General features: G+C 65.2%; 54 protein-coding genes, 1 tRNA gene and 2 riboswitches (1 of these 57 running past the window's edge). Of the genes, 21 read left to right on the plus strand and 34 right to left on the minus strand.

Annotation, left to right across the window (positions count from 1 at the left end; translation table 11 throughout):
• Positions 1-95 precede the first annotated feature (95 nt).
• Positions 96-794, minus strand: a complete 699-nt coding sequence (locus AC5RT4_RS04040; protein WP_494104909.1) for a type 1 glutamine amidotransferase domain-containing protein — start codon at positions 792-794, stop codon at positions 96-98.
• A 172-nt stretch (positions 795-966) separates the two neighbouring features.
• Between AC5RT4_RS04040 and AC5RT4_RS04045 the strand changes: the two genes are divergently transcribed.
• Both AC5RT4_RS04045 and AC5RT4_RS04050 read left to right on the plus strand, forming a co-directional pair.
• On the plus strand, positions 967-1,956 hold the full coding sequence (locus AC5RT4_RS04045) for an LLM class flavin-dependent oxidoreductase (protein WP_494104910.1): 990 nt from the start codon (positions 967-969) through the stop codon (positions 1,954-1,956).
• A gap of 1 nt (position 1,957) precedes the next feature.
• A complete protein-coding gene (locus AC5RT4_RS04050; protein WP_494104911.1) occupies positions 1,958-3,421 on the plus strand; it encodes an MFS transporter in 1,464 nt (487 codons plus the stop codon).
• A 14-nt stretch (positions 3,422-3,435) separates the two neighbouring features.
• Here the strand turns inward: AC5RT4_RS04050 and AC5RT4_RS04055 are convergent, their stop codons facing one another.
• From AC5RT4_RS04055 to AC5RT4_RS04070, 4 genes are all read right to left on the minus strand, one after another.
• A complete protein-coding gene (locus tag AC5RT4_RS04055) occupies positions 3,436-4,569 on the minus strand; it encodes an FAD-dependent oxidoreductase (protein WP_494104912.1) in 1,134 nt (377 codons plus the stop codon).
• 10 nt (positions 4,570-4,579) lie between these two features.
• A complete protein-coding gene (locus tag AC5RT4_RS04060) occupies positions 4,580-5,506 on the minus strand; it encodes an AEC family transporter (RefSeq protein WP_494042421.1) in 927 nt (308 codons plus the stop codon).
• A gap of 67 nt (positions 5,507-5,573) precedes the next feature.
• Complete coding sequence (gene panD / locus AC5RT4_RS04065; protein WP_494104913.1) at positions 5,574-5,999, minus strand: aspartate 1-decarboxylase; 426 nt, start codon at positions 5,997-5,999, stop codon at positions 5,574-5,576.
• A 96-nt stretch (positions 6,000-6,095) separates the two neighbouring features.
• Positions 6,096-7,010 (minus strand): LysR family transcriptional regulator, encoded by a 915-nt coding sequence (locus AC5RT4_RS04070; protein ID WP_494104914.1) that lies wholly within the window; start codon positions 7,008-7,010, stop codon positions 6,096-6,098.
• Positions 7,011-7,162: 152 nt separating this feature from the next.
• Here AC5RT4_RS04070 and AC5RT4_RS04075 point away from each other — a divergent pair, with 152 nt between their 5' ends.
• Both AC5RT4_RS04075 and AC5RT4_RS04080 read left to right on the plus strand, forming a co-directional pair.
• Positions 7,163-8,626, plus strand: a complete 1,464-nt coding sequence (locus AC5RT4_RS04075; RefSeq protein WP_494042424.1) for an amino acid permease — start codon at positions 7,163-7,165, stop codon at positions 8,624-8,626.
• A 266-nt stretch (positions 8,627-8,892) separates the two neighbouring features.
• A complete protein-coding gene (locus tag AC5RT4_RS04080) occupies positions 8,893-12,396 on the plus strand; it encodes a proline dehydrogenase family protein (protein ID WP_494104915.1) in 3,504 nt (1,167 codons plus the stop codon).
• 93 nt (positions 12,397-12,489) lie between these two features.
• Here the strand turns inward: AC5RT4_RS04080 and AC5RT4_RS04085 are convergent, their stop codons facing one another.
• Both AC5RT4_RS04085 and AC5RT4_RS04090 read right to left on the minus strand, forming a co-directional pair.
• Positions 12,490-12,807, minus strand: a complete 318-nt coding sequence (locus AC5RT4_RS04085; RefSeq protein ID WP_494042426.1) for a hypothetical protein — start codon at positions 12,805-12,807, stop codon at positions 12,490-12,492.
• 167 nt (positions 12,808-12,974) lie between these two features.
• The gene (locus AC5RT4_RS04090; RefSeq protein WP_494042427.1) at positions 12,975-13,829 is read right to left on the minus strand and encodes a LysR family transcriptional regulator; all 855 of its coding nucleotides are present in this window, start codon (positions 13,827-13,829) and stop codon (positions 12,975-12,977) included.
• 144 nt (positions 13,830-13,973) lie between these two features.
• On the opposite strand from AC5RT4_RS04090, the gene AC5RT4_RS04095 reads away from it, so the two are divergent.
• Positions 13,974-15,359, plus strand: a complete 1,386-nt coding sequence (locus AC5RT4_RS04095; protein ID WP_494104916.1) for an MFS transporter — start codon at positions 13,974-13,976, stop codon at positions 15,357-15,359.
• A gap of 1 nt (position 15,360) precedes the next feature.
• Here AC5RT4_RS04095 and AC5RT4_RS04100 read toward each other — a convergent pair.
• Positions 15,361-15,434 (minus strand) — tRNA-Gly (locus tag AC5RT4_RS04100).
• 233 nt (positions 15,435-15,667) lie between these two features.
• On the opposite strand from AC5RT4_RS04100, the gene AC5RT4_RS04105 reads away from it, so the two are divergent.
• Positions 15,668-16,129, plus strand: coding sequence for an SRPBCC family protein (locus AC5RT4_RS04105; protein WP_494042429.1), 462 nt, complete (start codon positions 15,668-15,670; stop codon positions 16,127-16,129).
• Between the two features lie 5 nt (positions 16,130-16,134).
• On the opposite strand, the gene AC5RT4_RS04110 is transcribed toward AC5RT4_RS04105, so the two are convergent.
• On the minus strand, positions 16,135-17,871 hold the full coding sequence (locus tag AC5RT4_RS04110) for a CAP domain-containing protein (RefSeq protein WP_494104917.1): 1,737 nt from the start codon (positions 17,869-17,871) through the stop codon (positions 16,135-16,137).
• A 128-nt stretch (positions 17,872-17,999) separates the two neighbouring features.
• Here AC5RT4_RS04110 and dcd point away from each other — a divergent pair, with 128 nt between their 5' ends.
• A complete protein-coding gene (gene dcd, locus AC5RT4_RS04115) occupies positions 18,000-18,575 on the plus strand; it encodes a dCTP deaminase (RefSeq protein ID WP_387547836.1) in 576 nt (191 codons plus the stop codon).
• Positions 18,576-18,594: 19 nt separating this feature from the next.
• Here the strand turns inward: dcd and AC5RT4_RS04120 are convergent, their stop codons facing one another.
• From AC5RT4_RS04120 to AC5RT4_RS04155, 8 genes are all read right to left on the minus strand, one after another.
• Positions 18,595-19,776, minus strand: coding sequence for a cation:proton antiporter (locus tag AC5RT4_RS04120; RefSeq protein WP_494104918.1), 1,182 nt, complete (start codon positions 19,774-19,776; stop codon positions 18,595-18,597).
• A gap of 5 nt (positions 19,777-19,781) precedes the next feature.
• Entirely contained in the window at positions 19,782-20,264 is a 483-nt protein-coding gene (locus AC5RT4_RS04125) for a cation:proton antiporter regulatory subunit (protein ID WP_494042432.1), read from the minus strand.
• Entirely contained in the window at positions 20,251-21,318 is a 1,068-nt protein-coding gene (locus tag AC5RT4_RS04130; protein ID WP_494104919.1) for a LacI family DNA-binding transcriptional regulator, read from the minus strand. Before AC5RT4_RS04130 ends, AC5RT4_RS04125 begins: the two co-directional genes overlap by 14 nt.
• On the minus strand, positions 21,315-22,061 hold the full coding sequence (locus AC5RT4_RS04135; protein WP_494104920.1) for a cupin domain-containing protein: 747 nt from the start codon (positions 22,059-22,061) through the stop codon (positions 21,315-21,317). Before AC5RT4_RS04135 ends, AC5RT4_RS04130 begins: the two co-directional genes overlap by 4 nt.
• A complete protein-coding gene (locus tag AC5RT4_RS04140; RefSeq protein ID WP_494104921.1) occupies positions 22,058-22,609 on the minus strand; it encodes a DUF6807 family protein in 552 nt (183 codons plus the stop codon). The genes AC5RT4_RS04135 and AC5RT4_RS04140 overlap by 4 nt, the downstream gene beginning before the upstream one ends.
• Positions 22,573-23,007, minus strand: coding sequence for a DUF6807 family protein (locus AC5RT4_RS04145; protein WP_494104922.1), 435 nt, complete (start codon positions 23,005-23,007; stop codon positions 22,573-22,575). The genes AC5RT4_RS04140 and AC5RT4_RS04145 overlap by 37 nt, the downstream gene beginning before the upstream one ends.
• On the minus strand, positions 23,004-24,122 hold the full coding sequence (locus tag AC5RT4_RS04150; protein WP_494104923.1) for a Gfo/Idh/MocA family protein: 1,119 nt from the start codon (positions 24,120-24,122) through the stop codon (positions 23,004-23,006). The genes AC5RT4_RS04145 and AC5RT4_RS04150 overlap by 4 nt, the downstream gene beginning before the upstream one ends.
• Positions 24,123-24,225: 103 nt before the next feature.
• Positions 24,226-25,629 (minus strand): MFS transporter, encoded by a 1,404-nt coding sequence (locus AC5RT4_RS04155; protein WP_494104924.1) that lies wholly within the window; start codon positions 25,627-25,629, stop codon positions 24,226-24,228.
• Positions 25,630-25,824: 195 nt separating this feature from the next.
• Here AC5RT4_RS04155 and AC5RT4_RS04160 point away from each other — a divergent pair, with 195 nt between their 5' ends.
• The 6 genes from AC5RT4_RS04160 to mnhG are packed head-to-tail and all read left to right on the plus strand — an operon-like array spanning position 25,825 to position 32,253.
• Positions 25,825-28,917: a Na+/H+ antiporter subunit A gene (locus AC5RT4_RS04160; protein WP_494104925.1), complete on the plus strand. Its 3,093-nt coding sequence runs from the start codon at positions 25,825-25,827 to the stop codon at positions 28,915-28,917.
• The gene (locus AC5RT4_RS04165; protein WP_494104926.1) at positions 28,914-29,435 is read left to right on the plus strand and encodes a Na(+)/H(+) antiporter subunit C; all 522 of its coding nucleotides are present in this window, start codon (positions 28,914-28,916) and stop codon (positions 29,433-29,435) included. Before AC5RT4_RS04160 ends, AC5RT4_RS04165 begins: the two co-directional genes overlap by 4 nt.
• Positions 29,432-31,036: a Na+/H+ antiporter subunit D gene (locus AC5RT4_RS04170; protein ID WP_494042440.1), complete on the plus strand. Its 1,605-nt coding sequence runs from the start codon at positions 29,432-29,434 to the stop codon at positions 31,034-31,036. Before AC5RT4_RS04165 ends, AC5RT4_RS04170 begins: the two co-directional genes overlap by 4 nt.
• Entirely contained in the window at positions 31,033-31,578 is a 546-nt protein-coding gene (locus tag AC5RT4_RS04175) for a Na+/H+ antiporter subunit E (protein ID WP_494042441.1), read from the plus strand. Before AC5RT4_RS04170 ends, AC5RT4_RS04175 begins: the two co-directional genes overlap by 4 nt.
• The gene (locus tag AC5RT4_RS04180) at positions 31,575-31,853 is read left to right on the plus strand and encodes an MrpF/PhaF family protein (protein ID WP_494104927.1); all 279 of its coding nucleotides are present in this window, start codon (positions 31,575-31,577) and stop codon (positions 31,851-31,853) included. Before AC5RT4_RS04175 ends, AC5RT4_RS04180 begins: the two co-directional genes overlap by 4 nt.
• Positions 31,843-32,253, plus strand: a complete 411-nt coding sequence (gene mnhG, locus AC5RT4_RS04185; protein WP_494042443.1) for a monovalent cation/H(+) antiporter subunit G — start codon at positions 31,843-31,845, stop codon at positions 32,251-32,253. The genes AC5RT4_RS04180 and mnhG overlap by 11 nt, the downstream gene beginning before the upstream one ends.
• Positions 32,254-32,274: 21 nt before the next feature.
• On the opposite strand, the gene AC5RT4_RS04190 is transcribed toward mnhG, so the two are convergent.
• The 7 genes from AC5RT4_RS04190 to AC5RT4_RS04220 form a co-directional block, all read right to left on the minus strand.
• On the minus strand, positions 32,275-32,538 hold the full coding sequence (locus AC5RT4_RS04190) for a DUF4235 domain-containing protein (protein ID WP_494104928.1): 264 nt from the start codon (positions 32,536-32,538) through the stop codon (positions 32,275-32,277).
• Positions 32,539-32,655: 117 nt separating this feature from the next.
• Complete coding sequence (locus AC5RT4_RS04195; protein WP_494042445.1) at positions 32,656-32,871, minus strand: CDGSH iron-sulfur domain-containing protein; 216 nt, start codon at positions 32,869-32,871, stop codon at positions 32,656-32,658.
• On the minus strand, positions 32,868-33,914 hold the full coding sequence (locus tag AC5RT4_RS04200; protein ID WP_494104929.1) for a glycosyltransferase family 2 protein: 1,047 nt from the start codon (positions 33,912-33,914) through the stop codon (positions 32,868-32,870). The genes AC5RT4_RS04195 and AC5RT4_RS04200 overlap by 4 nt, the downstream gene beginning before the upstream one ends.
• Entirely contained in the window at positions 33,911-34,972 is a 1,062-nt protein-coding gene (locus tag AC5RT4_RS04205) for an iron-containing redox enzyme family protein (RefSeq protein WP_494104930.1), read from the minus strand. The genes AC5RT4_RS04200 and AC5RT4_RS04205 overlap by 4 nt, the downstream gene beginning before the upstream one ends.
• A 63-nt stretch (positions 34,973-35,035) precedes the next feature.
• A complete protein-coding gene (locus AC5RT4_RS04210; protein ID WP_494104931.1) occupies positions 35,036-35,512 on the minus strand; it encodes a DUF4383 domain-containing protein in 477 nt (158 codons plus the stop codon).
• Positions 35,513-35,634: 122 nt separating this feature from the next.
• Positions 35,635-35,844 carry a hypothetical protein gene (locus AC5RT4_RS04215; protein ID WP_494042449.1) on the minus strand — a complete coding sequence of 70 codons (210 nt, stop codon included), beginning with the start codon at positions 35,842-35,844 and terminating at the stop codon, positions 35,635-35,637.
• A 90-nt stretch (positions 35,845-35,934) separates the two neighbouring features.
• Positions 35,935-36,477 (minus strand): heme-degrading domain-containing protein, encoded by a 543-nt coding sequence (locus AC5RT4_RS04220; RefSeq protein ID WP_494104932.1) that lies wholly within the window; start codon positions 36,475-36,477, stop codon positions 35,935-35,937.
• Between the two features lie 72 nt (positions 36,478-36,549).
• Positions 36,550-36,690, plus strand: a riboswitch (TPP riboswitch).
• 54 nt (positions 36,691-36,744) lie between these two features.
• Here AC5RT4_RS04220 and AC5RT4_RS04225 point away from each other — a divergent pair.
• Genes AC5RT4_RS04225 through AC5RT4_RS04235 form a run of 3 tightly spaced genes read left to right on the plus strand, consistent with a single transcriptional unit; the run spans position 36,745 to position 39,718 of the window.
• Positions 36,745-37,368 carry an ECF transporter S component gene (locus tag AC5RT4_RS04225; RefSeq protein WP_494042451.1) on the plus strand — a complete coding sequence of 208 codons (624 nt, stop codon included), beginning with the start codon at positions 36,745-36,747 and terminating at the stop codon, positions 37,366-37,368.
• Positions 37,368-38,921: an ABC transporter ATP-binding protein gene (locus AC5RT4_RS04230; protein ID WP_494104933.1), complete on the plus strand. Its 1,554-nt coding sequence runs from the start codon at positions 37,368-37,370 to the stop codon at positions 38,919-38,921. Before AC5RT4_RS04225 ends, AC5RT4_RS04230 begins: the two co-directional genes overlap by 1 nt.
• Complete coding sequence (locus tag AC5RT4_RS04235; protein ID WP_494104934.1) at positions 38,918-39,718, plus strand: energy-coupling factor transporter transmembrane component T family protein; 801 nt, start codon at positions 38,918-38,920, stop codon at positions 39,716-39,718. The genes AC5RT4_RS04230 and AC5RT4_RS04235 overlap by 4 nt, the downstream gene beginning before the upstream one ends.
• A gap of 71 nt (positions 39,719-39,789) precedes the next feature.
• Here the strand turns inward: AC5RT4_RS04235 and AC5RT4_RS04240 are convergent, their stop codons facing one another.
• The gene (locus AC5RT4_RS04240; protein ID WP_494104935.1) at positions 39,790-40,617 is read right to left on the minus strand and encodes a glycoside hydrolase family 25 domain-containing protein; all 828 of its coding nucleotides are present in this window, start codon (positions 40,615-40,617) and stop codon (positions 39,790-39,792) included.
• A gap of 178 nt (positions 40,618-40,795) precedes the next feature.
• Between AC5RT4_RS04240 and AC5RT4_RS04245 the strand changes: the two genes are divergently transcribed.
• The 3 genes from AC5RT4_RS04245 (at position 40,796) to AC5RT4_RS04255 (ending at position 43,999) form a co-directional block, all read left to right on the plus strand.
• Positions 40,796-42,319 (plus strand): UDP-N-acetylglucosamine 1-carboxyvinyltransferase, encoded by a 1,524-nt coding sequence (locus tag AC5RT4_RS04245; protein ID WP_494104936.1) that lies wholly within the window; start codon positions 40,796-40,798, stop codon positions 42,317-42,319.
• Between the two features lie 67 nt (positions 42,320-42,386).
• Positions 42,387-43,616: a glutamate--cysteine ligase 2 gene (locus tag AC5RT4_RS04250; RefSeq protein WP_494042455.1), complete on the plus strand. Its 1,230-nt coding sequence runs from the start codon at positions 42,387-42,389 to the stop codon at positions 43,614-43,616.
• Positions 43,617-43,705: 89 nt separating this feature from the next.
• Entirely contained in the window at positions 43,706-43,999 is a 294-nt protein-coding gene (locus AC5RT4_RS04255; RefSeq protein ID WP_494104937.1) for a DUF1905 domain-containing protein, read from the plus strand.
• Between the two features lies 1 nt (position 44,000).
• Here the strand turns inward: AC5RT4_RS04255 and AC5RT4_RS04260 are convergent, their stop codons facing one another.
• The 3 genes from AC5RT4_RS04260 to AC5RT4_RS04270 are packed head-to-tail and all read right to left on the minus strand — an operon-like array spanning position 44,001 to position 45,895.
• Positions 44,001-45,209, minus strand: a complete 1,209-nt coding sequence (locus AC5RT4_RS04260) for an O-succinylhomoserine sulfhydrylase (RefSeq protein WP_494104938.1) — start codon at positions 45,207-45,209, stop codon at positions 44,001-44,003.
• The gene (locus AC5RT4_RS04265; protein WP_494104939.1) at positions 45,210-45,620 is read right to left on the minus strand and encodes a rhodanese-like domain-containing protein; all 411 of its coding nucleotides are present in this window, start codon (positions 45,618-45,620) and stop codon (positions 45,210-45,212) included.
• The gene (locus AC5RT4_RS04270; protein WP_494042459.1) at positions 45,617-45,895 is read right to left on the minus strand and encodes a DUF1737 domain-containing protein; all 279 of its coding nucleotides are present in this window, start codon (positions 45,893-45,895) and stop codon (positions 45,617-45,619) included. The genes AC5RT4_RS04265 and AC5RT4_RS04270 overlap by 4 nt, the downstream gene beginning before the upstream one ends.
• Positions 45,896-45,908: 13 nt before the next feature.
• Positions 45,909-46,023: riboswitch (SAM riboswitch) on the minus strand.
• Between the two features lie 344 nt (positions 46,024-46,367).
• On the opposite strand from AC5RT4_RS04270, the gene opgC reads away from it, so the two are divergent.
• Positions 46,368-48,758, plus strand: a complete 2,391-nt coding sequence (gene opgC / locus AC5RT4_RS04275) for an OpgC domain-containing protein (RefSeq protein ID WP_494104940.1) — start codon at positions 46,368-46,370, stop codon at positions 48,756-48,758.
• Between the two features lie 98 nt (positions 48,759-48,856).
• On the opposite strand, the gene AC5RT4_RS04280 is transcribed toward opgC, so the two are convergent.
• The 3 genes from AC5RT4_RS04280 to AC5RT4_RS04290 form a co-directional block, all read right to left on the minus strand.
• On the minus strand, positions 48,857-49,111 hold the full coding sequence (locus AC5RT4_RS04280; protein ID WP_494042461.1) for a hypothetical protein: 255 nt from the start codon (positions 49,109-49,111) through the stop codon (positions 48,857-48,859).
• Positions 49,112-49,354: 243 nt separating this feature from the next.
• On the minus strand, positions 49,355-49,516 hold the full coding sequence (locus tag AC5RT4_RS04285) for a hypothetical protein (RefSeq protein WP_494042462.1): 162 nt from the start codon (positions 49,514-49,516) through the stop codon (positions 49,355-49,357).
• Between the two features lie 50 nt (positions 49,517-49,566).
• Positions 49,567-50,496, minus strand: a complete 930-nt coding sequence (locus tag AC5RT4_RS04290; protein ID WP_494042463.1) for an aminodeoxychorismate lyase — start codon at positions 50,494-50,496, stop codon at positions 49,567-49,569.
• A 96-nt stretch (positions 50,497-50,592) separates the two neighbouring features.
• Between AC5RT4_RS04290 and cls the strand changes: the two genes are divergently transcribed.
• Complete coding sequence (cls, locus tag AC5RT4_RS04295) at positions 50,593-52,068, plus strand: cardiolipin synthase (protein WP_494042464.1); 1,476 nt, start codon at positions 50,593-50,595, stop codon at positions 52,066-52,068.
• A 14-nt stretch (positions 52,069-52,082) separates the two neighbouring features.
• On the opposite strand, the gene AC5RT4_RS04300 is transcribed toward cls, so the two are convergent.
• From AC5RT4_RS04300 to AC5RT4_RS04310, 3 genes are all read right to left on the minus strand, one after another.
• Positions 52,083-54,170: a chorismate-binding protein gene (locus tag AC5RT4_RS04300; RefSeq protein ID WP_494104941.1), complete on the minus strand. Its 2,088-nt coding sequence runs from the start codon at positions 54,168-54,170 to the stop codon at positions 52,083-52,085.
• A gap of 33 nt (positions 54,171-54,203) precedes the next feature.
• Positions 54,204-54,737 (minus strand): low molecular weight protein-tyrosine-phosphatase, encoded by a 534-nt coding sequence (locus AC5RT4_RS04305; RefSeq protein WP_494042466.1) that lies wholly within the window; start codon positions 54,735-54,737, stop codon positions 54,204-54,206.
• 125 nt (positions 54,738-54,862) lie between these two features.
• A protein-coding gene (locus tag AC5RT4_RS04310; RefSeq protein ID WP_494042467.1) for a LysE family transporter crosses the window boundary here: on the minus strand, positions 54,863-55,085 show its 3' portion. It continues 401 nt past the right edge of the window; only the last 223 of its 624 coding nucleotides appear in the window; the start codon falls outside the window, past its right edge; it ends in the stop codon at positions 54,863-54,865.

The raw sequence follows: 55,085 nt of genomic DNA on the forward strand, positions 1-55,085 counted from the left end.
TCGAAACAAAAACAGGGTGGTGCAAAAGGCTGTAAGAAAAAAGAGAGTGGCCCGGTCATCAGACCGGGCCACTTTGCTGTTTCAGCACCCTGGGATCAGCCCAGCGCGTTGATGACTTCCTTGGCCACGTCCTCGCTGGACTGCGGGTTCTGGCCGGTGACGAGGTTTCCGTCGCGAACTACGTTGGACGTCCAGGCTGCAGCGTTCTCGATAACCGCGCCCTTCTCCTTCAGAGCATCCTCCACCATCCACGGGGTGTTTTCGCCCGTGCCGCCGCCCAGTTCCTCCTCGTTGCTGAACACCGTGAGGCGACGCCCTGCGAAAACGAACGCGCCGTCGTCGTCCATGGCGCTCAGCAGTCCGGCGGGGCCGTGGCAGAAGGGCGCGATGATCTTGCCGTCCTTATCGGCCGCGGCCAGGAGCCTGCCGAGGTCCGCGTCCTTGTACAGGTCCGCCATGGGACCGTGGCCGCCGGGCATCACGACGGCGTCGTAGGGGGAAAGGTCGACGTCGGCCAGCACCAGCGGGTGCCCGAGCTCGGCATCGATGGACGCGAGGTAGTCCCGGAAGCCCTTCGCCCTGTCCTCGCCGCCCGCAGATTCGGCAGCCAGGCTCACCTGGTCAACAGTGGGCCGGGTACCACCGGGGGTTGCCAGGTGGACGGTATGTCCTGCATCAATCAACGTTTGGTGCGCAACCACCAGCTCCTCGGCCCAGTAGCCGGTGGGGTGCTCGCTGCCGTCCTTCATGGTGAGCGAGTCTGCTGCTGAAACAACCATCAGAATGTTGGCCACGGTGTTGCTCCTCTTTTGTACGGGCTGGTCACTAAGGTCGGCAACCTCGTAAGTGTGCTGAGTATTCCGTCACAGCCGAAATAAGACGGCCACCGCAGTGGTTATGCACGAAGTGCCCGCCCTGACCTGGCCGGCAAACTTCACGCAACGCTCTGAAAGGCCGGCACTCACCGTGACTCTTCCCCTCTCCATCCTTGACCTGGTAACCATCGGCAAAGGCCAGACGGCGGCGGAGAGTTTCGCGGGGAGCGTGGCCATGGCGCAAAGCGCCGAAGAGCTGGGATACCGGCGCGTCTGGTACGCCGAGCACCACAACATGTCCTCCATCGCCTCCTCCGCTACGAGCGTGCTGATCGCCCACGTCGCGGCGCACACGGAAAGCATCCGGCTTGGCGCCGGCGGCGTGATGCTGCCCAACCACTCGCCACTGACCATCGCCGAGCAGTTCGGCACCCTGGAAACCCTGCACCCGGGCAGGATCGACCTTGGCCTCGGCCGCGCGCCCGGCAGCGACCAGAACACCATGCGCGCCCTGCGCCGGGACCCTATGTCGGCGGACAGCTTCCCTCAGGACGTGCTGGAACTCCAGGGCTACCTCACCGGGCCCACCCGCATCCAGGGCGTTGAAGCCACCCCGGGCAAGGGCACAAACGTTCCGCTGTACATCCTGGGCTCCTCGCTGTTCGGCGCGCGCCTGGCCGCCCAGCTTGGCCTGCCGTACGCGTTTGCCTCCCATTTCGCCCCGAACGCGCTGCAGGATGCCGTGGCCATCTACCGCAGCGAATTCAAGCCTTCAGCCCAGCTGGATGCACCGCACGTCATCGCCGGCGTCAACGTAATTGCCGCCGATTCCGCCTCCGAGGCGCAGGCCATGTTGCGCGCCACCATGCGCGCGCGGGTTTCCCTGTTCTTCGGCGGCGGCCGCGAGTTCACCGATGACGAAGCTGACATGGTCCTCGACTCCCCGCAGGGCCAGCACCTCTCGCAGATGATGACCTACTCCGCTGTGGGCACGCCCGACGTCGTGATGGATTACCTGGAAGGCTTTGGCAGGCACGCCGACGCCGACGAGCTCATCGTGGCGCACCAAAGCATGGGCACGCAGACCCGGCTTCGCTCGGTCGAGCTCCTGGCCGAAGCCGCCGGCCTGGCGAGGGTCTGACATGCCCGCCGCCGACGGCGTAGGGTTCCGCTCCAAACGCGGTCCCATTCTCATCGCCCTGATGCTGTCCACCGGACTGGTGGCCATCGACTCCACGATCGTGGCCACCGCGGTACCCTCAATCGTCCGTGACATCGGCGGATTCGAATCGTTCCCGTGGCTTTTCTCGGCATACCTGCTGGCCCAGGCAGTCTCCGTCCCCATTTACGGCAAGCTCTCGGACATAGTGGGGCGCAAGCCCATCATCCTGGCCGGAATCGGGCTCTTCCTGCTCGGCTCCATCCTCTGCGGAATTGCCTGGAGCATGCCCGCCCTGATCGCCTTCCGGGCGCTCCAGGGACTCGGTGCCGGAGCCGTGCTGCCGGTGTCCATCACCATCGCCGGGGACATCTACTCGGTGGAGGAACGGGCCAAGGTCCAGGGTTACCTGGCCAGTGTGTGGGCAGTTTCCTCAGTGGTAGGGCCCAGTCTCGGCGGCGTCTTCTCTTCCCTGGGGATCTGGCGCGGAATCTTCCTGGTCAACGTTCCGCTGTGCCTGCTGGCAGGGTGGATGCTGCTCCGGACCCTGCACGAGAACGTCGAACGTGCCAGGCATAGAGTGGATTACGCCGGCGCCGGCCTGCTGGCCGTCTCGCTTGGCCTGTTGATCCTTGGGGCACTTGAGGGCGGGCAGGGGTGGGATTGGACTTCCCCGATCAGCATCGGCATCTTTGCGGTAGGCGGAGTGCTGCTGGTCCTCTTTGTCCTGGTGGAGCGGCGTGCAGCCGAGCCGGTCCTGCCGTCCTGGGTGGTGTCGCGGCGCCTGCTGGGCACGACGGCGCTGGTGTCCTTCGGCGTCGGGGCGGTCATGATCGGACTGACCTCGTACGTGCCCACGTTCCTCGAAGGGGCACTGTCTTCCTCGCCCCTGATCGCCGGCCTGGCGCTCGCAGCGCTCACCCTCGGCTGGCCCATCAGCGCCTCGCAAGCGGGGCGTTTCTACCTCCGGCTTGGCTTCAAGCCCACTGCCTTGATCGGAATCGCCATCACCGTGCTGGGACTCCTGGTCCTGGCACTCACGGCTTCCACCCCCAACGTGGTGCTGGTCGCCGTCAGCTGCTTCATCGTCGGACTCGGCCTCGGACTGGTCGCCACTCCCACCCTCATTTCCGCCCAATCCAGTGTGGAATGGAATGAACGGGGCGTGGTGACCAGCACCAACATGTTCGCCCGGTCCATCGGCAGCGCCCTCGGCGTGGCCGTGTTTGGTGCCATCGCGAATTCGGTCTACGCCAATACCGCAGGCGGTTCTGGTGACGCACCTGCCGTCGTCGCCGCTTCGGGAGCCGTCTTCCTGGCCGCGCTGGCAGCGGGGATCCTGACCGTGGCGGCAGTGCTGGCAATGCCCGCGGTAAAGGCAGGCGAAGCCGGCCGGGCCGACACCGGATCCGTCGCCAGCGAGGCGGAGGGCAGCCCCCGGCGCTGACGGCCGGCGTGAGGTTACCGTGAAGCGCGGAAAATGTCCGGGGCGGGCCGGGTGCCGGTGGCGAGGTCTGCAAGCATGCGGCCGACGACGGGAGTGAACTTGAACCCGTGCCCGGAGAACCCGGCGCCGATCACCAAGGGGCCGATCCGGTCCAGGATGAAGTCCTCGTCCGGAGTGGTGGTGTAGGTGCAGCTGATAGCCTCGAATGAGTCCGCGTCCACTCCGGGCAGCCACGTCCGCGCATAGTCCTGCAGGGCGGCGAGCTGGGCGGGCTCCGGCTGGAAAGAGCGCCGGTCAGGGTTCACCACCGGCCCAACGCCGTGCCAGCCGGCCTTGATGCCCTCGCCCGGCGTCTGCATTCCGTATACCGGCGAGTACCAGTTCCTGTACTGCGCACCAGTGCCGGGTGTGTGGTTGAAACCGGGCCAGACGGCCCCTTCGTCCAGCACCCGGAAGTGGGCCGGCTGCTCCTGTGTGACCCGCAGCTTCGGAATCCGCAGCCCCGCGCTTCCACGGGCGCCGGCCAGGAGCTTGTCGGTCCAGCCGCCGGCAGTAAGAACAACCTGGGCGGCGGTGGCCGCCTCGGTTCCGGACGGAGACTCGAAGACCAGACGGACGGCGTCGTCCATGATCTTCAGTTCCACCACTTTGGTGTGGTGGCGGATGTCGGCGCCCCGGGCTGCGGCGAGCCGCTGGAAGGCCGGCAGAGCAGCCTCCGGGTTGAGCTGGCCGCCGTCGGGCATATGGAGTGCCTGCCCGTCGAAGCGGATGCCGCGCCAGCGCTCGCCTGCCTCCTCCGCGGACAGGAACTCGGCCCGAATGCCCGCCTGGTTCAATGCTTCGGCAACTTCCGGCAGCCGCGGGTCCGGGCCGTGGTTGACTATTCCCGTCCTGGCCAGCAGCTGTTGTCCGCTCTCCTGCTCCAGCTCGTCCCACAGGCTCAGGCCCTCGGCCAGCATGGCCACGTATTCCGGGCGGTGGTAGCCGGGGTTGAGGTTGCGGGTGCTGCCGTGCGAGGCCCCTATGATGTGCCCTTGCCCGAACTGCTCCACCAGGGTTACCTGGCGGCCGCGGCGGGACAATGCCCAGGCGGCAGCCGAACCCATGGCTCCGCCACCGACCACTACGGTGTCCAGCATTGTTCCCATCAGTCTCCCATCACGTCAGCAGCAGCGCGACGGCGATCATCGCCGGGACGGCCACCACAGTTGTAATCAGCACGGTGTCCTTGGCTACGGTGAGGCCGGTTTTGTAACGGCTGGCAGCCACAAAAACATTCTGCGCGGTGGGCAGCGCGGACGTGACCACCACGGCGAACAGGATATGGCCTTCCAGCCCCAGCGCGAACCGGGCGAAGAGATACGCGAGGGCAGGCTGGACCGCCAGTTTGAAGGCGGAGGCCAGCAGGGTGTCCACCCGGCGGGCAGCGGAGGCCTGCAGCGGGCGGGTCCCGTTGAGGCTCATCCCAAAAGCGATGAGCATAGCCGGAATTGCGGCGCCGCCGATCAGGTGGATGGGCTCCATGACCAGTGGCGGAACCTGCCAGCCGGTGCCGGCCACCAGCAGGCCCAGCGCGGAGCCGACAATCATCGGGTTCTTGAGGATCATCACCAGGAAGCTCAGTGGCGTGGTGCGGTGGGAACTGGTGCTGGAATCCAGGATCATCAGGAACAGCGGCGTGAAGAAAGCGAGCTGGAAGATCAGCAGCGGTGCCACGTAGCTCGCATCACCCAGGACGTAGACCGAGATGGGGATGCCCAGGTTGGCGGAATTGACCAGCGAGGCCGCCATCGAGGACATCAGGGACTCGGAGAGCGGGCGTTTAAGCCAGAACCTGGCAATGGCGAAGAAGATGGCGGCGGTGGCGATGGCGGACACCGCCGCCACCAGCAGCGGAGCTGCAAAGACTTCGGCGAGGCGGGCCTTGCTCAGGGTTTCGAAGAGGAGCGCCGGGCTGGCCACAAAAAAGGTGAGGGAGCTCAGGACCTGCCGTGCATTGTCGCCCAGGATTTTCTGCCGGCCCACGAACCAGCCCACCAGGATGATGCACCAGACCACAAAGAAGCCGGCCAGGACGCCTAGCAAGGGAGGACCCGCAGCGAATCAACCCACGGGGCGCAGCGGAGGCAGGTACCGGGACGCACGCTCCGGGTTAGAGCGCAGCGTTGTTAAGGGCAAACGGGGGGCGCAGCAGTCCGGGCGTCAGGCCCTCGGCGGGATCGTTGCCGAGCTGGACCACCCTGTTGTTGGCGTCCAAGTGGACCACTTTGGGCTCGTAGGACTTCGCTTCCTCGGTGGTCATCTGAGCGTAGGTAATCAGGATGACAAGATCGTTTTCGTGCATCAGGTGCGCGGCGGCACCATTGATGCCGATGACGCCCGAACCGCGCTCGCCGGCAATGGTGTACGTCTCCAGCCGCGCGCCGTTGGTGATGTCCACAATCGAGACAAGTTCCCCGGGCAGGATGTCGGCAGCCTCGAGCAGGTCCAGGTCAACGGTGACCGACCCCACGTAGTGCAGGTCGGCATGCGTGACAGTGGCCCGGTGGATTTTGGACTTGAACATGGTTCGATTCATAACGGCTTCAGTCTAGCGCCGGGCGGCATTCCCGCGCAGTGACGCAGGGAACACCCGGTCCTTCACTCCGCAACAGAAGAGTACGACGGCGGCTGGTCACCCGGCGTCGTGCCTTGCCACTGCAGCCGCAGCGGCCGCAAGGGTCTCCCGTGCGGCCAGGATTGCCGGACGCTGGGCGCTGGAGCGGCGGACGGAGGTGAAGATGGTGCGGTGCGGCTTGCCCGGAAGTTCCAGGAGCTCGGCGGTGGTGCCGCGGCCGGTCCACACCAGGTCCGGCATCAGGGCTACGGCGTTGCCGGATTCAATCAGGCGGATCTGCGCCTGCAGGTCCGCTGTTTCGTAACGGACGTCGGGCTCGAACCCGGCGCTGCGGCATGCCTGCTCCGCCCAGTGCCGGGACGCCGCGCCGCGCGGCTCCATAACCCAGGCAAGTTCCGCGGTGTCCGCCAGTGAACGGATGGCCGGTCCGCTGTCGGAGTCCGCCGGAACTGCCAGCCTGATGGCGTCCGTGGTCAGCTTGATTCGGTCCAGCTCCGGATAGCGCGGTGCCGCGTGCCCCGGATACTGCTCTGCGATCACAAGGTCGAAGTCCCGCGCCCACGTTTCGTGCAGCGCGGTTTCCGGCTCGCGCTGGATCATCTCGATGCGGACCTCCGGGTACTCTTTGGCCATCCGGGTCAGCGTGTCGGGCATCAGGGCTAGGGCCGCTGACTGAAAAACCGCGATCCGCACCGTTCCGGTGACGGTGGTCAGGGAGGCGGCCAGGTCCGCCTCGGCCTGTTCCATGGTCTCCAGCAGGGTCGCCGTGTGCGCCACCAGCACTTCCGCCTGCGGCGTGAGCTGCACCCGCCGGCCGGTCTTCCGGAGCAGCTCCACGCCCACCTCCTTCTCCAGCAAGGCAAGCTGCTGCGATACCGACGACGGGCTGTACTGCAGTGCCTCCGCCACCTCCGCGAGCGTCCCCCGGATGCTTAGCTCGCGGAGCAGCCGGAGCCGGCGAACGTCGAGCATGGGGAATTCCTAACTGAAACTAACGAATATAGGTTAGAAGTAGCCACTTTATCTAATGCAAGCAGGCTTGCATACTGTTGGAACCGAGTTACCCCCGTCACAGCGCCTAAAGGCGTGCCGCGGCGGGGTCGCACCCCAAGCAGGAGTTCCTGATGAGCACTAGAGATATGAGCCAGTCGATCATGAGGCGCAAGCCCATTGACGACATTGAGGAAGAAAACAAACACAGTGGCCTCTTCAAGTCACTCGGGCTGTGGCAGCTTACGGCGATCGGCGTAGGCGGCATCATCGGCGTCGGCATCTTCTCCCTTGCGGGACTGGTGGCAGCAGGAAGCGAAAGCTCACCCGGGGTGGGGCCCGCCGTGTTGATTTCCTTCCTGGTGGCCGGCCTCGCTTCGGCGGCCGCGGCGCTGTCCTACGCAGAGTTCGCCGGCATGATCCCCCGAGCCGGCTCTGCCTACACCTACGGCTATGTTGCGCTGGGGGAGATCGTCGGCTGGTTCATCGGCTGGGACCTGCTGCTGGAATACATCGCCATCGTGGCCGTGGTGGCCATCGGCATCTCCGGCTACTTCGACGCCTTCCTCTCCGGAATCGGCATCAACATGCCCCTTTGGATGACGTCCACGGCTGATGAGGGCAGGGGCGGCGTTGTGAACATCCCCGCCATCGTGGTCTGCCTGCTGGTGACCTGGATCCTTTCCCGCGGCACCAAGGCGTTCGGCCGGTTCGAACTCGTGGCCGTTGCCATCAAGGTCCTCCTGATCCTTTTCATCATCGGACTGGGTGTCTTCTACATCGACACCAACAACTACAACCCGTTCATGCCCAGCGGCTTCGGTCCCGTCCTTGCCGGCGCGGCCACCGTCTTCTTCGCCGTGTTCGGCTACGACGCCATGAGCACCGCGGCGGAGGAAGCCACCGACGGCAAAAAGCACATGCCCAAGGCCATCATCCTCTCGCTGATCATTGCCATGCTGCTGTACGTGGCCGCCACTCTGGTGCTCACCGGAATGCAGAACTACAAGGACATCGACCCCACTGCCGGCTTCGCTTCAGCCTTCACCGGCGTTGGCCTGCCGGTCATTGCCACGATCATCTCGGTGTTCGCGGTCCTGTCCATCCTTACCGTGATGCTGACGTTCCTCCTGGGCGTTACCCGCGTCTGGTTCTCGATGAGCCGTGATGGCCTGCTGCCCGGCTGGTTCGCCAAGACGGACCGCCACGGCACCCCGCAGCGCGTCACCTGGATAGCCGGCGTCGCCTCTGCCCTGCTGGCCGGCGTATTCCCCATCAAGGCCGTCGCGGACCTCACCAACATCGGCATCCTCGCCGCGTTCGTCGTCGTCTGCTTCTCGGTGATCATATTCCGCTACAAGAAGCCGGACGCACCCCGGACCTTCCGCCTGCCACTCATGCCGGTTATCCCCGCGTTCGGTGTGTTGGCGTCGGCATTCCTGATGTTCCAACTGCACTGGGAAACCTGGGCGCGCTTCGGCGTCTGGCTCATCGTAGGCCTGGCCATCTACTTCTTCTACGGCCGCCGGAACTCGCTGATGAACCCCAACAGCCCGCGGCACGAAGAGATCGTGGAGATGCACCGCCCCCTGCGCTGACACCCTCTCTCACGTATCACCCGTTTTCCAGGGACGCTCTCTCACTTTTGACGCGTCCCGCGCGAACCCTCCCGCACTGTAGGTGCGGGAGGGTTCGGTGTTTTAAGTCAGTGGTAAGAGGGCATCTGATGAAGGTCCTCGCGCCGTTCATAACCATCTTTTCTAACCTGTATTGCTCAGGAAAGATCGCTTTATCTTATGTGAACCGAGGCTCATACTGGTGGGTAAGACCTCCTCGAACCACAGGAAAGAATGAGGAAAAAGCCATGACCCACGTAGCAATGGAGTCCGCAGTCGCCGCCGGAACAGTGCCGGCCATCGACGTCGATGTGCCGCAGGCGAAGGCGCTTGCGAATGAAACCGTAGCGCTGGTCCGCCACTGGCTGACCGAGGCATCCAAAGTTCCCGTCGACGCTTCCGCACAGCAGCTCGCAGGCGTGCTGAAGGATCCCAACGGGCTTGAGTTCACCGTGGGGTTCGTGGACGGCGTGGTGCGCCCGGAAGACCTGAACGTGGCCGCACGCAACCTTGCAGCCCTGGCCCCGAAGGTTCCGGCCTTCCTGCCCTGGTACATGCGCCGCGCGGTCCAGTTGGGCGGAACCATGGCCCCGGTCATGCCGCAGGTTGTTATTCCCATTGCCCGCAAGGTCCTCCGCGAAATGGTGGGCCACCTCATTGTGGACGCCACGGACGCCAAGCTGGGCCCGGCCATCACCAAGATCCGCAAGGACGGCATCAAGCTCAACGTCAACCTCCTCGGTGAGGCCGTCCTCGGCGAGCACGAAGCGTCCCGCCGGCTCGATGGCACGCACACCCTGCTGGCACGCCCCGACGTCGACTACGTCTCCATCAAGGTGTCCTCCACCGTCGCCCCGCACTCCGCCTGGGCCTTCGACGAGGCCGTGGAGCACGTCGTCGAGAAGCTCACGCCGCTGTTCCAGCGCGCCGCCTCCTTCGCCGGAAACGGAAAGAAAGCCAAGTTCATCAACCTGGACATGGAGGAGTACAAGGACCTGGATATGACCATCGCGGTCTTCACCAGGATTCTAGACAAGCCCGAGTTCAAGGACCTCGAAGCCGGAATCGTGCTCCAGGCCTACCTTCCCGACGCCCTCTCGGCCATGATCCGGCTCCAGGACTGGGCCGCCGAGCGCCGTGCCGCCGGTGGCGCCGCCATCAAGGTCCGCGTGGTCAAGGGCGCCAACCTGCCCATGGAGCAGGTGGAGGCCTCCCTGCACGACTGGCCGCTGGCCACGTGGGGCAGCAAGCAGGACTCCGACACCAGCTACAAGAGCGTCATCAACTACTCCCTGCACCCGGACCGCATCCAGAACATCCGGATCGGCGTGGCGGGCCATAACCTCTTCGACATCGCCTTCGCCTGGCTCCTGGCCAAGCAGCGCGGCGTTGAATCCGGCATCGAGTTCGAGATGCTGCTGGGCATGGCCCAAGGCCAGGCTGAAGCCGTCAAAAAGGATGTCGGTTCGCTGCTGCTCTACACACCCGTGGTGCACCCGGCCGAGTTCGACGTCGCCATCGCCTACCTGATCCGCCGCCTCGAAGAGGGCGCGAGCCAGGACAACTTCATGTCGGCCGTCTTTGAGCTGAGCGAAAACGAGGTCCTGTTCGAGCGGGAGAAACAGCGCTTCCTCGCCTCACTCTCGGCACTGGACAACACGGTTCCCCCGGCGAACCGGCAGCAGAACCGCAGCCTGCCGCCGGTCCCGATGCCCCACCAGGGTTTCGAGAACACCCCGGACACTGATCCCTCGCTCCCCGCCAACCGCAGCTGGGGCCGTGCCATCCTGGAACGCGTTCCGTCCTCCACCCTGGGCAACGCTTCCGTCGCGGCCGCTTCAGTCAAGGACGAGGCAACCCTGAACTCGGTAATTGCAACTGCCGTGGAGAAGGGCAAAGCCTGGGGTGCACTCTCCGGGGACGAGCGGGCCGAGATTCTGCACCGCGCCGGCGACGTCCTGGAGGCCCGCCGCGCCGACCTGCTCGAGGTTATGGCCAGCGAGACCGGCAAGACCATCGACCAGGGTGACCCCGAGGTCAGCGAAGCTGTGGATTTTGCCCACTACTACGCCGAGTCCGCCCGCAAGCTGGACAAGGTCGACGGCGCCACGTTCATCCCGGCGAAGCTCACCGTGGTCACGCCGCCGTGGAATTTCCCGGTCGCCATTCCGGCCGGGTCCACCCTCGCGGCACTTGCCGCCGGCTCCGCCGTCGTCATCAAGCCCGCGAAGCAGGCCGCACGCAGCGGCGCCGTGATGGTCGAGGCACTGTGGGAAGCAGGCGTGCCGAAGGACGTCCTCACCATGGTGCAGCTGGGTGAGCGGGAACTCGGCAAGCAGCTGATCTCACACCCGGCGGTTGACCGCGTGATCCTCACCGGCGGCTACGAGACCGCGGAGCTGTTCCGCTCCTTCCGCCAGGACCTGCCCCTCCTGGCCGAAACCAGCGGCAAAAACGCCATCATCGTCACCCCGAGTGCGGACTTGGACCTTGCCGCCAAGGACGTTGCCTACTCTGCGTTCGGCCACGCCGGCCAGAAGTGCTCCGCCGCCTCACTGGTGATCCTCGTTGGTTCGGTTGCCAAGTCGAAGAGGTTCCACAACCAGCTGATCGACGCCGTCACCTCCCTGAAGGTGGGCTACCCCGAGGATCCCACCAGCCAGATGGGCCCCATCATCGAGCCCGCCAACGGAAAGCTCCTCAATGCCCTCACCACCCTCGGCGAAGGCGAAAACTGGGCAGTGGAACCCCAGAAGCTGGATGACACCGGCCGGCTCTGGAGCCCCGGCGTGCGGTACGGCGTCAAGCGCGGTTCCTACTTCCACCTGACCGAGTTCTTCGGCCCGGTACTGGGCGTGATGACCGCCGAGACGCTGGAAGAGGCCATCGCGATCCAAAACCAGATCGAGTACGGCCTCACCGCCGGCCTGCACTCCCTGAACTCCGAGGAGCTGGGCATCTGGCTGGAGAACATCCAGGCCGGTAACCTCTACGTCAACCGTGGCATCACCGGCGCCATCGTGCAACGCCAGCCGTTCGGCGGCTGGAAGAAGTCCGCCGTTGGTGCAGGAACCAAAGCAGGCGGGCCCAATTACCTGGCCGGCCTGGGCGACTGGACGTCCGCCCGCAGCACAGCGGATGCCACGACCAGCCACCCCGGTGTCCGGCGGATCGTCAACGCCGCCGGTTCCGACCTGCAACCTGCCGAGCTTGAATCCGTCCAGCGGGCCCTGGCCTCGGACGCGCAGGCCTGGGCGGAGGAGTTCGGTACGGCGAAGGACGTTTCCGGCCTCAGCGCCGAGCGCAACATCTTCCGGTACCGCAGCCTGCCCGTGACGGTCCGGCTGTCCGAAGGAGCGCCGCTCGCGCACCTTGTCCGGACCGTAGCAGCAGGCGTGCTGGCCGGTTCGGAGCTGACGGTGTCCACCGCCGTCGAGCTTCCCGCCCAGCTGCGTCCGGTCCTCACTGCGCTGGACGTTGACGTCAAGGTTGAGTCCGACGGCGAATGGCTGGCTACAGCTGGCCGGCTCGCTTCTGCCGGGAAGCTCTCGGGGGCACGCATCCGCCTGATTGGCGGAGACTCTGCGGCCATGGCAAAGGCTACGGGTGGACGTCCTGACCTCGCTGTCTACGCACACCCGGTCACCGAGGCGGGCCGCGTTGAACTGCTGCCGTTCCTGCACGAGCAGGCTGTCAGCATCACTGCGCACCGCTTTGGCACGCCGAACCACCTTTCGGACACCCTGATCTAGCACCGCTCGTTGCAGGGGAAAACAGAAGGCCGGGTGGCCACCTTCACGGTGGCCACCCGGCCTTCTGTTGTTGCTTACTTGGTTGGCGGTCCGTCAGCCCAGGTACCAACCTGGCGGCGACCAGCTCACCGGGACGCTGTGGGCGGAGAACTCCTCACACCGGGTGCAGGTGTAGGCGGCTTCACCCAGGGTGGCGACGGAACCGTCGCGCCGGTATGTCGGCGGAATGTAAGACTCGAGGTAAACGAATTCGTCGGTGCGGCAGTTGTCGCAAGTGGGCTTGCCCACGTATCCGGAGTCAGTGGTGGCCAGACCGGAACCGAGGTTGGAACGGCGGGTAGCTGGCGGCCGCGCAGTGTTATGCGGGCGGACATGTGCTGAGCTGTAATGGGTGTTCTTGGCTGTCGTCATTGGCTGCCTGTCCCGGGTGCGGACCCTGGTGTGCGGGACGCACTCGTGTTGAAGAACTGGCCAGCTGCTTGACCATGGGAAAACCAGCATAGGTTATGCAACGTTCCGGCATCAATGGAGAACGGGCTGTCTTCCCCCCTCCGGCGCGCGGGTGTTGTCCGTGGTTTTCAGGCCGGCCGATTGATGGTCCGCCCCACTATGGACTGCGTCAGCGCGTCGATCACTTCGGAGTTGGCCAAGGGGTTGCGGATCAGGGTGAAGTCCACATCGCCCACTGCGGGCAGGTCAAAGCGCCGGGTGATGATCTTCAGGTCCTCGGGGACGAGGGAGGACGGCATAACCGCGACCCCGATGCCGGCCCGGACGGCAGCCAGGACGCCGCTGATCTGGCGCGTAGTGCACGTAATCCGCCACGTCCTGCCGTGGGATTCCAGCGCATCGATGGCGAGCTTCCGGCTCAGGCTCGGTGAGGGGTAGGCGATCAGCGGGACGGGCGCGCCGGGTTCCAGCACTGTCTGTTCCTGGCCCACCCAGGAGAAGGAGTCATGCTGGACAACTGTGCCATCCTTGGCGCCGGCCACCCACTTTACGAACACCAGGTCCAACTGCCCTGCGTTGAGCTTCCGGTAGAGCTGGTCACTCTGACCGACCGTAAGCTCCAGGTTGATCTGCGGATAGATCTGGCGGAATTCACGGAGGATGCGCGGCAGCCCGGTGATGGCCAGGTCGTCAGCGGTGCCGAACCGCAGCCGTCCACGCATGGCCGAGCCGGAGAAGTAACGTGCTGCGGCGTCATGGGCGGAGAGGATGTTCCGTGCGAACCCGGCCATCGCATCACCGTTGTCTGTCAGCCGCACGTCCCGGGTGTCCCTGGTGATCAGCACCCGCTTTGCGGCGGTTTCAAGCTTGCGCACGTGCTGGCTGATGGTGGGCTGGGCCAGCCCCAGCCGTTCCGCCGCCTTGGTGAAGCTGAGGGTTTCGGCCACCGCCAGGAAGGAGCGCAACTGGGCTGGTTCGAACACTTTAAACTCCCGGCGGCGAGAAGCGGACAACTCTGTCATTGCATTTTGCAATACGAGTTATAGGGACGATACGTCCCCATAATCGGGTGCCCCAAGCCTAGCGTTAAGCGCATCCCGGACCCACCGCAATTTGAGGACACTCCTGTGGCACCCCCACCGCCGTCATCGGCAACCGTCACCCAGCCCGTTATCGACTCCGCCGGCTCCGCCCCGCCGGGCCACCAGACCCAGCCCCTCGCCGTCGTCCCTGAACGCCTTCCGTGGAAGCACACCTTCATCTCCCTGCGTGTTCCCAACTTCCGTATCTTTGCCATCGGGCACTTCATCGCGGTCATCGCCATCTGGATGCAGCGCATCGCCCAGGACTGGATGGTCCTGCAGCTTTCCGGCTCCGTGACGGCCGTGGGAATCACCGTGGCGCTGCAGTTCCTGCCCTCCCTGCTGCTGGGACCCTGGGGCGGCATGGTGGCGGACCGGTTTGCGAAACGGAAGATCCTGATCCTGTGCCAGAGCATGGCCGCGCTGCTCGCAGGGGCGCTCGCGGTTCTCGCGCTGACCGGTGCTGTCGAGGTCTGGCACGTATACGTCATCGCCCTGGTCCTCGGCCTGGTCACCGTGCTGGACCAGCCGGCCCGGCAGGTGTTCGTCAACGAACTGGTTGGTCCGAAGTACCTGCGCAATGCGATCAGCGTCAACTCCACCACCTTCCAGCTGGGCGGCCTTATTGGTCCTGCCCTCGCCGGATGGCTGCTGACGGCAGTTGGGGCAGGGTGGGCATTCGCCGGCAACGCCGTAGCTTGCTGTACAACAGTTGTGATGCTCCTGATCCTGCGGAAGGACCGCCTGTTCGTCAGTGCCCCTGCCCCTAAGAGCAAAGGCATGCTCCGTGAGGGGCTCCGCTATGCACTCAGTAAACCGACTATCTACTGGCCGTGGCTGATGGCCGGGTTCATTGCGGTTTTTGCCATGAGCCTGCCGGTAGTGCTGGCGGCTTTTGCCGATCACGTGTTCGACGTCGGCGCGGGAGGCTATGGGCTGCTGAACGCCCTCGTGGCGCTCGGGGCGCTAACAGGAGCAGTGGCGTCCACCCGGCGCCGGCAGCTGAGGCTGCGTTCGGTAGTGTTCTGCGCCGGCATGTACGGCGTCATGCTTTGCCTAGCGGCCTTCGCGCCGTCGATGCCCGTGTTCGGAGCAGTGATGGTGCTCTCCGGATTCTGGTGCCTGATGTTCCTCACCGGGTCCAACCAGCTCGTCCAGGTAAGCTCAAACATGGGCATCAGGGGCCGGGTCATGAGCCTGTACATCATGGTGCTGATCGGCGGACAGGCGATCGGCGGCCCGATGCTCGGCTGGCTCTCGGAGCACGCCAGCCCGCACCTGGCCCTGCTCGTGGCCGGAGGAGTTCCGGCCCTCGCCGCCCTGACAGTAGCCGTCGTCCTGGCCCGAAAGGGCTCGCTGATGCTGAGGGTTGATTTGAAGGACAGGCGCCGGCCTGTGCATATCACCCGGCGGGCTGCAGCCGGAGACTGATTGGAGCGGCTGACGGGAATCGAACCCGCGTATCAAGCTTGGGAAGCTAGCGCTCTACCATTGAGCTACAGCCGCATCGCCCCGTTTCAGGGGCAGAACATAGCTTAGCGCAGAAGTAGCGGGCAGCCGCCCAAGCCGCGGGGAGGGGCCGGCCGTGTCCGGTCACTGGCCGTCATCCAGTAACTCTTCAGTAACGTACCGTGTCCTGGCTAGGCGGGGGCGGGGGAGCGCGGGCTAACCTGTTCCGGGTAGCTGCGGTGCCGGGGGGTGCAGCTGCCGCAGGCAGACGTCAACCATGAAAGATCCCGATGGCATTCGCAGAGCATGAGGTCCTCATCCAGCGCGACGCCATGGCTGTGTACCAGTACCTGCTCGACGCGACGAACCTTCCCGCATGGCGCGAGTCGGTCCGCAGCGTCAAGCTGCACAAAGGTTCCGCCGGAACCAAAGGCGCTGTGTACCGGAAGATGGTGGCAGGACGGTCCGGGCTGAGCATTCCGGCGGACCTGGAAATTACCGAAGCCAGGCCAGGGGCCGAAATCCAGTTCCGGGTAACCTCAGGCCTGGGACAGCGCGTGGGCGGTTACTACCTCAGCACCGAGGCATCGGGGACCCGCGTCCGTTTCGCCCTCGAATTCTGGCCCGAGGGCCGGTTCGGTTTCCTGCACAGGCTTGGATTCCTGAGCCGCATGGCCCAGCGGAACCTCAGCTCGGAGGTGGCCCAGCTGGAGCGCCTCGAGGACGTCATGGAGCTCCAGCCGGCCCTTTAGGCCTCCTACTGCGCCAGCCGCTGTCCCGTCCAGGGGCCAGCGATGTTCGACGGCGAGATGAGGCTTCCCGAGCTCAGGTCCCAGAACTGCACTACGTCCGAGGCCCTGCGCAGGGACAGGCCGGTGGAGTTCAGGCCGGTGACGTCCCGCAGCGCCCGGATGCCCGTGACATCGCCCCAGCCCGTGGCCACGGTGGCCCTCGCCTCGGCACGCAGGGCGGTGGCGCCCCAGCCGCGGTGGAGCTGCACTGATCCATCTGTCCGCAACGCCAGGACATCCTGGAACCCGTCGGCGTCGTAATCCACCATGGACAGCTTCCTCGCTGCGCCGATGTTGCCGATCGGCGCACGTTGCGAAAGGTCCCCCAGCCCCTTATTCGGATACAGGTAGAGGCCGCCGCCGGAGTCCAGGGCAAGGAGTTGGGGCATCCGGTTGTTGGCGCACCAGCCACCCACTGCCAGGGTGAGGGTTTCCCAGCCGCCACTTCCAAGGGTCACGGACGGCTGGAAGCCACCGCCCTGTATACCGCGATGAAGGGTAAGAGTGCCGCTGTTCCATTGCGTCAGGAGGTCGTAAGCGCCGTCGCGGTCCCAGTCGGTGGTGAAAACTTCCTTGGCACCGGCGAAGCCGGACCCAACCACCTTCGGCGCGGAATAGGTGCGTACACCGGTGACAGTACGGGCGAGCAGCTGACCTGCTGAGTCCACAGTCACCAAATCGCCGGGCCCCTTGATGGCTGCGGCAGAGAGGTCAAGGGTTGGCGGCATGTGCCTGACCGGAGCGTCGCACACGGTTGGCGCCGGTGGCGGGAAAGCCCCGCCGGGCCCTGTGCCGCCCGACCCCGTCCCGCCGGGCGAGTTGACGGTGCCTGCCGGCAGTGTGGTGTAACCAAAAAAGTTCACCACGCCCCAAATCTGATACGTGCGGTCCGTGTAGCTGATCCCGGCACCCATGACGTTGAAGCGCGGATCAATCAGCATGGCGTTGTGGCCGGGGGAACCCTTCCACCACTCCACCAGCTGGGCGGCGTCACGGTCGGTGCGGATGGCAATGACTTCACCGGCGCCGTTGTTGGGATTCATCGCCCGGGGGTCGGTCCAAAAATTAGCCCGGTGCTCGATAACTTCACGCGAGGCAATGTTGTCGGACCAGTCCTGCGCCAACCCTGCCACCGTGGGGTGGTACTTCACCGGGTTCAAGCCCTTGGATGCACGGTATTCATTGATTCTGTTGAACACGGTCAAAACAGCTGCCGCGTTGCTGTCCGGGACCAGGGCCTCCGTAGAGGGCAGGGCGGAGGCGGCAGCAGATTCAGGGGCTGCCTGGCGCTGGGACGGCGCAGCCAATTCCTCGTCCGGAGCCCAAAGCGGCGGGATGGACGGGACTTCGGGGGCCGGTGCCACCGGAGCAGGGGTGGCGGCCGGTGCAGGTGCCGGCATGGCTTCTACGGGGGGAACCTCAGCAGCCGGCTCCGGCACCGTGCCCGCCACTGCGGCCGGTGATGCCGAACGAACGTCCGGTTCCACGGCGGGGGTGAGTGTGGACGCGGCCGTGCTGTCATTCGGGGAAGTTCCACCGCCGTCGTGCAGGCCGGCGGGACCCAGGATGACACTGCGGGGACCGGCGGTTGCCGCCTGGCTTGCCGCAAGCGGCAAGGCGGTTGTACCCGCAGACGAGGAAACCAGCGCCAACGCGCAAAGCACGCCAATGAAGGAGGGCGCGACAAATCTATTCACAAACATCCCCAGCTCTGTTGGGCCATCCGGGAGACCATCCGGCGCCTGAATCACTGAGGCAACACTAGCCCCATAGGACTACTTGAACAACGAAAGAATGCAGGTGGGGATAACCAGTACGGTAATTTGGGACGGTGCTGATCTCTGACCGCGATATTCGTGCCGAAATAGACTCCCAGCGGATCGTGCTGGAACCCTACGATCCTGCGATGGTGCAGCCGTCGTCGGTGGATGTCCGGATCGACAAATTCTTCCGTCTGTTCGACAACCACAAGTACGCGCACATTGACCCGGCAGAGGAGCAGCCCGAGCTCACGCGCCTCGTGGAAGTGGAGCAGGACGAACCCTTCATCCTGCACCCGGGCGAGTTCGTCCTTGGCTCCACCTATGAAACCGTTACGCTCCCTGACGACATCGCTGCCCGGCTGGAAGGCAAGTCCTCCCTGGGCCGGCTGGGGCTGCTGACGCACTCCACCGCAGGCTTTATCGACCCCGGCTTCTCAGGCCATGTCACCCTGGAACTTTCGAACATGGCAACGCTGCCCATCAAGCTGTGGCCGGGCATGAAGATCGGCCAGTTGTGCTTCTTCCGGCTCACGTCCGCGGCCGCCTACCCCTACGGGCAGGGCGACTACGGCAACCGCTACCAGGGCCAGCGCGGGCCTACAGCCAGCCGCAGCCACCTGAACTTCCACCGCACGTCAATTTAGGCGGCCACGCCAACTGCTGTCACGCCTTCGCGGCAACGCCCGCGGACGGCAGCACGGACTTCACCAGGGGTTCCACGAACCGTGCCGCCAGCGGCCCCACCACGGCCATGATCAGCACATAGGCGGTGGCCAGTGCGGCAAGTTCTTCCGGGATCGCACCTGACGCGAGGGCCAGACCGGCGATGACGATCGAGAACTCGCCGCGGGCTATCAGGGTGGCCCCGGCGCGGAAGCGGCCGGGGCGTGCGATGCCCATGCGCTTGGCCGCCCAGATTCCCGTTGCCATTTTTGTTGCTGCCGTGACCAGGGCGAGCACGAGTGCCCAGCCGAGCACCGGGGGAATGGACGAAGGGTCCGTGTTGAGACCGAACGCCACAAAGAAGATGGCGGCAAACAGATCCCGCAACGGTTCAAGGATTCGGGTGGCGTTGTGGGCGGTGGCGCCGGAGATGGCGATGCCGAGCATAAAAGCCCCCACAGCCGCGGACACCTGCATGGCCGAAGCGAGACCGGCCACCAGCAGTGCAGCGCCCAGGACGTTGAGCAGGAACACCTCGGAGTTTTCGCTGTGCACAGCCTTGGACACGTGGTGCCCGTGGCGGAGGGCCACCATCAGCACCAAACTCACGACGGCCAGCGCGATGCCCACCGTGGTGAGGCCGCCGAGAAAGCTGACTCCGGCAAGGATGGTGGTGAGGACGGGAAGATAGACCGCCATGGCCAGGTCCTCAAAGACAAGGATGGACAACACCACCGGAGTTTCGCGGTTACCCAGCCGGCCCAGGTCCGTGATGACCTTCGCAGCGATGCCCGATGAGGAGATGTAGGTGACCCCGCCCATCACCATTGCGCCCACCCCGCCCCAGCCCAGCAGCAGGGCGAGCGCAGCGCCCGGCGCGAAATTAAGGACCAGGTCCAGCACGCCGGCCTGCCAGGAGCGGCGGAGTCCCGTGAAAAGCTCGGCGGCGGTATATTCCAGTCCGAGCATAAGCAGGAGCAAGATGACGCCGATTTCCCCGGAGAGGTGTGCGAACTCGTGCATACCTTCAAGCTTGACGATCCCGCCGGCGCCGAATGCGAGCCCGCCCAGGAGATACAGCGGGATGGGTGACATTCCGATCCGTCCGGCCAGCCTGGCCAACAGGCCCAGGCAGAACACAACGGCCCCCAGTTCGATGAGGGTCAGGGCCAGCGGGTCCATCACGTTTATCCGTGACGCAGGATATCGGCCGCCGTATCGAGGCCTTCCTGGGTGCCGACTGCTACCAGCAGATCACCGGTGTGCAGGACGACGTCGGGTCCCGGCGAAGGGAGCACCTCGCCTTCGCGCATGATGGCCACGATGGAAACCCCGCAACGGGTGCGGATGCAGGCCTTCCCCATGGGCTGGTTCTGGAACGGGGAGTCGGGGGCGATCGAGAACTGCCGGGTGACAATGCCGGGCACGTCCTTATGTTCTTCGGTGAGCTTCATGGCAAGGTGCTGCCCGCCCAGGAGGTTCCCGAGGGTCGCAGCTTCGTCCCCGGTCAGGGGAATCGATGCCTGGCAGGTATCGGGGTCGTCCCAGGTGGAAACGATAAGTTCCGTCTGGCCTTCCCGCAGCTCCACAACGCCAATCCGGCGGCCGGATGCTGTCATGAAGTCCTTCCGACGGCCGAGGCCCGGAAGGTCCGTCTCATCCACGTTCATGGGTTAAGCCTAGTCTGCCGTGACCTTCTTGTGGCGGACCTGAGGATTCCCGCAGGACCAGCCGCATGCCTGTCGGGCCAGGTTCCGGGGGAGCCGGTGCATCAGGGGTAAGTGCGGCGAGCAGCTGGTCTATTGTGCTGCTTCCCTGGGCTTCCAGCTCCATCTGCACCGTGGTCAGCGAGGGCACCAGGAAGGCGGACTCCGGCTGGTTGTCCCACCCCACCACGCTCACATCTGAGGGCACGCGGAGGCCAAGGTCGTGGAGCGCCCGCATGGCGCCGATGGCCAGTTGGTCGTTCGCGGCGAAAAGGGCGGTGATGGAGGTATCGGCCATGAGCGTCCTGGCTGCCGAATAACCGGAGGCGGAGCTCCAGTCAGCGTGGGCAACGCCCCCGTCCTCGATGCCTTCGTCACTGACGGCTTGCCGGTACACGGCCAGGCGGTTGCGCGCAGCCGGCCACTCCTGGGGTCCGGCGATGTGGGCAATGCGGCGGTGCCCCAAACCGGCCAGGTGCGCCACGACCGCCCGCGCCGCGGAGCCGTCGGCTATCCTGCCCTGTCCCCGCATCTTGTCGTCGTACTCCCCGGCGATTACCACGGGGATGAGTCCCTGGGCCTGCAGGAGGTCGCTGCCCGGAATCGGCACGAATGACAGGATCCCGGCGTAGGGACCGCCGTCGAGGATTCCGCGGAGCCGCGCCGTGCGCTCGGGCTCGGTACTTTCAAGGGCCACGACGTCGAGCTGGTAGCCGGCCGCGCGGGCGGTGGCGGCCGCGCCGTTAAGCATCCGGGACGGGAAGTAGGGGGAGCCGCCGGGTACGAGGGCCAGGAGCCGGTACGTGGCCTTGGTCCGCAGGGAACGGGCGGTGAGGTTAGGCGAGTATTTCAGTTCCGCCATAGCCTGCTCCACCTTCTGCGCGGTGGCCGCCTTGAGCTTGGAAGGGTCCGCCATGTAACGGGAAACCGTTTGATGCGAGACCCCCGCGAGCCGGGCCACTTCGTAGATAGTGGCGGCGCGGACGGGCTGCTGCGGCCCGGCTGGGGAGTTCGTCACAGCCTGGAATCATCCCACGTGGTCAGGTGCCCGCACATGCCGTAGCCTTCACCGGTCCGCTGCCGGGCCCGGGCCACTGCCGCCCCTGCCATGGAGGCCGCCGAGCCGTCCTGGAGTTCCTGCAGGGCCTGCCCGGTGGCGTCCGCCTGGCTGCGGACGTTTGCCGCCCAGAGCTCCTTCCAGTGTTCAACTTTCGGGCGGACCAGTGCGGCGGCGAGGCGATGGAACCCGGCCAGGGCCTCCGGTCCGTCCTGCCGGACAGACCTTCGAAGTTCCTCGTATCCTTCCAGGGCCAGGTCCCGCCGCCGGCGTGCAGCCGCAGCAACCATCTGCTGGTCAGCGGCGGCGGGAAGTACGGCGTACTCGGCATAAAGGTCCGGGTTCAGCAGGACGGGCCGCGGGAAGGTCAGCACGGCATCTCCGGCTTCAGGCAGGCCGGCGTTGGACATGATCACGTTGAGCGTGAGCGCATCCGTGTTGACCAGGCGGTGCACAGTGCCGGGACTGAACCATAACAGCGACCCGGCGGCCAGGCTGTGCTCGGCCACACCATCCATGGTGATGGTGTGGACCTGGCCGGCTCCGCCCGTTACCAGATAGGCCTCCGAGGAAACGGTGTGCAGGTGCGGGGAGCCGCCGCACAAACCGTCCGCGGCCTCCCAGTCATAGACCCGCAGGCCGGTCACGGCGGTACCTCCGGGAAAGCCGGGAACTGCAGGAGGTGTGTCCTGTGCGCCGTTCACCGGCCCGCCCGGGGTGCAGAGGCACCAGCAAGGACGTCGCGTGCTGCAGTGGCCAGCGCTTCCGCCCGGGCTGCGTCCGCCCCGCCGTCGGCGATGACTACGCCGTACCGGTAGCGCGCAGTGGAACCGGCCTCAAACAAAACTTCCCGGCTGAAAAATGGAGCCGGCCCCATACAGGCAAAGGGCTCAGACCGGGCAAACCATTCGGGCTGGGGGTGGGCGCTGTGGGGGTCGTCAACCATGACCACGGTGGAGAAGCGGCAGGTTTCATCGTGTTGGCCAACGAAGGAAAGCCAGGGTGCGCGCTGGCCGCGCAACTCTTCACCCGCCGCCCCGCCCGGCCCAATGATGGTTCCGCCGGCAAAGGACCGGGGACCGCGCCAGAACAACCCGCCGTACCCGGCGTTGTCCCGCCCCTCTGTGGTGGGCGACCCGACATGGATGTCCCTGCCGGAGACGTTGGTCATGACCGAGTCGAAGACCAGGGTGTAGCTGGCGTCTCCGCCGGGCACTACCTGGAAAGACCTTTCCTCCTCAACGACGGACACCCCCGCCTGCGTGATCCACTGCAGCGTATGGGCAAAATGAACCTTCCGCCGTCGTCCGCTGCCTGGCGGATCTCACCGTGCCGCATGGCACCGTTGTTCGGCAACCACTGGTAATCCTGGCCCCGGCGGTAGCTCGGCCCGCCCCAGAAGTTGTCCGCCCCCAGGTGCGGCAGCGACCATGCAATGCCCTTGTGCCACACGTGGTCATGCGGGCGGTAGGCGCTCACGAGGTCGCCCGCCGCGGTACGGACCGGATGGAAATACGGCCGCGGCGACTCCACCTGGGGATCGTCGGCGGCATAGGTGTACGTCAGGACGGGCACGCCGTCGAGTGAGACTGCGACGGCGGCACCGTCATCAGACCAGCTGAGGTGGCTTGCGGAGGGCCCGGCGCTCAAGCATTGCTCTTTTCAAGTTTCCAGGGTTCGAACCGGCCGTCAGCACGGTCGAAGAAGGGGTTTCCTTCAGTGATTTCCCCGCGGCGCACGGTTTTGCCGGTGATGGCGGAAGCGTAGATTGCGGCTGCGAGTTCCATCGTGGGGTAGGCCTCGGCAAGCGTGATGGGCGGCACCCGGCCCGAGCCGATGGCGTCGACGATGTGCGCGTACTGCGCGGGATGACCGCTGGGTATGACGGCCTGCCCGTCCGTCCAGAGATCGGAGAGATGTTCCTGCCCCGGGGCCGGGGTGAAGCGCCAGTGGGCGTCGTCATAGCCGTAGAGGTGCTCGAGTTCCACGGTGGCATTTTCGTAGTCGAACCGTAGCTGGGAGGTTTCCCGCGGTGATATGACAGAGTTGATCACGGTGCTCAGGGCGCCGGATTCGAAACGAACGATGGCGGTGGAAACGTCCTCGGTTTCCGTGCGGCGTGCGAGCCTGCCGGCGAAGGCGGTAACTTCCTGCCACGGGCCCCAGAGGTGGAGCAGCAAATCGAACTGGTGGATGCCGTGACCCATAGTTGGACCGCCGCCTTCGACATCCCAAAGGCCACGCCACGGAACATCGAAATACTCCTGGTCTCGGAACCACAAGGTGTTGCAGAAGCCGGTGAGCGGATTGCCCAGGACTCCGGAATCCTGCAGCAGGGCAAGTTTCCGCGCGCTGCTGCCAAAGCGGTGCTGGAAAATGCAGCTGACGTGCTTGCCTGATGCGCGTTCGGCCTCCTGCAATTCGCGCATCTGCCGCAGTGAGAGCGCCGGGGGCTTCTCGAGCACCACGTTCAGGCCAAGGGACAGGGCCTCCAGGGCCAGGGAGGCGTGTGACGACGGGGGTGTGCACACGGCCACGACGTCCAGTCCCGCTTCTGCGGCAGCAGTGAGGCTGGGAGCCGTCTGTGCGAACCCCAACTTCGCCGCAAATGCTGTTGCCCGGTCTGCGTCGATATCGACAGCGACAGCAAGCTCCGCGCCCGCGAGTTCCAATGCTTCTGCATGGGCGTGGGCTATGCCGCCCGTTCCGATGATTCCCGCGCGGGGGCGTTGCGGCGCCTGCTCCATGGTGGTGCTCCTGGTCATTGAAAGGATTCAGATGGTCAATTACCACCAGTATGTGATCGATAACAGTCGGGGTCAATACCTATTACTGAACCAAGGGCGCGCGGGAAGGAGTGCCGGAGGATTAGGCCGCCGGGACTACCGCAATGGGCGCCTTGCCCGGCGACTTAACTGGCAGCAGCACCAGGAGCCCGGCAAGGAGTACCACCATGATTCCCAAAATGCCCCAGCGCTGTGCTTCGCCCGGCGCCACCAGCGGGGTGGCCAGGGTGATGCAGAGGGTGAAGAGCGCCGGCGCCAGGAAGCTGACGGCGCGGCCCGTCGTGGCGTAGAGCCCGAAGAGTTCACCGGATTCGCCGTGCGGTGCAAGGCGCGCCAGGTACGCCCGCGAGGAGGACTGGGCGGGCCCCACAAACAGGCAGAGGAAAAGCCCGAACACCCAGAAGGTGGTAGTGCCGGGCCACTCCATGCCGAAGAAGTTGTAGCTGTCGTTTCCCAGGACCAGGATGGCGGTGCCGGCGGTCAGCAGCCCTGCCAGGGCGCCCACGATAACGGCCTTGGGGCCGATCCTGTCATCGAGGAATCCTCCGATGATGGCGCCCACAGCGGCGACCACATTCCCGAATATCGCGAAGAAGATGACCTGCGACAGTTCAAAACCGAAAGTGCCCGCGGCGATGATGCCGCCGAAGGTGAAGACCGCTGCAAGCCCGTCACGAAAGACTGCGCTCGCCAGCAGGAAGTAGATGGTGTGCGGACTCGTGGCATAAATCGCCTTGATCCTCCGGATCAGCAGCCCGTAGCTGGCCACGATTCCCAGCCGTCGTGCCTGCGGCGCCTTCGGCAGCTCAGGCACGGCAAACAACACCGGCAGGGCGAAGACGAAGAACCACAGGGCCGAGAAGACGGCAACGAGCCTAATGTTCAGGCTTTCCTCGGTGGAGGCCCCGAACCAGTCAAAGCTGGGTTGGACGAACAGCTGCAGGACGATCAGCAGCGCAACGATGCCACCCAGATAGCCCGCGCCCCAGCCAAATCCGCTGACCTTCCCGATGTTCTTCGGTGTGGAGACCTGGGCCAACATGGCGTTGTAGTTAACGCCTGCAAATTCGAAGAACACGTTGCCCAGGGCGATGAGTGACACTCCCAGCAGGAGGAATTCGGGCCGCGGGAATACAAAAAAACACAGCGCGGTAAGGATGGCGACGGCGGCGGTGTTCACTCCCAGCCACAGCTTGCGCCGCCCGCCGGCGTCCGAGCGCTGCCCGGTAACCGGAGCCAGCAGCGCAATCGCCAAGCCGGCAACGGCCAGTGCCCCGCCCAGGACCGCTGAGGCCTGGTCCTCCCCGCCGAAGGCATTGGAGGTGAGGTACACGGTGAACACGAACGTGGTCATCACAGCGTTGAAGGCCGCCGACCCCCAGTCCCAGGATGCCCAAGCCAGGACCCGGCCTTTGCTGGTTGCCTGATTCGCGGATTCGAGTTCCGAGGACGGGTGCGTGGCCCCTGGCGCGCTGGCGCTGTTCATACGATGCATCGTATCCGCCCGTGGCGAACAGGCAGGGGACTTCAGGCTTGTGAGGCCGGGGAATGCGGGCACAGGATACATCACAGGCTGAGGAAGCGGCGGCAGAGCCTTGATAAACTGGGCCCTCCCGAACCTTACGAATGACCGCCAGCTCCAACTTTTGATAATCGACACCCTGACGTTGCGGAGATATCAGTGATCACAGTCCTTGCCGTGCACTTTACGGTGGCTGTGGTGGCGCCGTTCCTTTTCAAAATTTGGGGCCGCAACGCTTTTTACGCACTGGCGGCGGTTCCCGGGGTCTCCTTCATCTGGCTGCTGCTACAGCACGGACCTGTCTATTCGGGCCGGGGAGCCATCGCCGAGGTGGTTCCCTGGATTCCAGGCCTTCAGCTTGAGTTCGCCTTCCGGATGGATCCCCTGGCGTGGGTCATGTCCCTGCTGGTGCTGGGTGTCGGCTCGCTGGTCCTTGTCTACTGCGCGCGGTACTTCAAACGGACGGACCAGGATCTCGGTGCTTTCGGAGCCCAGCTTCTTGCCTTCGCCGGGGCGATGTTCGGACTGGTGGCGGCCGACGACCTCCTGCTGCTGTTCATTTTCTGGGAACTCACCACCATCCTGTCCTACCTCCTGATCGGATTCGCCCGCACCCGTCTGGCGGCCCGCCGCTCGGCGCTGCAGGCGCTGATGGTCACCACCGCCGGTGGCCTGGCCATGCTGGTGGGCCTGATCATGCTCGGCTACGCAGCCGGTACCTACCGCGTCTCGGACATCCTGCAGGAGGCGCCTGCGCTGGTGGCCGGACCTTCGGGCACCATGGTGAGCGCCGCCGTCGTACTCATCCTGGCAGGCGCCATCACCAAGTCGGCCCTTGTGCCGTTCCATTTTTGGCTCCCGGGGGCCATGGCCGCTCCTACACCGGTCAGTGCCTACCTGCACGCCGCGGCGATGGTCAAAGCGGGCATCTACCTTGTTGCGCGGCTGGCCCCGGGCTTCGCCGGGACGCCCTACTGGCAGCCGGTGGTTCTTGGCCTCGGGCTGGCGACCATGCTGGTGGGCGGGTACCGGGCGCTGCGGCAGACCGATATCAAACTCATCCTCGCCTATGGCACGGTGAGCCAGCTCGGCTTCCTCACCATGGTGGTGGGCCTGGGTACACCGGACGCAGCCCTGGCCGGCCTTGCGATGCTGTTGGCCCATGGCCTGTTCAAGGCCACGCTGTTCCTGGTGGTGGGCATCATCGACCACCAGTCAGGCACCCGCGACGTCCGCAGGCTTTCCGGCGTTTTCCGGTCCTCCCGGGCCCTGGGCATTGTGGCGGGCATAGGCGCCGCGTCGATGGCAGGCGTGCCCTTCCTGGGAGGTTTCGTGGCGAAGGAATCGGTGCTGGAAGCGTTCGTCCATCACGCCGTTGCCCCCGCCGCCGGCGCGTGGGGGATGGTGGTCCTGGCCGGGCTGGTCCTGGGATCCGTCCTTACCTTTGCGTACAGCGCCCGTTTTATGTGGGGCGCATTCGCGGTCAAGCCGGGAGTGGAGCGCACGCCCTTCAAGGCCGTCAAGCCCTCCTTCCTGGCCGCGCCGGCCATCCTCAGTCTCCTGACCATCGTCTACGGTTTCTGGCCCGTCCCGGTGGACTCGTGGATTCAGCCGTATGCGGCCCTGTTTGCTTCTTCCGCTCCCGACGCCGGCACCCCCGGTGAGCAGGCGGGGCACCTCGCGCTGTGGCACGGCTTCACGCCCGCGCTTGGCCTGACCGCCCTGACCTTCGCACTTGGCCTGGCGATGTACTTCGGCCGGAACGCTGTCTCGCGGGCCCAGTCCTTGGTCCCCGGGTGGGTGGACGGGGACAAGGCCTACCAGTACACCATCGGCGCACTGGACGACGTGGCGGTCTGGGTCACAGGCCGAACCCAGCGCGGTTCGCTGTATTACTACCTCGCCGTCATCCTCAGCGTCGCCTTTGTGCTGCCTCTCGCGGCCATCCTGCTGGCGGGCAAGCCCCTTCCGCCGGACATCTACCTTGTGGACCCCGGCTCCCCGCTGCAGCTTGTGGTCGGCGCGGGAATCGTGATCGGCGCCCTGGCGGCGGTCAAAGCGAACAAACGGTTCCTCGCGGTCCTGATGGTCTCCGTGACCGGGTATGGCATCGCCCTGATGTTTGCGCTCCAGGGCGCTCCTGACCTTGCCCTGACGCAGATGCTGGTGGAAACCATCGTCCTGGTGGCCTTCGTCCTGGCGCTGCGCAGCCTGCCGCCGGAGCTCCGGGACCGGACCGGCGGCAAGTACCGCGTAGTGCGGGTCATCATCGGTTTATGCTTCGGCGTCACCATGGTCTTCGCCGCCATCTACGCCATGGGTGCCAGGACAGCCGTCCCCGTCTCGCTTGAATTTCCGCGCCTTGCCTACGAGGGCGGCGGGGGGTTAAACATTGTCAACGTCACCCTGGTGGATATCCGGGCCTGGGATACCTTCGGTGAAATCACCGTCCTTGCCCTGGCGGCCACAGGCGTCGCAAGCCTGATCTTTATCCGGGGCCGCGGCGACCGGATCAGGAACTCCGCCACCGTTGCCGCCGGCACCGTGGGCCGCTACCGCCCCGTCAACCCGAGCACCAGGGACGCCGCAGCGCTCGCGGTCAGCCGGAAATTTGCCGCGGCAGCACGGGACGCGTGGATCGTGGCGGGCCGGACGCTGGCACCGGAACGGCGCTCCATCATCTTCGAAGTGGTTACCCGGCTGATCTTCCACTCCATGATCATCTTCTCGCTGTACCTCCTGCTGGCCGGGCACAACCTCCCGGGCGGAGGCTTCGCCGGCGGCCTCACCGCAGGCCTTGCCCTGGCCATCCGCTACCTTGCCGGCGGGCGCTTCGAGCTGAGAGAGGCCACACCGGTGAGCGCCGGTGCCCTGCTGGGGGTCGGCCTGGCGGTTGCCGCTGCCTCCGGGGTGGCGCCGCTGCTGCTGGGCGGCCAGGTGTTCCAAACGGCCATCATCGAACTCTGGCTGCCGGTATTCGGCGACATCAAGTTCGTCACCTCCACCATTTTCGATATCGGCGTGTACATCGTCGTGGTGGGTCTGGTGCTGGATGTCCTGCGGAGCCTGGGCGCCGAAATCGACGAGCACCTTGAAGAACGGTCCGCCGCCCCGGCCGGCGCTGTCACCGAGGACGGTCCGGATTCCGAGGCAGAAAGCCCGGACGCCGATACCACCCACAGTGCCGCGACCCTACCCAGCCGGGAGCCCGAAGGCTTCCCCGCCGAGACCACCACAAAGGGCCAAGCATGAGCGTAAACCTGACCCTGCTGATTGTCATGGGCGCCCTGTACGCCTGCGGTATATATCTGCTCCTGGAACGCAGCCTCACACGCGTGCTGCTGGGGCTGATGCTCCTGGCGAACGCCACCAACCTGCTGATTTTGGCAACTGGGGGATATGCCGGGCTGGCCCCGCTGTACGGGAAGGACACCGCCGCCCAGGACTACAGCGATCCCCTTCCCCAGGCGCTGATCCTGACATCCATCGTGATCTCCTTCGCCGTCACAGCCTTTATGCTCGGCATCATCTACCGCACGTGGGTGCTGGCCCGCCAGGACGAAATCCAGGACGACGTGGAAGACCTCCGTGTGGCGGTTACTCCCAGCTTCGATGCCGAGGATGACGCGGAGATCCCCGCCGAAACTTCCGAGTTCCCAGTTGCGACAGTGCTGGTGGGCGGGCGTGAATTGCCGGCCGAACGCGCGGCCGCAGAAGAAAGACCAGGCTCCACAAACGTGGCCCCCGGCCCGGAAGGAGCCGGACAATGAATCTTGCAAGCCTTGCCCCGCTCGCCGTCGTCCTTCCCATCCTGGGCGCTGCCCTGACATTCCTGCTGATCCGGCACGCACGGGCGCAGCAGGCGGTCAGCATTGCGCTGCTGTCCCTCACCCTCCTCCTGGAATGCTTCCTGCTGGCCTCGGTCTGGGACGGCGGAACTGCCTCCGTGACCATCGGCGGCTGGCTGCCCCCGTGGGGCATCGTGATGGTGGTGGACCAGTTCTCCTCCCTGATGCTGGTGGTCTCCTCGGCAGTGAGCCTGGCCGTCCTGGTCTATGCCACCGGGCAGGGCATGGCCGACGGCGACCAGGACGCACCGGTCTCGATCTTCCACCCCACCTATCTGATCCTGGTGGCGGGCGTTTCCAACGCGTTCCTCTCAGGTGACCTCTTCAACCTTTACGTGGGCTTCGAGATCCTGCTGACCGCAAGCTACGTCCTGATGACCCTCGGCGGCACCGGGCCGAGGATCCGGGCAGGGGTGACCTACGTGGTGGTGTCAGTAGTGTCGTCCGTGCTGTTCCTGATCGCCATCGCCATGGTCTACGGCGCCACGGGAACCGTCAACATGGCGGACCTCGCCATCAAGCTCGGGGAACTGGACCAGGGCACCAGAACGCTCCTGCACGTCATGCTGCTGGTGGCCTTCGGCATCAAGGCGGCAGTCTTCCCGCTGTCCTTCTGGCTGCCGGACTCGTACCCCACCGCCCCCGCGCCGGTCACCGCCGTGTTCGCAGGCCTGCTCACCAAGGTGGGCGTCTACGCCATGGTGCGCACTGAAACCCTGCTCTTTCCGGGCGATACCCTCAATACGCCGCTGATGGTGGCGGCCCTGCTGACCATGGTGGTGGGAATACTCGGTGCCCTGGCCCAAAATGACATCAAACGTCTGCTTTCATTCACACTGGTCAGCCACATCGGCTACATGGTGTTCGGCCTGGCCATGTCCTCCACGGCAGGACTGGGCGCGGCCGTCTTTTACGTGGCGCACCACATCACCATCCAGACCAGCCTCTTCCTGGTGACCGGCCTGATCGAGCGCCGCGGCGGAAGTTCATCGGTGGACCGCCTGGGCGGCCTCGCCAAACTGTCGCCGCTGCTGGCGCTGCTGTTCTTCGTGCCCGCCATGAACCTGGCCGGCATACCGCCGTTCTCCGGGTTCCTGGGGAAGGTGGGACTGATGCAGGCCGGCATTGAGCTGGGCACGCCGCTGGCATATGCCCTGGTCATCGGCGGCGTCCTCACCAGCCTCCTCACGCTGCTTGCCATCGCCCGGGTCTGGAACCGTGCCTTCTGGCGCAGCCCGGCCGATGCCGAGCATCCGGACCCCGTACTGCTGGCGCCGCCCCTGGCGCGGGTTGCCGGCCCGGGAGCCAAGCGGAACACCGTAACCCTCCTGCCGCGCACCATGGTGGGATCCACCCTGGGACTGGTGGTCCTTGGTGTCGCGCTGACAGTTTTCGCGGGTCCGCTGTTCACGGTCTCTGACCACGCGGCGGAGGACATGCTGGACAGGTCCTCCTACATCCAGGCGGTCCTGGGAGAGGACACCGTTGTTCCAATGGTCCTGACGTCCGGAGGAGGCAAATGAGCCGCCGGCGGATTTCCCTGCGCCAGGAACTTCCCCTCCTGGTGTGGCTTGTCATCGTCTGGGGTGCGCTGTGGCAGGACTTCAGCCCCGGGAACCTCCTGTTCGGTGCGCTGCTGGCCGTTGCCGTGGCCAGGTTGTTCTACCTGCCGCCAGTGGAACTCAGCGGCCGGTTCAACGTCCTCTACGCCGTTCCCTTCGCGCTTGTGTTCCTGGCCAAGGTGGTGGTTGCCAGTGCGCAGGTCCTGTACTTGTCAGTGGCCCGCGGTCCGAAGGTGAAAAACGCCGTGGTGGCCGTGACGCTGCGGAGCCACCAAGACCTGATGGTCACCGCCACCGGGCATGTGATTTCCCTGATCCCGGGGTCGCTGGTGGTAGAAGTGGACAGGTCCACGTCCACCCTTTATCTGCACGGCCTGAACATCAGCTCCGCAGCGGATGTTGAAAACCTGAGGAATGAGGTGCGTTCCATCGAAGCCGGGCTGATCAGGATCATGGGCACGAAGGAAGAACTCGATGCAGTCCGAATGGAGGCAGCCGCATGATGCAGACTGTGCTGGTCCTCACCGCCGTGATCTTCTCGCTCGCCGCGGGCGGTGCCATCATCAGGATCGCACGCGGACCCTCATTGCTGGACCGTGTGCTCGCAGCGGACGTCCTGCTGGCAATTCTCGGCGGCGCCCTGTGCGTGGACATGGCCGTGAACCGTCACCTGAACAACCTGATGCTGGTGGTGGCCATCTCCATCATCGGTTTCCTGGGGTCTGTGACTGTCGCCCGTTTCGTGGCCGACCGAAGGGAGGTGCCGGGTGAATCCTGAAGCCACCTCCATGGATTTCTGGACTGACCTGGTGTCCGCCGTTTTTATGGTGGCGGGGGCTGTTCTGTCGCTGGGGGCCGCAGTCGGCCTGCTGCGCTTCCCGGACCTCCTAAGCCGCATGCATGCCGCCACCAAGCCCCAGGTTCTGGGGCTGTTCCTGCTGCTGGGAGCCATTGGCCTGCAGATGCGCACCTGGTGGGTGTGGCCCGTGCTGGCCGTGGCCTGGATTTTCCAGCTTCTGACGGTACCGGTATCCGCCCACATGGTGGGCCGGTCGGGTTACCGCACCAAGCACCTGCACCGGGAACTGCTGACGTCCGACGAGCTGGAGGCAGTAGTGCAAAAAGCCGCCGCCAAAACCGCCCGTGAGGACGATTCCGGCGACGGCTCCAGGAAATAACTGCCGGGCAGCCCCGTCAGCTCAGACGATGTCCTCGGACTTGGCGAACCGGGTGATGGCCCGCTGGGTACCGCGGTTTGCCAGGACCTGGATGACGGTACTGACCAGCGCCGAGATCAGCGCGAACGTCAGCGCGGACTGCAGGCTCGTGGGGATGTCCTCGTCCTTGCCGGTGGGCGGTTTACGTCCTGTGGTCTTTTCCCAGATGGTGTTGACCAGCTTGGTTCCGGCGAAGCCGGCGCCCAGGCTCACACCGGTGCCGAGCAGCTTGATGAAAAGGTTCATTCTTAGTACTCCTTGCGGGCGGAAAACGGGTTGACTTCAGCCTAGCGGCATCGCGGCCGGGAGCCGGAGCGGCAAGGGCGCGGTTCGCTCTAGGCGTTGGTGGACGCAGAGTGCGCCTCAGCTGCCGGGCGGTTCCGTCCGGAACTTGATCATTTTGTGCGTACCGTCGCAGTAGGGTTTGATGGCCGACGCGCCGCAGCGGCACAGGGCGACTGTCTGGCGTTGGCGGGGAACCGGGTCCCCTGAGGGCGTCACTATTTCGAAGTCACCGCGGACAATCAACGGCCCGTCGGGGCATACCACGATCGAGCTGTCGGCGGATTCCTGGTTCATGGCTGCTCCTGGTCGGGGGTGGGGGCGGACGTTTGGTTTTCCTGGTGGCGGAAGCCGGCAAGTCTTCCCGAGTGCCGGCGGCGAAGCTCGGCCTCCGAGTGCGCCGCGGTCTTGAGCCGCGACCCCGCGTAAGGCACACCCCCGCTGAGGCGGAAGGCGAGTGCGATCCAGATGCAGACAGCCCTCTCAGCAACCCAGAGCGGGGCGCACCAGACTGCACGGAAGGGAAAAACGGTAGTCCCCCTGTGCCGCCGCCGCCCGATTTCGGCAATAATGACAGGCGCCGCAGCCAATCCCATCAGTACGCGCCCGCGGTGTTTTCCGGGAAGGCAGGCTGCGGCGGCAATGGCCGGAAGCAGGGACAGCTCGGCGGCGAGACGGCGGGGCTGGGCGAAGTTGTCGTAGGCCTGCCGGGTGCGCTGCTTGAGGAAGTGCCGCGGCTCGGGCGGCGTGCGGGCAACGAACAGGTCCGGAACGATTTTCTCCCTGCCCCCCGCTGCCTTGACGGTCCTGATCAGCTCCAGGTTTTCGAAAAGCACCGGATCGTAGCCGCCGGTTGCCAGCAGCGCGCTCCGGCGCACGGCCAGCGTACCCGGGAAGTCGGCCGACCATGCCCGGTTGATCAGGGACCTGGACGTGTCCCACCACCCGTGCCAGGGCAGGGGATCGAAGTAGTTCTGCGGCCTCACAACGTCCGCAGACGCGAGGTGACTAACGGCGGCGGTGAGTGATTCGCGCGTGTAGCGCACGTCGTCGTCGGCTATCACCAGCAGTTCCGCCCGGGCGGCCCGGACGCCCGTCATCACGCCGGCCACCTTGCCGTTTCCGTTACCGGCACCCTCCGGGCGGATATGGCGGACAACAGGCGGGAAAGCGTCCCGGTGCCGCTCGAACAGCTCCGGACCGGACCCGTCCACGATGGTCACCGGGATCCACCCGCCGAGTCGCTCGAGATAGGCAACCAGCTCCGGCAGGCCCGAATCATCGGTCCAGCGCAGCGGCAGGATGTACTCCGCAGGCTGCCCCAGGGCTGTGGTACTCACGCTGCTGCCGGCACTGCCGCCCTCAGCGAGGTCTGCCCGTTCTCCCAGCACGCCAAAAGGTGTGACGAGAGCCTGCCGTCAACGGCCATCACGGCTGTCGCCCCGAACAGGACGTCCCCGAGCAGCTCGGGTTCGGCCTCCACGAGTCCTCCTGCGAGGTCGCGGCCGGCGATCTGCTCGTGGACCGCGTCGGCTTCCACATGTTCGTCGAAGTAGTGGGTCACCTCGGCGTCGAAGCCGTGACGGCGGAAACCGCTGCCATACAGCCGGTTGGGCTGGGAAGAGGTCATCTCATAGATGGCCAGATGTCCGGTGATGGCGCCGCGCAGCCGCCGGTTGAGCCCGAACAGGGACATCATGTTGACCGCCGCGAGGGAGACGGCGGGGACGGCGTTCACGTAGGCGCCGTAGTGATCGTCCATCCCCAGGCCCCGCATGGTGCGGGCAAAAAGCGCGCTGTGCATGCGGTCCGGGCGCCCTCCGCCGTACTCGTCCGCCTGGATCTCCACCAGTGCAGCCTTCGCCCTGCCGGTAAGCCGGGGAATGGCCCAGGTGTGCGGGTCCGCTTCCTTGAGCTGGTAGACCGACTTGTGGACCAGGAACTCCTTGAGCTGGTCCAGGGTTGCCTTCTTGGCCACATACCGGGACACGCTGGGACCGGTGTCCGTGGCGGCCAGGCCGAAGAGGACGTCGGCCACGGCGTCGCTGGTCATTTCCGCGGCAGGGGGGAGGTCCAGCTCCCCGGCTGCCGACTGGGCGGCTGCCCGGAGCGCCTCTTCGAAAGGCCTTTCGAGCAGGCGGCGGACCTGGATGAGGCCCGGCTCCCACTCCCATTCATCACTGACACCTTCAAGGCCGGAGTAGTGCAGCTCGTAGAGGGAGAAAAGTGCCAGCTGGACGTCGTCGTCGCCGATGATGTCGGTGGCCGTGCCCAGCTGTGTCACCACCAGCCGGCGCAGTTCCTCAACGGCGGGGGAGCTGTCACCGGCCCCGGCTGTTGTTGCCAGGACCCGGAACAGGGCGGTGCTGATGGGACCTCGGGGTTCAGGAATCTTCATGATTGCTCCTTCGGGCGGCAGCGGTGCTGCCGGGTGCTTGGCCGTCGACGGTGGCGGTTTCGGTCAGGGCTGGTCGTTCAGGTTGCTTCCGCGGCTGCGCCGCGGAGTGGTCCGGGGGGCCAGCAGGATGGCGAGAATGATCATGGTCAAACCCAGGGCCAGGTGGAGCCAGTTGTCGGCGCCGTTGAGTGGGACAAAGTTGGCGGGAGTTTCGTCCCCCACCAGGAAGCCGTAAAGCCAGAGAACCAGGTACACGACGCCCCCGTAGATCAGGAAGCTTCGTGCCTTCTGGTGGGTCCGGGCCAGCAGCAGTCCGGCCGCCCCGAAGGCAAGGTGCACGATATTGTGAAGGACCGACACCTGGAAGAGGTTCAACAGCAGGGCTCCGGAGCCGTGTCCGGCCATGCCCAGGGAGTCGTAGTTGATGGTGATCCCGGGGACAAACCCCAGGACACCCACCAGCAGGAAGAGGGCGCCGGTTACGAAGGCAGCCTTCTGCAGGCCCGTCCTCGCGCCGGTGGCCCGGGTGCTGACTGTCATGACCTGTCTCCTCAAAAGCCTGGAGACAACATAGTAAGCATGGTTACTAATAAAAGCTAAGTGCGCCTGCCGGTGCTGCTGCCCGCGGGCCACTGCCGGCAGCGTCCGCGCAGCCGGCGGGCTCACCCTTCCGGGACGATCCACACGTAGGGGTTTGGCTGGTGCCCGCCGCGGCGGCCGTGCTCGTACCCCTGCTGCCAGGCCTTTCCGACGGCGGATACCAGTTCAGCCAGCAAAGGATAGTAGGGGTGGTCGGGGCCGATGTAAATCATTTCTTCCTCGGCCTTGTCCACCGCTGCCCGCACCTGGTTTTCGGCTGTATTACCGAGCATGGCGCCCCTCCTGTTTGGAACTTCCGCCACCCGTCTCGAATGTACTCCCGGCATCCAAGGGGAGTCCATCGCCCTGGTCTGGAACCCGCGTCAGTCCGTTCGCATGGAGCTGAGGACCTCTCGCAGTGCCTGTACCACCAGGTCATGGTCCTGCACCTGGGGAAGCCCTGAAACAGTGACCGTAGCCACCGCGCCCACTCCGGCGACATATACCGGGAAGGAGCCGCCATGTGCCGCATACCGGCGCTGATCAAACCAGCCCTGGTCTTCGATCCGTCCGCCGCGGGTCCGGGCACGCAGCCCCACCAGCAGGGAGGGCACCTCGTACCGGGCCGCCGTTCTCTGTTTGGCGCGGATCCAGTGCTCGTTGTCCGGGGTGGCCCCCGCCAGGGCGACATGGAACAGGACCTGCTCACCCTTGGTGATGTCTATCGCGATGGGGAACTGGCCCTCCTTCCCCAACTCCACAAGCAGCAGCCCCAGGTTCAGTGCGTCGTCCATGGAAAAGCCTGGAAACTGGAGCTCCCGGATTTCGCCCTCTATCCGGGCGATAAGGGCCTGCAGCGATCCCTCCGGCTGGACGGCATCCGAATCCGGATCGAACTCAGTCACATGCGGTGAATTGGCGGTCATGGCCCACAATCTACCCTTCCTCCGGTGTAAACTGGACCCCGCCCACAAGGGCAATTATTTACTCACAGAATCATTCAACGACAGGGGAGCGCCGCCGTCGGGCATCACTGGCCAAGCCAGGAGCCGCAGGTGGGCGCTGAGAGTGCGGACAGCCGCAGACCCTCGAACCTGATCCGGTTAGTACCGGCGCAAGGGAGTCGAGTTCTCGAAGCTCCGCAGTGGTTTGCCGCTGCGGTTCTTTCCCCTCCTGTTCCTCAGGAGGATCGCATGGCAACTACAGCAATCAAGAAGACCACCAGCAGGTCCTGGCGCGTTGTGGACATCGTGGTGGCGGCGTTGATCGCCATCGCAGGCGGCGTCATTTTCTGGGCGTGGTCCCAGGGTGCCGCAGCAGTGTCTGCGCCGATGAACGCCCTTTACCCGCCGCTTACCGGACTGATTGCCGGCGGCTGGATGATCCCGGCGGTGCTGGGCATGCTGATCATCCGCAAACCGGGCGCCGCCCTGTTCTGCGAAACCGTGGCAGCCACCGGTGAACTGCTGATGGGTTCGCAGTACGGTGCCTCGGTGCTGTTCTCCGGCTTCGTCCAGGGCCTGGGTGCGGAAATCATTTTCGCGATTTTCGTGTACCGGAAGTTCAACCTGCCGGTGTCCCTCCTCGCCGGTGCTGCTGCCGGGCTGTTCTGCGGCCTCAATGACTCCTTTGCTCCCTGGGGCTGGAACATTGCCTACTCGGGCGGCGACAAGCTTGCGTACATTATCTTCACCGCGATCTCCGGTGCCGTCATCGCCGGGGCGCTGTCATGGATCGCCACCCGCGGCCTGGCCAGGACCGGTGTCCTGAGCTCCTTTGCCTCGCGGAAGGCAGCCACGGAGCCGGTTTTCTCCTGATGACAGCGCCTTCCGTCCACGGCGCGTCCGTGGCGGCGCGCCCGGCTGCCGTCACCGCGCGCGGCTGGGGCTGGCGGCATGCCGGGCGTTCCAGGCCTGCTGTCCGTGCCCTTGACCTGGACATCCGCCCAGGGGAGCGCGTGCTCCTGCTTGGCCCGTCCGGAGCCGGCAAGTCCACGCTCCTCCATGCGTTGGCGGGGGTGCTGGGGGATGCGAACGACGACGGCGAGGCCGGCGACTCCGACGAGTCGGGTTCGCTGCTGGTCGACGGCGCCTCCCCCCGCGATCAGCGCGGCCGTGCCGGGTTGATGCAGCAGGACCCGGAGACACAGGTGGTCCTGTCACGGGTGGGGGACGACGTGGCCTTCGGTGCCGAGAACCTTGCTGTGCCCCGGGACCGTATCTGGACCCGGGTGCACGAGGCTTTGGACGACGTCGGGCTGTCCCACCTGCCGCTGGACCATCCAACGTCTGCACTGTCAGGCGGCCAGAAACAGCGGCTGGCCCTGGCCGGCATCCTTGCGATGCGGCCGGGGCTGCTTCTCCTCGACGAGCCGACAGCCAACCTGGATCCCGCCGGGGTGGTGGAGGTGCGCGACGCCGTCGGGCGCTGCCTCGACAAAACCGGGGCAACCCTGGTGGTGGTGGAGCACCGCGTCTCCGTCTGGAAGGACCTGGTGGACCGCATTGTGGTGCTGCAGCCCGGTTCTTCGACCGACCCGGGGGTGCTCCTGGACGGGCCTCCGGACCAGGTTCTCGGCGAAGCCCGGAGCATGCTCATTGCGGCCGGGGTCTGGGTGCCCGGGTATGTTCCGGCCACCCGCCCACGCACGGCGGATCCGGCTCCCGGCTCCGGGGACCTGCTGCTTGCCGCCGAAAACCTGGCCGTATCCCGTGAACGTGCCCGCCGCAAGGGCTTGCGCAAACTGCCGCCAGTACCGGTCCGGCAAGGCATCTCGGCGCAGGTCCGGGCAGGGCGGGCGCTGGCCATCACCGGACCCAACGGCGCAGGAAAGTCCACCCTTGCGCTGACCCTCGCCGGGCTGCTGGAGCCCGTTGCCGGGAAAGTTTCGGCCACCCTGGCGCTTAGCCGTGGGGCGGGAATCGACCCGTACAAGTGGAAGGCGGAGCAGCTGATTGAACGCATGGGCACCGTTTTCCAGGAACCTGAGCACCAGTTCGTGACCGGGAACGTGCTGGACGAACTGCGCTTTGGTCCGCGCCACCTCGGGCACGGGGAAGAGCGGGTGGATGAGCTGCTGGAGCGGCTTCGGCTCACCGAACTGGTTGATGCGAACCCCTACACACTTTCGGGCGGCGAGAAGCGTCGGCTTTCCGTAGCAACGGTCCTGGCCGCGCATCCGCAGGTCCTGATCCTGGACGAACCCACCTTCGGGCAGGACGCCAACACGTGGGCTGAGCTGGCATCGTTCCTCTCTGAACTCCTGGACGCCGGCACAGCCGTGGTATCCGTGACCCACGATGCTGAGTTCACGGCGGCGCTGGGTGGAACGGAACTGCGCCTGGCAGCAGAGCCGGTAGTGCGACGATGAGGCAGGAGCTGAACCTGCGCGGCAACAGTGCGCTGCTGACCCGGGCCAACCCGCTGAGCAAGTTCGCGGCCGTCTTCCTGATCACCGCCGTCCTTGCACTGTCCATTGACTGGGTTTCCGCTTCCGTGGCGCTGGCGTTCGAGTTCCTGCTGTTCCCATTGGCGGGCCTCACCCTGACGCTGCTGTGGCAGCGGGGGTGGCCGCTGATCCTTGCCGCAGCCGTAGGCGGCTGGAGTACCTCCATCCTGGCGGTGGACAGCGGAAAAACGCTGATCGACGTCGGCATCTGGACCATGAGCGAGGGGTCGCTGGAGCTGGGGGTCGGGTTTATGCTGCGTGGCCTGGCAATCGCGCTCCCGGCGGTGCTGTTGATGAGCTGCACTGACCCCACGGACCTGGCGGATGCGCTGGCGCAAAAAGCACGCCTCCCGCACCGGTTCGTGCTGGGGACTTTGGCTGCCATGCGCCTGGTGGGGCTGATGGCGGAGGAATGGCAGACCATCGGCATGGCCCGGCGGGCCCGGGGCGTAGGTTCCCGCGGCAGTGCCCTGCAGCGGGTAAAGGCCACGATGGGGCAGAGCTTCGGTCTCCTGGTTCAGGCCATCCGCCGTGCCTCAAGGCTGGCCGTGACCATGGAGGCGCGTGGTTTCGGTGGTGGGCGGCGGACGTGGGCGCGGGAATCCACCTACAGCGGGCTGGACCTGTGCGTGCTCGGTGGAGGCGTGCTAATGGCCGGCGCGGCCTTTGCTGCGGCCGTCTGGGCGGGCACGTGGAACATGGTGTGGCTGGGGAGCTGAGTGGTTTGCCCTGCTGTCCTACACATCAAACGTTCGGGCCGCCTGCAGGAGGCTGACTGCAGGGCGCAAGGTCAGACGCAGGAGTGGTTGTAGTCGAATTTACGCGACACGAACTGGGTGATGACCACGTGGCCGCCGGCGGTCAACGGCGGATCTGAGCAATTGGCTTTGGCGCCGGTCAGCGTCCGCGCACCGGCCAGCCAGCTGGGCAGGTAGTAGAGGCTGCTCGAGCTGCTGACGGTCCCCACAATCCGGCCCCATTGGAGGCCGGTGGAATAGATTCCGACTCCCTTGACGTTGATGCTGTGGAAGAAATCCGCCATGCCCTCCAGCACGGCGCGGTTCGCATCCTTGTCCGTGGCGGACCAGCTGTTTTCGGTTTCCACGTCCAGCCACCAGAAGTAGTCGGAGGGGTTGGTAATGCCGCGGATGTAGGCGTCGTCGAACGCCTTCGCGTAGCCGTACATGTACGCGCACGCCTTCCCGTAGTCCTTGTCTTCACAGGAGCCATAGGGGTTATGGACGGCGGATCCGATGGGGTACTCGTTGCTGGTTGGCCACCACGAGCCGCTGCTTCCAGGGTTGGCGGTGTTGACGTAAAGGGACACCTTTAACTGGGGCGTGACGCCGGATGAGGCTGCCGCCCACTCCAGTTGCTCTTCAAGGCATGGGTTTGTGTTGTTCGCCAGACCGTTGTTCACGCCAACGATGGCAAAAGCCTGGCCAACCGGGAAAGGCTTGCCGCATTGCGGCCAGGAGATATCGTTGCCCAGCGTCGACTGCGTGCTTTCCCCGGGGGAGGGAGCCGCGGAGGCGGGCCAGGCCGGAAGCAACAGCAGGACAGCGAACAGCAGAGCCGCCAGCCCTAGTGCCGCTTCAGTTCCCTGGGTCCGGTTCATTGTCACCTTCGCCGCCTTCGAAGGAAGAGGACTTCTCCAGTTTCCTCCGGTTAGGCGGGCAAGGTCAACAACCGTTGGAGCGGACTTCTATCGCATGTAGTGGGTAAACGCTCTCCGAGAGGCCGCGGCTGGCTACTAAATAAGCCCTCGGTAACTCATTCATGATATATTTTTCGGCATGACGCAGGAAACTACTGAACACGTTGCCGCCATGCTCCGGGATGCCCGGGGCGAGAAAGGCTGGACGCAGGGCCAGCTGGCAGCCGAGCTTGGAACAAGCCAAAGTGCCATCGCACGGATGGAACAGGGCAAGCAAAACCTGAGCCTGAAAATGATCCAGCGGCTGGAGGCAATCTTCGGCCGGAGCATCGTCAACGTGGGAAAACCGCAGATGACGCACCTTCGGGTGGAAGGCGGCCAGACGCTGTCCGGCGCCGTGGACGTCAACAGCAGCAAGAATGCCGGCGTCGCCCTGCTGTGCGCAAGCCTCATTAACAGGGGGACCACTGTTCTTCGCCGCCTCGCGCGCATTGAGGAAGTGAACCGCATCGTTGAGGTGCTCAGCAGCATCGGAGTCGAGTGCACCTGGCTCAACGACTCCGATCTACAGCTCCGCAGGCCTGCCGTCCTTGACCTGGAGGCCATGGACGTTGAGGCCGCCCGCCGCACCCGCAGCGTCATCATGCTCCTGGGGCCGCTGCTGGATGAATCCTCGCAGTACCGGCTCCCCTATGCGGGCGGCTGCGACCTTGGCACGCGCACAGTTGAACCGCACATGCAGGCACTGCGCCAGTTCGGGCTGACAGTGGAAGCTACCGCAGGGTTCTATTCCGTGCAGGCCCCCGAAGCCGACAGCCGGGACCGTTCCTTTGTGCTGACGGAGCGCGGCGATACTGTCACCGAGAACGCCATCATGGCAGCGGCGCACCGCGAGGGAACAACCGTGATCCGCAACGCCAGCCCCAACTATATGGTGCAGGACCTCTGCTTCTACCTCCAGATGCTGGGCGTGACGATCGACGGCGTCGGCACCACAACTTTGAAGATCACGGGACGTCCCATGATCGATGCGGAGATTGAGTATTTCCCGTCGGAAGACCCGATTGAAGCCATGAGCCTCATCACCGCCGGCATCGTGACCAACTCTGAAGTGACCATCCGCAGGGTCCCCATCGAGTTCATGGAAATTGAGCTGGCCACGCTGGAGCAGATGGGCCAGCAGCTGGAGATTTCCGGCGAGTACATGGCGCGCAACGGACGGACCCGTCTAGTGGACGTGACCACCAAGCCGTCCGAGCTGCACGCGCCGGAGGACAAGATCCATCCGATGCCTTTCCCCGGCCTGAACATCGACAACCTGCCCTTCTTCGCAGTCATAGCCGCCAACGCCAGCGGCCAGACCATGATCCACGACTGGGTCTATGAAAACCGGGCCATCTACTTGACCGAGCTGAACCGGCTGGGTGCCCAGGTTCAGCTGCTGGACCCCCACCGGATCTACGTCAACGGGCCCACCAAGTGGCGCGCGGCGGAGGTTGGCTGTCCGCCGGCACTGCGCCCCGCAGCCTGCCTGCTGCTGGCCATGCTGGCGGCCAGGGGTGTTTCCGAGCTGCGGAACATCTACGTCATCGAGCGCGGCTATGAGGACCTTGCTGAGCGGCTGAATGCCATCGGGGCAAAGGTGGAGTACTTCCAGGACTAAGCATTCACGCTTCGTCATGAAGTCCTGAGGACCGTCCAAAAACCTTTACCTGCCGCAGAATGTGTGTATGCGTACATTCGGCGTTGAGGAAGAGCTCCTGATCGTTGACCCGGAGAGCGGGGAGCCGCTCGCCCTCGCTGATGCCCTGCTTTCCGGCCGCAGGGTGGCTGCCGACGACGCCCCGGATGACTTTCGGGACCTCGAAACGGAAGACAAAACCGTTTACGACGACGACGGGATGGGCTTGAGTGCCGAACTTAAGCTGGAGCAGATTGAGACGCAGACGCGGCCCTGCCTGGAGTACGGTGTGCTGCTGGAACAAATCCGGGCAGGGCGGACGCTCGCTGACAACGCTGCCAGGCAGAACAATGCCCGGGTGGCGGCATTGGCCACCTCGCCCCTCGGGTTATCGAGCCATACCACTCCCGATCCCCGCTATGCCAGGATGCTGGAACGATTTGGCTTGACCGCACAGGAGCAGCTGACCTGCGGCTTCCACGTCCACACCTACGTTGAGTCCCCTGACGAGGGCGTGGCCGTGCTGGACCGGATCCGGGACAAGCTTGCGGTCCTGACCGCTGTCAGTGCCAACTCGCCTTTTTGGAACGGACTTCAGACCGGTTTCGAGAGCTACCGTACCCAGGCGTGGAACCGCTGGCCCACTGCCGGTCCAGCCGGGATCTATGGGACCTATTCTGCCTATCGACGCGTGGTCACCCGGCTGCTGGACAGCGGAGTCATGCTGGACGAAGGGATGCTCTACTTCGATGCCCGACTGTCACGGAACCACCCCACTGTGGAGGTCCGTGTGGCAGACGTTTGCCTCCGGGCCGAGGATGCAGCCCTTCTTGCCGTTCTCGTCCGTGCGCTCGTGGAGACGGCGGGCCGTGAGTGGCGCCAGGGCATCGATCCGGCGCCGGTGCCCACCGTACTCTTGCGGATGGCCTCCTGGCAGGCCAGCAGCGGAGGACTCAGCGGAGAGCTGTTGGACTTCGGCTCCTTCCGGCCGGCGCGCGCCGCAGACGTAGTGCGTTCACTGGTGGACTATCTCGCGCCGGTATTGCAGGAGCAGGGCGAGCTTTCCCTTGCCCGGCAAGGGGTGGAGGACGTCATTGCCCGTGGAACTGGGGCAGCTGAACAGCGCCGCATCCGCGACAGAGCTTTGGCCGCTGCAGCACCTGAGGATTTGGGCTTCGGCGCAGTGGTGAGGCATGCGGTAGAGGTGACGATGCGTGGCACCCTGGATCTGTCGAAGGTCGAAGAAACGCCCGATCTGCTGCGGGTTCGTCAGCCCTAGTAGGCGGGAAGGGCAGCAGGGCGTCCTCGAGGACCAGCTCAGCTGTGAAGCGCGGGTCACAAGTAACGGGTTCGTGCCATACTCGGCGGGTGACGGCCTCGTATTCCTTTGAAGCAGAACTTTGGCTGTACCCCGGTGAGGCAGGATGGCATTTTGTGACCCTGCCTCCGGACATCGCTGATGACATCCGGGTCCGCGCTGCAGGTGCCGGGACGGCATTCGGCTCGATCAAGGTCACCGCGAAGGTCGGAGAGCACTCCTGGCAGACCTCGCTGTTCCGGGACACCAAGAGCGATTCCTACCTTTTGCCGGTGAAGAAGGAGACCAGGGACAAAGCGCAGGTCGGTGCAGGTGACGGCATTGCCGTCCAGCTCTCCGTCTAGGCTAAATCTGCTTCAGCGCCTGTTCGAGGTCGCCGATCAGGTCGTCCACGTCCTCCAGCCCCACGGATAGCCGCACCACGCCGTCGCTCAGGCCGATGGCTGCGCGGCCCTCCGGACCCATCGCGCGGTGAGTAGTGGTGGCGGGGTGGGTAATGAGGGACTTTGAGTCGCCCAGGTTATTGGAGATATCGATGATGCGGAGGCCGTCCAGCAGCGCAAAGGCAGCCTCCTTGCCCGAGCGGGCACCCGTCGTCGCCAGTTCCAGGGTCAGGACCGTCCCGCCGGCACTCATCTGCCGGGCCGCCAGCTCGTACTGCGGGTGCGACTTCAGGAGCGGGTACTTCACCCAGCTCACGGCAGGCTGCTGTTCCAGCCATTCGGCCAGCTGCAGGGCTGACGCCGAGGAGTGGTTGACGCGGAGGGCCATTGTCTCCAGGCCCTTGGTAAGCACCCAGGCGTTGAAGGCGGACAGCGATGGACCGGTGTGGCGCATCAGCTGCTTGACCGGGCCGTCAATGAATTCCTTGGTGCCCAGGATGGCGCCGCCCAGCACCCGGCCCTGGCCGTCGATGTGCTTGGTGCCGGAGTAGACAATCACGTCGGCGCTGAGCTGGCCGCAGCGCTGCAGCAGGGGAGTGGCGAAAACGTTGTCCACCACCACAGTGGCACCTGCGGCATGTGCCAGCTTACTGACCGCGGCGATGTCCACGATTTCCTGCATGGGGTTGGACGGGGATTCAAAAAACACAGCGGTGGTGGGCTCGGACAACGCAGAGCGCCACTGCTCCAGGTCAGGCCCGTCCACAAAAACCGTTTCGACACCCCAGCGCGGAAGGATCTCGTTCAGGATCACGAAGCAGGAACCGAACAGGGACCGGGCGGCCACCACGCGGTCACCTGCAGCCAGCAGGGCACCCAAAGCGGTGAAGACCGCGGACATGCCCGACGCCGTCGCAAAGCATGCCTCGGTTCCCTCGAGGAGGCGGAGCCGTTCCTGGAAGGTGGCCACGGACGGGTTGCCGTAGCGGGAGTACACAAAGCGCTCGTCCTCACCGGTGAAGGCCCGTTCAGCAGCGGCTGCGGATTCGTACACGAACCCGGAATTCAGGAACACGGCCTCGCTGGTTTCCTGGAAATTGGTGCGGTCCAGCCCGCCGCGCACGGCCTGGGTGTTGCTGCTCCAGCCGGCGGCGTCTTCGTTGAAGGTCACTTAGTTCTTTCCGAGGTTGGTGGGCAGGCCGCGGTTCTTCCAGCCGTTGACGGTGCGTTCGCCGTAGCGGTCCGGCTCGCCCTCGAAGCCCTCCAGCACGTTGTAGGACGTAAAGCCGGCCTGGGTGGCAGCAATCGCAGCCGCGATGGACCGCTGCCCCGAGCGGCACAGGAAGATCAGCTCCGTCGATGAGTCCTCCGGAGCCTGCTGGGCGAGGGAACTGATGAAGTCGGGGTTGGGAATGCCGCCCGGAAACGTCCACTGGATGAACAGCGGATCATTGTCGGTGGCCTTGGTGTCAGGAATGCCGATGTGGGCCCATTCGCCCTCGGTCCGCACATCCACGAGGATGGCTCCCTGCTCCAGTTTGTCCCACGCCTCCTGGGGCGTCAGGTCTCCCGCGTAGCTCATGCGTGGCCCTCGCCGTCGAACTCGAGGTCCTCGCCGGCGGCCTCAAGGTTATCCACCGCGGTGGCAACGGCGGCATCAGCGGAGGCGATCGCTGCCGGAAGGACCAGGGCCTGCGCCACTATCACCTGGCCGTCGTTGGTGGTGGCGGCCGGGCTGCCGTGAAGCACGTAGCCCTCGGCCAGGGCGGCCGAAATCCGTTCACAGAAAGTCCGGTCGTCCGGGCCGGTGACGAGCCGGTACGAAAGTCTCTCTTCAGGGGCAGGTGCGTCAGACACGACGGATCTCCTTCTCTCACGCTTGCAACACGATTCGGTCGATATGCCGAGTATTCACCTGAGGCACCCCGCCGCGGAAGGAGGGTTGCCGACCGGTTAGTCAGGGCTTGGCACCGGTACTCATTACTCCCAAAAAACGTAACACTTGGCGGGCATGCCCGCACCGCCGTCGTCGTCATGTTCCGTAACTGAACCGGCCCTGCCCGCTGAGCGGCCGGCACGCCAGTTTCGGTAACGCACGACGGCGGGACTCGCCCCGGCGTCAAGGCACCTGGCGTGCTGCACATATTGATGCCGGATAAAGTTCTTTTGGGGCAGGCCGCCCCGTCATTGGAGTATCAGCTTCGGGGGTCCCATCAGCACGTCATCAGCCGCCGCGCCCAAGCGCGGGCACAACAGCCCGCTGCCTGCCCGGACTTCCCGCAACGGCTTGCTGGTCCTGACCCGCGCCACGGCCGCCTTCCTTGTTTTGATGCTGATGGCAGTCCTGCTGATAGTGCTGCCGGCGGGACCAGCCCGTGCGGCAGAGACCTTTCCGGGCGACGGCAAGCCGCTGCTGGGCGCTGTGCTGGAATGGGGCGAGGACACCGCTGCCGGTTTCGCCGGCCGCCTGGGTGCCTCACCGGCCCTGCTCGGGCACGACATAGCCATCCCGTTCCGCGCCTCGGAGAAAAATGACATCCGGGGCTTCCTGGAACAGTCAGGTGAACAAGGCGCACATGCAATGCTCACGGTGCAGCCCACGGTTCCGCTGGACCAGATCACTGCAGACACCGCTTCAGCATTCGCCGGCGAAGTGGCCGATCTGACAGGCAACTTCAAAGGCCACGTGCTGATCCGTTTTGCCCCCGACATGAATGCCAGCTGGGTGGAATGGGGCCAGCAGCCCAGCGCCTACCGGTCCGCCTTCCAGGCCGTCGCCGCAGCCTTCAACAATCTCGACGGCGGCCGTACCGCCATGGTGTGGGAGCCCTACCTGGGCAAGGACTACCCCTTCAACCGGCACCGGAATGCGCCGGTGCCGGGAAGCGAAGGTTTCGCCCTGCTCGATACCAACCGCGACGGCGCGTGGGACGGCTCGGACGCGGCCTATAGCCCTTACTATCCGGGGGACGAGGCGGTGGACTGGGTGGGGCTGACAGCATTCCACGACGACACGGCCGGCGGGGCGCCCGTCAATACCGTTCCCCGGCAGGGCGAACTTCAGGAAATGCTTACTGCATCGGGTAGCGAAAACTTTTACGCAACGTATTCGGAGGGTAAAGATAAGCCGTTCCTGCTGCAGACGTCCGCCTTCTACAGCCCGGCGTCCGGCGGCGCCACCGAAATGGAGATCAAAGCCTCCTGGTGGGACCAGGTCCTCGGCGCCGCAGGATCAACCGAATTCACCAGGACCGCCGCGGTGGTGTGGGATGAACGCACAAACACCAGAGACACGGGTGTGGCTGGCATCAACTGGCTGCTCACCGGGAACCCTGCCATCGCAGACGCAGCCCGGCAGAGGCTGCAGGCTTCCCCGCTGGTCACCGGGCCGGTCACGGAGGTTGTGGCAGGCAGCGGGCACGTGCGGGCCAACACCCTTTCAGGCCCTGCTTCCTGGACTGTTGCCGCGGCGCTGGTCATTCTGCTCGTGGCGCTATGGCAGGTTCCCCGGCGCGTGAACGCGGCAACAGCGTGGGCTTACGCCGACTCCTCCTCCAGGGATTCCCGGGTGGACCTGCTGCGGGGACTGGCCATCGTCTTTGTGGTGGTCAACCACCTGGGGATGACGTCGCTGTTTCAGTTGCTCACCCAGGAGGCCGTGGGCTTCGTGTCCGGGGCGGAGCTCTTTGTCCTCTTCTCCGGCCTGGTGGTGGGCATGGTGTACGGACCAAGGGTCAAGGAAGACTTCGGGACAGTGGTGGACCTGACCTCGCGGCGGGCGGGAAAGCTGTACCTCACGGCGCTGGTGGTCCTTCTGGGGGTGTTCCTGGCCTCGCTGTTGCCCTTCTTCCAAACCGACACCCTAACCACGTTCGTGGACCAAGGCACCGGCGGGGCCGGGTCCGACGCCGCCGGCCGCACCTACGACCTGTACGCCGGCATGGAGTCACTGTTCCAGTTTCCTGTGCCGCCCCAGGTCCTGCCGGCCATCCTGCTGCTGCAGGTCGGCCCGTGGCAGTTCAACATCATGGGCCTGTACGTAGTGCTGCTCCTTGCCAGCCCACTGATCCTGGCGGCCCTTAACCGCGGCAAAACCCTGTGGGTACTGGCGGCCACCCTGGCCGTGTATGCAATGGGAGCGGCGACGCGGTTCCGCATCCTGCCTTCCCAGTTCGAGGATTCGTTCCCGCTGCTGGTGTGGCAGGTGCTGTTTGTCATCGGCCTGGTGGCTGGGTTCCACCGGCACAGGGTGGTTGCCTGGCTCGCCGGACACACGGGGATCGTGCTGGCGTGCACGGCGGCAGCGCTCGTCTTCGCCTTCCTGTCCTGGGGCAACCCGTATCTGGCCAACGGCTTCGATGTGCGGCTCGGCCTTGTGCCGGATGCGGCGTACAGGACCATGTACGACCTCTTTTTTGGCCGCACGTATCTGGCTCCGGGCCGGCTCCTCAACGTCATGGTCCTGGTGGTGGCCGCCTACGCCTTCCTGACGGCTTACTGGAAGCCGGTGGAACGGGCCCTGGGCTGGTTCCTGATTCCCCTGGGCCGGGCAACCTTGTACGTCTTCATCCTCCACGTAGCGCTCATCGCCGTAATCGCCAACATTCCGGCTCTTCGGCAGGGTGACGTGTTGCTGAACACCGCAGCCTACGCACTGGTGCTGGGACTGTTGTGGGTAATGGTCCGCACCCGATTCCTCTTCCGGTTCATCCCCACCTAAGGAAACCTTTGAAGGCTGCCGGAGGCAAATAACTAAAACAAAAGGCGTGAAGCGCTGCCGGCTGGGCAGCGCTTCACGCCTTTCTGGTTCTTCGATGCCTATACGAGCCCCGGGGAACTCGCCAGGATGTAGTCAGTGGCGGCCGGGCCCTTCATGCGGAGGCCGTTGCAGCCGGGGGTGATCCGGTGTTTCATGGCTGCCCAAAAAGAGGCTTCCCTCCCGGGGACCTGCTGGTTGATGTAGCACCAACTGGTGTAAAGCCCGTAGAGGCGGTCGTCATTGAGGTTGTGGCCAGAGGACTGGTCCAGGTAAGTGGCTTCTTGGAGAAAAATATCGAACTGCGAATGTGCCATGACGGCGTCCCTTCGCTAAGTGCGTGTGTACCGCCGTTCGGCTACAGCAGCGAGAGACTCAATGCCCTGCACGGGGCCATGGAGTAATGATCAGCTCCTTTGGAGCGGATAGCTGGGGCGGTGCTAGTGCCTTATCTACAATGTAGACCTTACTAGTAGGCTACACATTCAGCAAGCGTTTGGAATTACCCTCAGTCTCCGGCTACTCGAAGGAAGCCCGCCGGCGGTCAGTGAGACGGGTGTTCAAAATATCCGGTGCATTGACTTTGAAGCGGCGGCGGTCATCACTGTGGCTGAGAACCTGATGTAGTGGGCTTTCTCGCCGGGTTGCCATGGTTCCAGGCCCAGGCGGTCCACCGCATCCCTGTCCTGCTGGTCCTCCAGCAGTGCGGTGTCGCCCCGCACCACACCCTACGGCTGATGGGGCGCCAGGAACATGGCCCCAAAGGCAAAACCTATTCGATTGCCGCGAACAGCTCGTTCAGCTCCGCGGTGAGCTCTTTTTGCACCGACGGGGTGCCCACCTCTTTGCCGTCAATGCGGTTCACCGGGGCCAGCATGCGCACGCTGGAAATCAGCCAGACGGCGTCCGCGTCCAGCAGGTCCTGGGGCTCCAGCGGACCGTACCCCAGTTCCCACCCGGCCGTTTTCGCGGCCGCAAACAAAGCACCCTGGGAGGTACCCGCCAGGATGCCGCTGTCCAGCTGTGGAGTGATGAGCCGCTTGACGGGAGCGCCGTCGTCGGACGCTTCCAGGTGCGCCATCAGAACAGTTGACGTTGGTCCCTCCAGCACGCGGCCGTCCGAGGAGATGAAGATGACGTCATCGGCGCCCTGTTTGTGGGCGTGCCGCAAGGCAGCCATGTTGACGGCGTAGGAGAGCGTCTTCGCGCCAAGCAGCAGCCAGGGTGCACGTTCGGCAACCTCACTGTCGTAGCCCCGGTCAAGGAGGATGACGTCGATGCCTGCCTCGCGCTGGCGGCGTCCGGCCGACCCGACAGGAGAAACCTGCACCCACGACGTGGGGGCCGGGGCACCCTCAACTCCCCGGGTCACTACCAGCTTGACCACCAGTTCGTCGTCGGACCCGGCCACGGGCGGGTGCTGGGTCCGGTGTTCGGACAGGGCTGTGGCGATGGCGCGGCGCCATTCCTCCTCGCGGGGAATGGTCAGGTCCAGTGCTGCTGCGGATCCCGCCAGACGGTCCAGGTGCGCCTGGATTTTCCGGACGCTGCCGTCCACGGCAAGCATGGTCTCGAAGATGCCGTCGCCGCGGGTCGCACCCTGGTCCGTGACCAACAACTGGGGTTTGGACGCATCGGCCAGCCGGCCGTCCGGGAACGCGGGGTCGAGGAATACAAGAACCACAGAAGCTGGAGAGGTCATGGCTCCAGCTTAGTGCGGCGTCCCTGCGGATAAGCTGGGCAGAGTGCCCTGGCCGGAATCCGTCCGCCGGGAGCCCATCCTCCGGGGGGAATACACGTGTTGTGGCCATTTTCGCTTGCCGGTTCCGCGCCGACATGGATCGTGGTGCTGCTGGCCGTCGCCGACCTGGTGATCCGGGTGCTGGCCCTGGGCATCATCCCCGGCAACCGGCGGCCCACCACAGCGATGGCGTGGCTGCTGGGCATCTTTTTTGTCCCGTTTCTGGGCATCATCCTCTTCCTGCTGTTCGGCAACTTCCAGCTGTCCAAACGACGGCGGGAGCAGCAGCAGCAGGTCAACGAGCGGGTGCGCGCCGGGATCTCCTCGCTGGCGGACGTGGAGAGCGACTACCCGGGCCCCGAATGGGTGAGGTCCGCGGCGGAGTTGAACCGGCGGCTGGGCTCACTGCCCATGGTGGACGGCAATTCCGTGGAGCTTATCCCCGGCTACCCGGACTCGATCCTGCACATGACGCAGGCGGTGCGGAAGGCGAAAAAGTTCGTAAATGCCGAGTTCTACATCATGAGCACGGACCACATCACCGACGAGCTCCTGACGGCGCTTGAGGAAGCGGCCGAACGGGGCGTGGAAGTCCGGGTGCTGTTCGACCATATCGGCACCCTCCGGGTCAAGGGCTACAACCGGCTCCTGAAACGGCTCAAGGCCAGCAAGATCCAGTGGAAGCGCATGCTTCCGCTCCTGCCCATCCACGGCCAGTGGCGCCGCCCCGACCTGCGGAACCACCGCAAAATCATGGTGATCGACGGCGAGACCGCCTTCACCGGCTCGCAGAACCTGATTGAGCCGTCCTACAACAACCCGAGGCACCGCAAGGCGGGCCGGGAGTGGGTGGAGCTGATGGCCCGCCTGCATGGGCCGATCGTCACCACCCTCAACGTCGTTTTTGCCACCGACTGGCTCAGTGAGACCGACGAATCCCTGGAACACCAACTGCAGCTCCCGGCGGATGCGCGTCCCGGCAACGTCACGGCGCAGGTGGTGCCCAGCGGCCCGGGATTCATCACGGAAAACAACCTGAGGCTCTTCAATACCCTCATCTACTCCGCCCAGCGCCGGATCTCCATCTGCAGCCCGTACTTCGTCCCGGACGATTCGCTGCTCTACGCCATCACCACCGCTGCCCAGCGCGGGGTTGACGTGGAGCTGTTCGTCTCCGAGAAGGGCGACCAGTTCCTGGTCCACCATGCCCAGCGCTCCTACTATGAGGCCCTTCTGGAAGCCGGCGTCCGGATTTACCTGTACAAAGCCCCGTTTGTGCTCCACGCCAAGCACTTCACCATCGACGACGAAGTGGCCGTCCTCGGATCCAGCAACATGGACATGCGCTCCTTCTCACTGAACCTGGAGGTGTCGGTAATGCTGCTTGGCGCCGACATTGTCACCAAGATGCGTGCCGTGGAAGACACTTACCGGGATATTTCGCATGAGCTTAAGCTGGCGGACTGGCTCAACCGGCCACTCGCAGCACGCTATGTGGACAATGTGGCGAGGCTGACAGCCACCGTCCAGTAACAGGCGGGCCTCGTCTAAACGTCAGGAAACTCCGCGCCAAGGGTCGAGAGGACGCCGAAGGCCTTGGTCCGGATCTCCTCATATTCGTCATCAGGGTCCGAGTCGGCGGTAATGGCGCCGCCGACGCCGAGCGTCAGTTCCACCGTCCCGTCACCTTCCCCGCGGATCACCAAAGTCCGGATGGCGACGGCGAGGTCCGTTGCGCCGTTCAGGGAGAAGTATCCGACGGCGCCGGAGTACAGTCCGCGCCCTTCGCCTTCCAGCCGGTCCAGGATGGCCATGGTGCTGATCTTGGGTGCACCGGTCATGGAACCGGCAGGGAAGCAGGCTGCCACAGCTTCGGCACGGGATGATCCGCGCCGCAGCTGCGCGTCGATGGTACTCACCATTTGGTGAACGGTGGCGTAGCTTTCGATGGCACAGAGCCTGCTCACCGTTACGGAACCGGGGACCGCGAAATGGCTGAGGTCGTTGCGCAGAAGGTCAACGATCATGATGTTCTCGGCGCGGTCCTTCAAGGACGTTTCGAGGTCCCACCGCAGCTGCTCATCTTCCGCCGAATCAGCGGCCCGGCGGCGGGTTCCCTTGATGGGTTCGGCGCGCATGCCGCCGTCGGACCCCAACTTCAGGAAGCGCTCGGGGGAGGTGCTGGCCACCGTGAGGCCGCCGAATCTCAAGTAGCTGGCGAAGGGGGCCGGGTTTTTGCGGCGGAGGTCCAGGTAGGTTTGCCACGGGTCCAGCTCAGCGGCCGGAACATTGGCAATAAGCGTAGTGGTCAGGCACACCTCGTAGGTGTTACCTTCAGCGATCTCGTGCTGCGCCGCGGCGATTTTCGCCTTGTAGGCGCCGCTGGTATCGCGGCTCCGGAACACGGGCACCGCCGGAAGTACGACGCCGCTGCTGCCGCCCGCTTGGGCGGTCAGGGCGGCCGGTGCGGCGGAGCGGGAAGCAGCTTCCACGGCTGCCCGCGCCTGGCCAAGCCACTGGTCTGCGTCAGGAACAGCCAGGGCCAGGAGCCAGGCACTGCCGGCGGCGTGGTCCAGTACTACGCCCCTGCCGGCGAAGATCAGGGCGGCATCGGGGGTGGGTGAAGAGAGATCGGCGCCCCCGGTTTCCCGCTTGAGTTCGTACCCCAGGCATCCCAGCCAGCCGAGCGTAAAATCTCCGGGATAACCGTCCGGGATGCTGACCCCGTCTCCGCCCCACACCGTATCGAGCCAGCGGAAGAAGGAGCCTTCCACAGTGGCTGTGGCGCAGCCTGCGCGGATCACGCTCTCGCCGGAGCGGTGCGTCACCGACTGGCCGGACTGGCCGGCGTCGTCCGCCATGATGCTGAAGCGGCTGCGCTCGGCAGCGGCGGACGCGGGCGGGAAAGTTCTGGTTCCGGCCGGGCCGTCCGCGTTGGAAGAGTCCAGCCAAACGGCATTGGGTGAGCCGCCGTAGAGCGAATGGAACAGCGTAGCCGCATCCGGGCGCAGGTCCAGGCGCTCGGCGTGAAGGCTTAGGCCGCGGCGGGCGGACAGTTCGGGGGAAAGGGCAGTGGCCAGGCCGGGGAGGTACGGCAGGAGCTGCAGGACATCGGAGGGGGCGCTGCCGTCGGCCCGGTTCAGGACGCGTACGTCGGCGTGGCGCGGGACGTCGTCGCCGTTCAGCCACTCCTCTTCCTGGGCCGCCCATTGGTCCCAGTAGGGTTCGTAGGTCCCGCCGTCCCGGTCCAGGGCGCGGGTGCGCCGCACGTCCTCCGGAGAGTCCGCCCAAATGACGGCGCTGAGAAGTGGGCGCGCGGCGCCGGCAGCGGACCCGACTCCCTCTACGATCACAATCTCGGCGGGCAGCGTGACGCGGACGTCGCCGTCGTAATGTTTATCCCAGTCCCAGCTTGTCCAGGTAGCCGCATCCCCCCGGCTCAAGGGTTCGAGGACGGTGGCGACATAGCGGTCGATGCCGGCCATCAGCCCATTCCAGCCGGGGTAGATGTCCTCGAGGTGGAACAGCGCGACCTTGTGATGGGCGCGCAGCCGCGCCGCCAGTTCGACCGCGAGCGTTGTCTTCCCTGCGCCGGAGCGCCCGTCAATGGCGATGATGACGGGGGCTGGGCTCATGGGTTAGAGCGTACCTTTTTCCCCGCCGGGCTTTCATCTGTGCAGTAGCTGGGCATCTTTGATGACGGCACCCTTGATGTGGTTCACGAGCCCGGGCAGCGCGTCGTGGATCTGGCGCCAGACGGCGTCGAAATCGGACTGGCCGCCGTACCAGGGATCCTCGATGCCCTGGTCCAGCAGGTCCTTTTCCGCCAGCAGGGGATCAAAACTGCGCAGCATGCGGACCTTATCCCTGGACTCCTGGTCCGGAGCCGCTTCGGTGAGCCAGGCGTAATGGTCAATGTCCAGGGCCAGGATGAGGTCCCGTTCGCGGAACCACGCCGGATGCCATTCCCGGGCGCGGTGTTTATCGGAGGGAAGCTTCGTTGCCGACAACCGGCGTGCGGCCCGCGGGTCGATGGGCCGGCCTGCTTCGTAGCCGGTGGTGCCTGCGGAGTCGACGGTGACCACGGTGTCCAGCCCCTCGCGTTGCAGCGCCGCAGCGAGCATGAACTCTGCCATGGGGGAGCGGCAGATATTTCCGGTGCAGACGGCGATGACGCGGTATGGGCTCGACACTGAGTTCATGTAGTAAGCATGCGTGCTAATGGCCCCTGTTGGCTAGCGGCAGTTTCACAAAGGTTGACTTTTTTGTAAAGAAATTTTGCAGCCCCGTCATACTCCTTGATACGCCCGGTGCAGTGCGATGAAGGTCAGTGGAGGAAAGCCAGCAGGATGCCCACGGCGACAAAGAGGATGCCGAACGCGCGGTTGAGGATCAGCTGCCCCCGGGCGCTGTGCGTGAACCGTTCGAAGGACCGTGCTGCGGCGGCAAAGAAGAACCACATCACCAAGATGTCGATGGCCACAACCGTCGCCGTAAGAACTGCGTACTGGGCCAGGAGCGGCTGCTCGGGACGGATGAACTGGGGCATA

The organism is Arthrobacter sp. sptzw42 (genome assembly GCF_059089685.1).

What these genes read in the sequence shown, in the direction of transcription:
- AC5RT4_RS04050 (WP_494104911.1), top strand. Translation starts at nt 1,958, where the DNA reads ATGCCCGCCGCCGACGGCGTAGGGTTCCGCTCCAAACGCGGTCCCATT.
- AC5RT4_RS04055 (WP_494104912.1), bottom strand. Translation starts at nt 4,569, where the DNA reads ATGGGAACAATGCTGGACACCGTAGTGGTCGGTGGCGGAGCCATGGGT.
- panD (WP_494104913.1), bottom strand. Translation starts at nt 5,999, where the DNA reads ATGAATCGAACCATGTTCAAGTCCAAAATCCACCGGGCCACTGTCACG.
- AC5RT4_RS04070 (WP_494104914.1), bottom strand. Translation starts at nt 7,010, where the DNA reads ATGCTCGACGTTCGCCGGCTCCGGCTGCTCCGCGAGCTAAGCATCCGG.
- AC5RT4_RS04075 (WP_494042424.1), top strand. Translation starts at nt 7,163, where the DNA reads ATGAGCACTAGAGATATGAGCCAGTCGATCATGAGGCGCAAGCCCATT.
- AC5RT4_RS04080 (WP_494104915.1), top strand. Translation starts at nt 8,893, where the DNA reads ATGACCCACGTAGCAATGGAGTCCGCAGTCGCCGCCGGAACAGTGCCG.
- AC5RT4_RS04085 (WP_494042426.1), bottom strand. Translation starts at nt 12,807, where the DNA reads ATGACGACAGCCAAGAACACCCATTACAGCTCAGCACATGTCCGCCCG.
- AC5RT4_RS04105 (WP_494042429.1), top strand. Translation starts at nt 15,668, where the DNA reads ATGGCATTCGCAGAGCATGAGGTCCTCATCCAGCGCGACGCCATGGCT.
- AC5RT4_RS04110 (WP_494104917.1), bottom strand. Translation starts at nt 17,871, where the DNA reads ATGTTTGTGAATAGATTTGTCGCGCCCTCCTTCATTGGCGTGCTTTGC.
- AC5RT4_RS04120 (WP_494104918.1), bottom strand. Translation starts at nt 19,776, where the DNA reads ATGGACCCGCTGGCCCTGACCCTCATCGAACTGGGGGCCGTTGTGTTC.
- AC5RT4_RS04125 (WP_494042432.1), bottom strand. Translation starts at nt 20,264, where the DNA reads ATGAACGTGGATGAGACGGACCTTCCGGGCCTCGGCCGTCGGAAGGAC.
- AC5RT4_RS04150 (WP_494104923.1), bottom strand. Translation starts at nt 24,122, where the DNA reads ATGACCAGGAGCACCACCATGGAGCAGGCGCCGCAACGCCCCCGCGCG.
- AC5RT4_RS04155 (WP_494104924.1), bottom strand. Translation starts at nt 25,629, where the DNA reads ATGAACAGCGCCAGCGCGCCAGGGGCCACGCACCCGTCCTCGGAACTC.
- AC5RT4_RS04165 (WP_494104926.1), top strand. Translation starts at nt 28,914, where the DNA reads ATGAGCGTAAACCTGACCCTGCTGATTGTCATGGGCGCCCTGTACGCC.
- AC5RT4_RS04170 (WP_494042440.1), top strand. Translation starts at nt 29,432, where the DNA reads ATGAATCTTGCAAGCCTTGCCCCGCTCGCCGTCGTCCTTCCCATCCTG.
- AC5RT4_RS04175 (WP_494042441.1), top strand. Translation starts at nt 31,033, where the DNA reads ATGAGCCGCCGGCGGATTTCCCTGCGCCAGGAACTTCCCCTCCTGGTG.
- AC5RT4_RS04180 (WP_494104927.1), top strand. Translation starts at nt 31,575, where the DNA reads ATGATGCAGACTGTGCTGGTCCTCACCGCCGTGATCTTCTCGCTCGCC.
- AC5RT4_RS04190 (WP_494104928.1), bottom strand. Translation starts at nt 32,538, where the DNA reads ATGAACCTTTTCATCAAGCTGCTCGGCACCGGTGTGAGCCTGGGCGCC.
- AC5RT4_RS04195 (WP_494042445.1), bottom strand. Translation starts at nt 32,871, where the DNA reads ATGAACCAGGAATCCGCCGACAGCTCGATCGTGGTATGCCCCGACGGG.
- AC5RT4_RS04205 (WP_494104930.1), bottom strand. Translation starts at nt 34,972, where the DNA reads ATGAAGATTCCTGAACCCCGAGGTCCCATCAGCACCGCCCTGTTCCGG.
- AC5RT4_RS04210 (WP_494104931.1), bottom strand. Translation starts at nt 35,512, where the DNA reads ATGACAGTCAGCACCCGGGCCACCGGCGCGAGGACGGGCCTGCAGAAG.
- AC5RT4_RS04215 (WP_494042449.1), bottom strand. Translation starts at nt 35,844, where the DNA reads ATGCTCGGTAATACAGCCGAAAACCAGGTGCGGGCAGCGGTGGACAAG.
- AC5RT4_RS04220 (WP_494104932.1), bottom strand. Translation starts at nt 36,477, where the DNA reads ATGACCGCCAATTCACCGCATGTGACTGAGTTCGATCCGGATTCGGAT.
- AC5RT4_RS04225 (WP_494042451.1), top strand. Translation starts at nt 36,745, where the DNA reads ATGGCAACTACAGCAATCAAGAAGACCACCAGCAGGTCCTGGCGCGTT.
- AC5RT4_RS04230 (WP_494104933.1), top strand. Translation starts at nt 37,368, where the DNA reads ATGACAGCGCCTTCCGTCCACGGCGCGTCCGTGGCGGCGCGCCCGGCT.
- AC5RT4_RS04235 (WP_494104934.1), top strand. Translation starts at nt 38,918, where the DNA reads ATGAGGCAGGAGCTGAACCTGCGCGGCAACAGTGCGCTGCTGACCCGG.
- AC5RT4_RS04240 (WP_494104935.1), bottom strand. Translation starts at nt 40,617, where the DNA reads ATGAACCGGACCCAGGGAACTGAAGCGGCACTAGGGCTGGCGGCTCTG.
- AC5RT4_RS04245 (WP_494104936.1), top strand. Translation starts at nt 40,796, where the DNA reads ATGACGCAGGAAACTACTGAACACGTTGCCGCCATGCTCCGGGATGCC.
- AC5RT4_RS04250 (WP_494042455.1), top strand. Translation starts at nt 42,387, where the DNA reads ATGCGTACATTCGGCGTTGAGGAAGAGCTCCTGATCGTTGACCCGGAG.
- AC5RT4_RS04265 (WP_494104939.1), bottom strand. Translation starts at nt 45,620, where the DNA reads ATGAGCTACGCGGGAGACCTGACGCCCCAGGAGGCGTGGGACAAACTG.
- opgC (WP_494104940.1), top strand. Translation starts at nt 46,368, where the DNA reads ATGCTGATGGCAGTCCTGCTGATAGTGCTGCCGGCGGGACCAGCCCGT.
- AC5RT4_RS04280 (WP_494042461.1), bottom strand. Translation starts at nt 49,111, where the DNA reads ATGGCACATTCGCAGTTCGATATTTTTCTCCAAGAAGCCACTTACCTG.
- AC5RT4_RS04290 (WP_494042463.1), bottom strand. Translation starts at nt 50,496, where the DNA reads ATGACCTCTCCAGCTTCTGTGGTTCTTGTATTCCTCGACCCCGCGTTC.
- AC5RT4_RS04300 (WP_494104941.1), bottom strand. Translation starts at nt 54,170, where the DNA reads ATGAGCCCAGCCCCCGTCATCATCGCCATTGACGGGCGCTCCGGCGCA.
- AC5RT4_RS04305 (WP_494042466.1), bottom strand. Translation starts at nt 54,737, where the DNA reads ATGAACTCAGTGTCGAGCCCATACCGCGTCATCGCCGTCTGCACCGGA.